This is a genomic window from Inquilinus sp. OTU3971 (genome assembly GCF_038440215.1).
The window spans coordinates 1-55,824 of the sequence record NZ_JASATH010000023.1; the positions used below are offsets into that span (position 1 = coordinate 1).

At 69.4% G+C, this 55,824-nt stretch carries 52 protein-coding genes and 1 tRNA gene (1 of these 53 only partly in view); 23 read left to right on the forward strand and 30 right to left on the reverse strand.

What is annotated here, in order from left to right:
- Positions 1-96: 96 nt before the first annotated feature.
- From AAHM41_RS08260 to AAHM41_RS08290, 7 genes are all read left to right on the forward strand, one after another.
- Positions 97-978 (forward strand): carbohydrate ABC transporter permease, encoded by an 882-nt coding sequence (locus tag AAHM41_RS08260; RefSeq protein WP_342236051.1) that lies wholly within the window; start codon positions 97-99, stop codon positions 976-978.
- 3 nt (positions 979-981) lie between these two features.
- On the forward strand, positions 982-1,809 hold the full coding sequence (locus tag AAHM41_RS08265) for a carbohydrate ABC transporter permease (protein ID WP_342236052.1): 828 nt from the start codon (positions 982-984) through the stop codon (positions 1,807-1,809).
- Between the two features lie 2 nt (positions 1,810-1,811).
- Positions 1,812-3,419, forward strand: a complete 1,608-nt coding sequence (locus tag AAHM41_RS08270) for a GMC family oxidoreductase (protein ID WP_342236053.1) — start codon at positions 1,812-1,814, stop codon at positions 3,417-3,419.
- A gap of 22 nt (positions 3,420-3,441) precedes the next feature.
- Positions 3,442-4,197, forward strand: a complete 756-nt coding sequence (locus AAHM41_RS08275) for an SDR family NAD(P)-dependent oxidoreductase (protein ID WP_342236054.1) — start codon at positions 3,442-3,444, stop codon at positions 4,195-4,197.
- A 231-nt stretch (positions 4,198-4,428) separates the two neighbouring features.
- Complete coding sequence (locus AAHM41_RS08280; RefSeq protein ID WP_342236055.1) at positions 4,429-5,334, forward strand: endonuclease III domain-containing protein; 906 nt, start codon at positions 4,429-4,431, stop codon at positions 5,332-5,334.
- 27 nt (positions 5,335-5,361) lie between these two features.
- Positions 5,362-5,664, forward strand: coding sequence for a hypothetical protein (locus AAHM41_RS08285; protein ID WP_342236056.1), 303 nt, complete (start codon positions 5,362-5,364; stop codon positions 5,662-5,664).
- A 27-nt stretch (positions 5,665-5,691) separates the two neighbouring features.
- Complete coding sequence (locus AAHM41_RS08290; RefSeq protein ID WP_342236057.1) at positions 5,692-7,041, forward strand: calcium-binding protein; 1,350 nt, start codon at positions 5,692-5,694, stop codon at positions 7,039-7,041.
- A 3-nt stretch (positions 7,042-7,044) separates the two neighbouring features.
- Here AAHM41_RS08290 and AAHM41_RS08295 read toward each other — a convergent pair whose 3' ends face one another.
- Positions 7,045-8,103 carry a citrate synthase/methylcitrate synthase gene (locus AAHM41_RS08295; protein ID WP_342236058.1) on the reverse strand — a complete coding sequence of 353 codons (1,059 nt, stop codon included), beginning with the start codon at positions 8,101-8,103 and terminating at the stop codon, positions 7,045-7,047.
- A gap of 113 nt (positions 8,104-8,216) precedes the next feature.
- On the opposite strand from AAHM41_RS08295, the gene AAHM41_RS08300 reads away from it, so the two are divergent.
- Positions 8,217-9,401, forward strand: coding sequence for a citrate/2-methylcitrate synthase (locus AAHM41_RS08300; protein ID WP_342236059.1), 1,185 nt, complete (start codon positions 8,217-8,219; stop codon positions 9,399-9,401).
- Here the strand turns inward: AAHM41_RS08300 and AAHM41_RS08305 are convergent.
- Positions 9,392-11,323, reverse strand: coding sequence for an adenylate/guanylate cyclase domain-containing protein (locus AAHM41_RS08305; protein WP_342236060.1), 1,932 nt, complete (start codon positions 11,321-11,323; stop codon positions 9,392-9,394). The two genes, AAHM41_RS08300 and AAHM41_RS08305, sit on opposite strands and share 10 nt — an antisense overlap.
- 167 nt (positions 11,324-11,490) lie before the next feature.
- Between AAHM41_RS08305 and AAHM41_RS08310 the strand changes: the two genes are divergently transcribed.
- Entirely contained in the window at positions 11,491-12,729 is a 1,239-nt protein-coding gene (locus AAHM41_RS08310; RefSeq protein WP_342236061.1) for an MFS transporter, read from the forward strand.
- Between the two features lie 93 nt (positions 12,730-12,822).
- Here AAHM41_RS08310 and AAHM41_RS08315 read toward each other — a convergent pair whose 3' ends face one another.
- A complete protein-coding gene (locus AAHM41_RS08315; RefSeq protein ID WP_342236062.1) occupies positions 12,823-13,425 on the reverse strand; it encodes a sigma-70 family RNA polymerase sigma factor in 603 nt (200 codons plus the stop codon).
- A gap of 126 nt (positions 13,426-13,551) precedes the next feature.
- Positions 13,552-13,791, reverse strand: a complete 240-nt coding sequence (locus AAHM41_RS08320) for a NepR family anti-sigma factor (protein WP_342236063.1) — start codon at positions 13,789-13,791, stop codon at positions 13,552-13,554.
- A 194-nt stretch (positions 13,792-13,985) separates the two neighbouring features.
- On the opposite strand from AAHM41_RS08320, the gene AAHM41_RS08325 reads away from it, so the two are divergent.
- A complete protein-coding gene (locus tag AAHM41_RS08325) occupies positions 13,986-14,783 on the forward strand; it encodes a response regulator (protein WP_342236064.1) in 798 nt (265 codons plus the stop codon).
- Between the two features lie 37 nt (positions 14,784-14,820).
- Positions 14,821-16,029, forward strand: coding sequence for a sensor histidine kinase (locus AAHM41_RS08330; protein ID WP_342236065.1), 1,209 nt, complete (start codon positions 14,821-14,823; stop codon positions 16,027-16,029).
- A 249-nt stretch (positions 16,030-16,278) separates the two neighbouring features.
- Here the strand turns inward: AAHM41_RS08330 and AAHM41_RS08335 are convergent, their stop codons facing one another.
- Positions 16,279-16,767: an Lrp/AsnC family transcriptional regulator gene (locus AAHM41_RS08335; RefSeq protein WP_342236066.1), complete on the reverse strand. Its 489-nt coding sequence runs from the start codon at positions 16,765-16,767 to the stop codon at positions 16,279-16,281.
- Between the two features lie 265 nt (positions 16,768-17,032).
- On the opposite strand from AAHM41_RS08335, the gene AAHM41_RS08340 reads away from it, so the two are divergent.
- The gene (locus AAHM41_RS08340) at positions 17,033-17,500 is read left to right on the forward strand and encodes a cysteine dioxygenase (RefSeq protein WP_342236067.1); all 468 of its coding nucleotides are present in this window, start codon (positions 17,033-17,035) and stop codon (positions 17,498-17,500) included.
- Between the two features lie 149 nt (positions 17,501-17,649).
- On the opposite strand, the gene AAHM41_RS08345 is transcribed toward AAHM41_RS08340, so the two are convergent.
- The 6 genes from AAHM41_RS08345 to AAHM41_RS08370 all read right to left on the reverse strand — a co-directional run bounded on the left by AAHM41_RS08345 (position 17,650) and on the right by AAHM41_RS08370 (position 23,535).
- A complete protein-coding gene (locus tag AAHM41_RS08345; protein ID WP_342236068.1) occupies positions 17,650-19,365 on the reverse strand; it encodes a B12-binding domain-containing radical SAM protein in 1,716 nt (571 codons plus the stop codon).
- Between the two features lie 200 nt (positions 19,366-19,565).
- Positions 19,566-20,528 (reverse strand): isopenicillin N synthase family dioxygenase, encoded by a 963-nt coding sequence (locus AAHM41_RS08350; RefSeq protein WP_342236069.1) that lies wholly within the window; start codon positions 20,526-20,528, stop codon positions 19,566-19,568.
- A 1-nt stretch (position 20,529) separates the two neighbouring features.
- On the reverse strand, positions 20,530-21,354 hold the full coding sequence (locus tag AAHM41_RS08355; protein ID WP_342236070.1) for an amino acid ABC transporter ATP-binding protein: 825 nt from the start codon (positions 21,352-21,354) through the stop codon (positions 20,530-20,532).
- On the reverse strand, positions 21,351-22,019 hold the full coding sequence (locus tag AAHM41_RS08360) for an amino acid ABC transporter permease (protein ID WP_342236071.1): 669 nt from the start codon (positions 22,017-22,019) through the stop codon (positions 21,351-21,353). The genes AAHM41_RS08355 and AAHM41_RS08360 overlap by 4 nt, the downstream gene beginning before the upstream one ends.
- Positions 22,016-22,669, reverse strand: a complete 654-nt coding sequence (locus tag AAHM41_RS08365) for an amino acid ABC transporter permease (RefSeq protein ID WP_342236108.1) — start codon at positions 22,667-22,669, stop codon at positions 22,016-22,018. Before AAHM41_RS08365 ends, AAHM41_RS08360 begins: the two co-directional genes overlap by 4 nt.
- Positions 22,670-22,707: 38 nt before the next feature.
- Complete coding sequence (locus AAHM41_RS08370; protein WP_342236072.1) at positions 22,708-23,535, reverse strand: transporter substrate-binding domain-containing protein; 828 nt, start codon at positions 23,533-23,535, stop codon at positions 22,708-22,710.
- A 269-nt stretch (positions 23,536-23,804) separates the two neighbouring features.
- Here AAHM41_RS08370 and AAHM41_RS08375 point away from each other — a divergent pair, with 269 nt between their 5' ends.
- Complete coding sequence (locus AAHM41_RS08375) at positions 23,805-25,439, forward strand: long-chain fatty acid--CoA ligase (protein ID WP_342236073.1); 1,635 nt, start codon at positions 23,805-23,807, stop codon at positions 25,437-25,439.
- A gap of 112 nt (positions 25,440-25,551) precedes the next feature.
- Here AAHM41_RS08375 and proB read toward each other — a convergent pair whose 3' ends face one another.
- Positions 25,552-26,667 (reverse strand): glutamate 5-kinase, encoded by a 1,116-nt coding sequence (gene proB, locus AAHM41_RS08380; RefSeq protein WP_342236074.1) that lies wholly within the window; start codon positions 26,665-26,667, stop codon positions 25,552-25,554.
- 142 nt (positions 26,668-26,809) lie between these two features.
- Here proB and AAHM41_RS08385 point away from each other — a divergent pair, with 142 nt between their 5' ends.
- On the forward strand, positions 26,810-27,157 hold the full coding sequence (locus tag AAHM41_RS08385; protein WP_342236075.1) for a gamma-glutamylcyclotransferase family protein: 348 nt from the start codon (positions 26,810-26,812) through the stop codon (positions 27,155-27,157).
- A gap of 9 nt (positions 27,158-27,166) precedes the next feature.
- On the opposite strand, the gene AAHM41_RS08390 is transcribed toward AAHM41_RS08385, so the two are convergent.
- The 4 genes from AAHM41_RS08390 to rplU all read right to left on the reverse strand — a co-directional run bounded on the left by AAHM41_RS08390 (position 27,167) and on the right by rplU (position 29,932).
- Positions 27,167-27,931: a hypothetical protein gene (locus AAHM41_RS08390; protein ID WP_342236076.1), complete on the reverse strand. Its 765-nt coding sequence runs from the start codon at positions 27,929-27,931 to the stop codon at positions 27,167-27,169.
- Positions 27,932-28,137: 206 nt separating this feature from the next.
- Positions 28,138-29,202, reverse strand: a complete 1,065-nt coding sequence (gene obgE, locus AAHM41_RS08395) for a GTPase ObgE (RefSeq protein WP_342236077.1) — start codon at positions 29,200-29,202, stop codon at positions 28,138-28,140.
- Positions 29,203-29,338: 136 nt separating this feature from the next.
- On the reverse strand, positions 29,339-29,602 hold the full coding sequence (gene rpmA, locus AAHM41_RS08400; RefSeq protein WP_342236078.1) for a 50S ribosomal protein L27: 264 nt from the start codon (positions 29,600-29,602) through the stop codon (positions 29,339-29,341).
- A 15-nt stretch (positions 29,603-29,617) separates the two neighbouring features.
- Positions 29,618-29,932, reverse strand: a complete 315-nt coding sequence (rplU, locus tag AAHM41_RS08405; RefSeq protein WP_342236079.1) for a 50S ribosomal protein L21 — start codon at positions 29,930-29,932, stop codon at positions 29,618-29,620.
- A 259-nt stretch (positions 29,933-30,191) separates the two neighbouring features.
- On the opposite strand from rplU, the gene AAHM41_RS08410 reads away from it, so the two are divergent.
- Positions 30,192-30,281, forward strand: a tRNA-Ser gene (locus tag AAHM41_RS08410).
- A 35-nt stretch (positions 30,282-30,316) separates the two neighbouring features.
- Here AAHM41_RS08410 and AAHM41_RS08415 read toward each other — a convergent pair.
- From AAHM41_RS08415 to AAHM41_RS08450, 8 genes are all read right to left on the reverse strand, one after another.
- Positions 30,317-31,426 (reverse strand): DSD1 family PLP-dependent enzyme, encoded by a 1,110-nt coding sequence (locus AAHM41_RS08415; RefSeq protein ID WP_342236080.1) that lies wholly within the window; start codon positions 31,424-31,426, stop codon positions 30,317-30,319.
- Positions 31,427-31,445: 19 nt separating this feature from the next.
- Positions 31,446-33,068 (reverse strand): GMC family oxidoreductase, encoded by a 1,623-nt coding sequence (locus tag AAHM41_RS08420; protein ID WP_342236081.1) that lies wholly within the window; start codon positions 33,066-33,068, stop codon positions 31,446-31,448.
- Positions 33,065-33,592: a hypothetical protein gene (locus AAHM41_RS08425; RefSeq protein ID WP_342236082.1), complete on the reverse strand. Its 528-nt coding sequence runs from the start codon at positions 33,590-33,592 to the stop codon at positions 33,065-33,067. Before AAHM41_RS08425 ends, AAHM41_RS08420 begins: the two co-directional genes overlap by 4 nt.
- Positions 33,589-35,043: an aldehyde dehydrogenase family protein gene (locus tag AAHM41_RS08430; RefSeq protein ID WP_342236083.1), complete on the reverse strand. Its 1,455-nt coding sequence runs from the start codon at positions 35,041-35,043 to the stop codon at positions 33,589-33,591. Before AAHM41_RS08430 ends, AAHM41_RS08425 begins: the two co-directional genes overlap by 4 nt.
- A complete protein-coding gene (locus AAHM41_RS08435; RefSeq protein ID WP_342236084.1) occupies positions 35,043-36,188 on the reverse strand; it encodes an amidohydrolase/deacetylase family metallohydrolase in 1,146 nt (381 codons plus the stop codon). Before AAHM41_RS08435 ends, AAHM41_RS08430 begins: the two co-directional genes overlap by 1 nt.
- A 23-nt stretch (positions 36,189-36,211) precedes the next feature.
- Positions 36,212-37,228, reverse strand: a complete 1,017-nt coding sequence (locus AAHM41_RS08440) for an ABC transporter ATP-binding protein (RefSeq protein ID WP_342236085.1) — start codon at positions 37,226-37,228, stop codon at positions 36,212-36,214.
- A gap of 14 nt (positions 37,229-37,242) precedes the next feature.
- Positions 37,243-39,147 (reverse strand): ABC transporter permease, encoded by a 1,905-nt coding sequence (locus AAHM41_RS08445; protein WP_342236086.1) that lies wholly within the window; start codon positions 39,145-39,147, stop codon positions 37,243-37,245.
- A 70-nt stretch (positions 39,148-39,217) separates the two neighbouring features.
- Positions 39,218-40,501, reverse strand: coding sequence for an ABC transporter substrate-binding protein (locus tag AAHM41_RS08450; RefSeq protein WP_342236087.1), 1,284 nt, complete (start codon positions 40,499-40,501; stop codon positions 39,218-39,220).
- Between the two features lie 214 nt (positions 40,502-40,715).
- On the opposite strand from AAHM41_RS08450, the gene AAHM41_RS08455 reads away from it, so the two are divergent.
- A complete protein-coding gene (locus AAHM41_RS08455; RefSeq protein WP_342236088.1) occupies positions 40,716-41,693 on the forward strand; it encodes a Gfo/Idh/MocA family protein in 978 nt (325 codons plus the stop codon).
- A gap of 4 nt (positions 41,694-41,697) precedes the next feature.
- Here the strand turns inward: AAHM41_RS08455 and AAHM41_RS08460 are convergent, their stop codons facing one another.
- From AAHM41_RS08460 to AAHM41_RS08480, 5 genes are read right to left on the reverse strand one after another with little or no spacing between them, the layout of a single operon-like run.
- Positions 41,698-42,708 carry an aldose epimerase family protein gene (locus AAHM41_RS08460; RefSeq protein ID WP_342236089.1) on the reverse strand — a complete coding sequence of 337 codons (1,011 nt, stop codon included), beginning with the start codon at positions 42,706-42,708 and terminating at the stop codon, positions 41,698-41,700.
- A gap of 20 nt (positions 42,709-42,728) precedes the next feature.
- Positions 42,729-43,511: an SDR family NAD(P)-dependent oxidoreductase gene (locus tag AAHM41_RS08465; RefSeq protein WP_342236090.1), complete on the reverse strand. Its 783-nt coding sequence runs from the start codon at positions 43,509-43,511 to the stop codon at positions 42,729-42,731.
- Between the two features lie 34 nt (positions 43,512-43,545).
- Positions 43,546-44,376 (reverse strand): carbohydrate ABC transporter permease, encoded by an 831-nt coding sequence (locus AAHM41_RS08470; RefSeq protein WP_342236091.1) that lies wholly within the window; start codon positions 44,374-44,376, stop codon positions 43,546-43,548.
- Between the two features lies 1 nt (position 44,377).
- Positions 44,378-45,286, reverse strand: coding sequence for a carbohydrate ABC transporter permease (locus AAHM41_RS08475; protein ID WP_342236092.1), 909 nt, complete (start codon positions 45,284-45,286; stop codon positions 44,378-44,380).
- Between the two features lie 37 nt (positions 45,287-45,323).
- Complete coding sequence (locus AAHM41_RS08480; RefSeq protein ID WP_342236093.1) at positions 45,324-46,535, reverse strand: extracellular solute-binding protein; 1,212 nt, start codon at positions 46,533-46,535, stop codon at positions 45,324-45,326.
- Between the two features lie 304 nt (positions 46,536-46,839).
- On the opposite strand from AAHM41_RS08480, the gene AAHM41_RS08485 reads away from it, so the two are divergent.
- The gene (locus tag AAHM41_RS08485; protein WP_342236094.1) at positions 46,840-48,117 is read left to right on the forward strand and encodes an ROK family transcriptional regulator; all 1,278 of its coding nucleotides are present in this window, start codon (positions 46,840-46,842) and stop codon (positions 48,115-48,117) included.
- Between the two features lie 16 nt (positions 48,118-48,133).
- On the opposite strand, the gene AAHM41_RS08490 is transcribed toward AAHM41_RS08485, so the two are convergent.
- On the reverse strand, positions 48,134-49,453 hold the full coding sequence (locus AAHM41_RS08490) for a mandelate racemase/muconate lactonizing enzyme family protein (RefSeq protein ID WP_342236095.1): 1,320 nt from the start codon (positions 49,451-49,453) through the stop codon (positions 48,134-48,136).
- A gap of 150 nt (positions 49,454-49,603) precedes the next feature.
- Between AAHM41_RS08490 and AAHM41_RS08495 the strand changes: the two genes are divergently transcribed.
- The 6 genes from AAHM41_RS08495 to AAHM41_RS08520 form a co-directional block, all read left to right on the forward strand.
- On the forward strand, positions 49,604-50,641 hold the full coding sequence (locus AAHM41_RS08495) for a LacI family DNA-binding transcriptional regulator (RefSeq protein WP_342236096.1): 1,038 nt from the start codon (positions 49,604-49,606) through the stop codon (positions 50,639-50,641).
- A gap of 154 nt (positions 50,642-50,795) precedes the next feature.
- Positions 50,796-51,992, forward strand: a complete 1,197-nt coding sequence (locus AAHM41_RS08500; protein WP_342236097.1) for a mandelate racemase/muconate lactonizing enzyme family protein — start codon at positions 50,796-50,798, stop codon at positions 51,990-51,992.
- Between the two features lie 143 nt (positions 51,993-52,135).
- Positions 52,136-53,641 (forward strand): extracellular solute-binding protein, encoded by a 1,506-nt coding sequence (locus tag AAHM41_RS08505; RefSeq protein ID WP_342236098.1) that lies wholly within the window; start codon positions 52,136-52,138, stop codon positions 53,639-53,641.
- Between the two features lie 76 nt (positions 53,642-53,717).
- Entirely contained in the window at positions 53,718-54,668 is a 951-nt protein-coding gene (locus AAHM41_RS08510; RefSeq protein WP_342236109.1) for a carbohydrate ABC transporter permease, read from the forward strand.
- Positions 54,665-55,555, forward strand: a complete 891-nt coding sequence (locus tag AAHM41_RS08515) for a carbohydrate ABC transporter permease (RefSeq protein ID WP_342236099.1) — start codon at positions 54,665-54,667, stop codon at positions 55,553-55,555. The genes AAHM41_RS08510 and AAHM41_RS08515 overlap by 4 nt, the downstream gene beginning before the upstream one ends.
- Before the next feature lie 15 nt (positions 55,556-55,570).
- A protein-coding gene (locus AAHM41_RS08520) for an ABC transporter ATP-binding protein (protein ID WP_342236100.1) crosses the window boundary here: on the forward strand, positions 55,571-55,824 show its beginning. The gene runs 844 nt beyond the window's last position; 254 of the gene's 1,098 nt are visible here — the first part of the coding sequence; the start codon lies at positions 55,571-55,573; its stop codon lies beyond the right edge, outside the window.

The following is a 55,824-nucleotide window of genomic DNA, read 5'->3' on the forward strand; positions in this document are numbered from 1 at the left end:
AGAACCCCCTCCCCCTACCCCCTCCCGCAGGGGGAGGGGGGACTCAAAAAGACTCCCCGCGCCCCCGCGCTTCCGCGCAAGGAAAGGATGCACGCCATGGCCGCCATCGCCTCGACCCGGCGCAAGGCGACGCTGCTCCTCGCCCCCTCGGTCACGGTCCTGGCCCTCTGGGCCTTCGTGCCGCTGGCGGCGACGATCTATTTCTCGACCCTGCGCTACAACCTGATGAACCCGGCGCGGCGCGGCTTCGCGGGGCTGAACAACTACATCTACCTGGTCAACGACCCGGCGTTCTGGGACGCGATCCAGAACACGCTGATCCTGGTCGGCGCCGTGCTGGCGATCACCGTGGTGCTCGGCACCCTGATCGCGCTCCTGCTGGACCAGCCCTTCCCCGGCCGCGGCATCGTCCGCGTGCTGGTGATCGCGCCGTTCTTCGTCATGCCGACGGTCAGCGCGCTGGTCTGGAAGAACATGATGCTGCACCCGGTCTCCGGCGTGCTGACCTGGGTGGCGCGCTCGGTCGGGCTGGAGCCGATCGACTGGCTGAGCCAGGCGCCGCTGGCCGCGATCATCATCATCGTCGCCTGGCAGTGGCTGCCCTTCGCCGTGCTGATCCTGCTGACCGCCCTGCAGTCGCTGGACCATGAGCAGCGCGAGGCGGCGCGGATCGACGGCGCCGGGCCGATCGCGATGTTCTTCTACATCGTGCTGCCGCATCTGATGCACGCCATCGGCGTCGTCATCATGGTGCAGACCATCTTCCTGCTGTCGATCTTCGCCGAGATCCTGGTCACCACCAATGGCGGGCCGGGCACGGCCAGCACCAACCTGACCTATCTGGTCTACCGGAACGGGCTGCAGCAGTTCAATGTCGGCGGCGCCTCGGCCGGCGGGGTGGTCGCCGTGATCCTGGCCAACATCGTCGCCTTCTTCCTGGTGCGCGCTTTGGCCCGCACCCTGCGCAAGGGGGGCTGAGCCATGGCCATTCAACGCAGCGCGCGGCAGGCGGTCGGCGTCACCCTCCTGGGCTGGGCGGTCGGGCTGGTCCTGTTCTTCCCGATCGGCTGGATGGTGCTGACCAGCTTCAAGACCGAGGTCGAGGCCTTCGCCACCCCGCCGTCGATCTTCTTCACCCCGACCCTGGAGAACTATGCCGCGGTCAATTCGCGGATCGACTATGTCCACTACGCGCTGAACTCGGTCTACATCGCCTTCGGCTCGACCCTGCTGTGCCTGATCATCGGCGGCATGGCGGCCTATTCCATGGCCTTCTTCCCGACCAGGCGCACCGAAGGCACGCTGTTGTGGATGCTGTCGACCAAGATGATGCCCGCGGTCGGCGTGCTGGTGCCGATGTATATGGGCTTCCGCGACGTCGGCCTCTTGAACACGGTCATCGGCATGGTGCTGCTGATGACCCTGGTCAACCTGCCGATCGTGGTGTGGATGCTCTACACCTACTTCCGCGACTATCCGCGCGAGATCCTGGAGGCGGCGCGGGTGGACGGCGCCGGGTCGTGGCAGGAGATGCTGTACATCCTCTTGCCCACCACCCTGCCCGGCATCGTCTCGACCTCGCTCCTGACCATCATCCTGAGCTGGAACGAGGCGTTCTGGAGCATCAACCTGACCGGGCCGGATTCCGGGCCGCTGACCGCCTTCATCGCCTCCTTCTCCAGCCCGGAGGGGCTGTTCTGGGCCAAGCTCTCGGCCGCCTCGACGCTGGCCATCGCGCCGATCCTGGTGCTGGGCTGGCTGTCGCAGCGCCAGCTGGTGCGCGGCCTGACCTTCGGGGCCGTGAAGTAGCCGTGGCCGATAGCTACGATTTCATTGTCGTCGGCGGCGGCAGCGCCGGGTGCGTCGTCGCCAGCCGGCTGGTGACCGAGCGGCGGGCCCGGGTGCTGCTGCTGGAGGCCGGGGGGCGGCGCGGCAGCCGCCTGCTGGACATGCCGGCCGGCTACATGAAGTTCCTGAACCAGGACACCTACCTGACCCTGAACCGGACCGTGCCGCAGGAACAGCTGGGCGGCCGCGCGCCGATCATCCCGACCGGCAAGCTCCTGGGCGGCGGCAGCGCGGTCAACGCCATGGTCTATATGCGCGGGCGGCCGCAGGACTATGACGGCTGGGATGCCGAGCTCGGCGGCAATTCCGGCTGGGGCTGGGCCGACCTCCTGCCCTATTTCGTCAAGCAGGAGGGCAACGACCATCTCGGCGCGCCCTTCCACGGCACCGATGGGCCGCTGAAGGTCTCGCATCTCGGCCAGCACTGCGCGATGAGCCGCGCCTTCGTGCAGGCGCTGCAGGGCCTGGGCGTGCCCTACCGGCCCGACTTCAACGGCGGCGAGCAGGCCGGCGTCGGCTTCATGCAGCACACCATCGACGCCGCCACCCGTACCCGCTGCAGTGCCGTCGCCGCCTTCCTGGCGCCGGTGCTGCGCGACCCGAAGCTGACGGTCGAGACCGGCGCCGTCGTTACCCGCATCCTGGTCGAGCGCGGCCGCGCCACCGGCGTCGACTACATCCAGGACGGGCAGAGCCGCCGCGCCACCGGAGCCGAGGTGATCCTGGCCGCGGGCGCCTATGCCTCGCCCAAGCTCCTGATGCTCAGCGGCATCGGCCCGGCCGCTTCGCTGGGCCGGTTCGGCATCCAGGTCAAGGCCGACCTGCCCGGCGTCGGCGCCAACCTGCAGGACCATCACGAGGTGCCGGTGGTGGCCGCCACCAACGGCGCCTATGGCTATTTCGGCCAGGACCGCGGCCTGAAGATGATCCTGGCCGGGCTGCAATACCTGATGTTCAAGACCGGGCCGGTGACCACCACGGGCGTCGAGGCCTGCGCCTTCATCGACCCGGATGGCGACGACCAGAGCGACCCGAAGCTGCAGCTGTACTGCGTGCCGACCGTCTATCTCGACCGCGACGTCACCGGGGTGGCGCCGACCGACGGGGTGACGCTGAACGCCTGCCTGATGCGGCCAAAGGCGCGCGGGTCGGTGGCGCTGCGCTCCGCCGACCCGGCCGACCCGCCGCTGATCGACTGCGCCTTCTTCGGCGACCCGGAGGATCTGCGCCTGTCGGTGGCCGGGCTGCGCTTCGCCCGCCGGGTGCTGGCGGCCGACCCGGTGCGGCGGATGGTGACCGGCGAGATCTTCCCCGGCGACGCCGCCAGCGGCGACGACGAGCTGGCGGCGCATTGCCGGCGCACGGTCAAGACCAACTACCACCCGGTCGGCACCTGCCGCATGGGGCCGGAGGGCGACCCGATGGCGGTGGTCGACCGCGCGCTGAACGTCCGCGGGGTGGAGCGGCTGCGCGTCATCGACGCCTCGATCCTGCCGCGGGTGACCAGCGGCAACACCAACGCCCCGGTGCTGGCGGTCGCCGACCGGGCGGTCGACCTGATTCCAAATTGATACCGATGTGATGGAGAGGACCATGTACCGCGAGAAATTCGACCTTTCCGGCCGCGTGGCGGTGGTGACCGGCGGCGGCCGCGGCATCGGCCGGGCGACCTGCGAGGCGCTGGCCGAGGCCGGCGCCAAGGTGGTGGTGGCCGAGATCCTGGCGGATATCGGCGCCGACACCGCCAAGGCCGTGGGCGGCGAGTTCATCAAGCTGGACGTCACCGACCCCGACGCCGTGACCAAGGCGGCCGACGACGTCCAGGCCCGGCTCGGCCGGGTCGACGTGCTGGTCAACAATGCCGGCATGGCGCGCAACAGCGACGCGCTGGCGACCAGCGACGAGGAATGGCGCAAGGTCATGGACCTGAACGTCAACGCCGTCTTCTGGTGCGCCCGCGCCTTCGGCAAGCACATGGTGGCGGCCGGGCGCGGCAGCGTGATCAATATCGGCTCGATGTCCGGCATCATCGTCAACAAGCCGCAGGGCCAGGCGCATTACAACGCCAGCAAGGCCGCGGTGCACCTGCTGACCAAGTCGCTGGCCTGCGAATGGGCGCCGCACGGGGTGCGGGTGAACGCCATCGCCCCCGGCTATATCGCCACCGACATGACCCTGGCCGGCCGGACCAAGAAGGAATGGTACGACCAGTGGATCGAGATGACGCCGATGGCCCGTTGCGGCGAGCCCTGGGAGATCGCCGCCACCGTCCTGTTCCTGGCGGCCGACGCCTCCGGCTTCTTCACCGGCGCGATCCTGGGGCCGGATGGTGGGTATACGGCGTGGTGATCTGGCCCCGCTAGGCCCGGTAAAGGACAGCTCGCGACGCACCAGAACCCGTCATGGCGAGGCGCGCAGCGCCGTGGCCATCCAGAGATCGAGCCGCTGGATGGCCACGCCCCTTCGGGGCTCGCCATGACGGCTTGGGGATTCGGAAGGCTCATCCATCCCGGATGTGCCTCTCTGATTCGAGTCGCGTTTGTTCCCAATTTGTTCTAACCTCATGGCATGGCCGACACCATGCCCGCCCGCCTGATCCGGATCGATGCCGCCCTGGCCGCCGCCTTCGGGCCGCCGCCGCGCTGGCTGTATCCGGATCCGGTCGAGGTGCTGGTGCTGGCGCTGCTCTCCGCGCGCACCCGGGACGAGGTGGCGCTGGCCGCCCACCGGGTGCTGCGCGTGCGCTTTCCGCGCTGGGAAGCCCTGCTCGACGCCGATCCGGCGGTGGTCGAGCGGCTGATCGGCCACACCACCTGGCCAGACCGGAAAGCCTCAACCCTGCAGGAGGCGCTGCGGGCGCTGCACGCCGCGCGCGGCCGGCTGGAGCTGGATTTCCTGGCCGGGCTCGGCGTCGAGGAGGCGACCGCCTGGCTGCGGCAGCTGCCGGGCGTCGGGCCGAAGACCGCGGCCGCGGTGCTGCTGTTCAGCCGGCTGCGGCTGCGCGCCCTGCCGGTCTCGACCGGCCATCACCGCACCGCCAAGCGGCTCGGCCTGATCTCGCGCCGCGCCGGCGCCGAGGCGGCGCATGAGCCGCTGCTGGCGATGCTGCCGCCGGACTGGGACAACGACCGGATCGAGCGGCACCACTGGCTGGTCAAGCGCCTGGGCCATGACCATTGCACCGACCGGCGGCCGCGCTGCGGCAGTTGCCCGGTGCGGGAGCTGTGCCCGAGCCGCGGCCGCATCCGCCCGGCGCCCGAGCACCGCATCCGCCAGCTTCCCCTGCCCTTCCCCGCCGAGGCCAGGCCGAACAATTGGGCCGCCCCCTCCCGCGGCCATCGTCCCGGCGCGAAATCCGATCACATCGCAAGAACGAAACCTTCTTTTTCGGGCGAAACCTCCGGACCGGATGTCCGATCCCGCGCCGATCTGATAACTTTCCTAAAAACAGACCAAAGGGAGGTTCGTCCGCCTGCGAGGACGTGAACCCGATTCCCATCCCGGAGGGTTCCGATGCCGCTCATCACCAATGTCGCCTATTCGCCCGACCCGACCGATGGTCAGGCCCTTGGCCTCGACGTCGCCCTGAACGGAGCCACGCGGCTCGTGGTCAACTGGGGCGACGGCTCGCCGCTGCAGCAGTACACGGTGGAGCCGGGCAGCAATTCGATCCACCTGTCGCACGCCTATGCCGGCCCCGCGGCCGGCGCCGTCGCCATCCGCGCCGCCGCCCCGGGCGTGCCGGACGAACGCACCACCCTGAACCTCTTCGTCGGGGCGGACGAAGCCTACAGCCGCGTCTCCGACGATCCGTAGGCCCCGGAGATCACGCGGGACAGCCCGGTGATCTCGAGCGACGGCAGCCTCGTGCTCTGGGCCGCGACCTACGACGGCTATGCCGACGACGTGGTGCTGAAGAACCCCGAGGACGGCACCACGATCCACATCGGCAACGCCCGCGACGCCTACGTATACGACGGCCCCCCGGTCCTGCTGGCGAACGGCGCCGCAGCCTATTTCTACGAAGAGTACTTCGGGATGGCCGGCCTGCTTCACCCGGCCACCATCTATCGGGCGGAGGCCGACGAGAAGATCGTCATCGGGGATGCCTACGACCTCACGCTCACCGACGATGCACGCTATGTCGTCTACCGACAAGACAGCGACTGGGAACCGGGCCCCGACGGCTGGTATCTGCGTGATTTCGAGGCAGGAACCAGCACCTTCCTCGGCAGCGATGCCGAATATGACGGCCCGCGCTACCACGTGCATGTCGTGAACGGCCAGCTGGTGGTCGATGACGACACCACCGGGGACCAGTCGGTCAGCGGGGCGCTGGCCACCGACACCACGGCCGACGGCAGCGTCACCGTGATCGCCACCGACGAGGCGCTGGCGCCGGGAGACACCAACGACGGCTCCGACGTCTATCTGCAGGAGAACGGCAGCCCGACCCATGACGGCACTGCCGGTCCGGACGTGCTGCTGCTGGGCGCAGCGAACGACATCGCCGATGGCGGCGCCGGCAAGGACTATCTCGCCGGTGGCCTGGGCGACGATTCCTTGAGCGGCGGCGCCGGCGACGACCTGCTGGAGGGTGGCGCCGGGGCGGACAGCCTGAACGGCGGCGACGGCGTCGACGCGGCGGGCTACGCCACCAGCCTCGCCGGGGTGCAGGCCAGCCTGGACCGCCCCGCCGGCAACACCGGCGCCGCGGCCGGCGACACCTATGCCGGCATCGAGAACCTGCTGGGCAGCGCCTTCGCCGACCGGCTCGAGGGCGATGCCGCGGCCAACGCCCTGCGCGGCGGCGCCGGGGACGACCGGCTCGGCGGGCTGGGCGGCGACGACCGGCTGGTCGGCGGCGACGGCGCCGACATCATCTCCGGCGGCAGCGGCGGCGACCGGATCTATGGCGGCGCCGGGGACGACCGCATCGCCGGCGGCGCCGGGGCGGACACGGTGGTGGTCCAGCCCGGCTTCGGCCGCGACGTGGTGACCGATTTCGACGGCGCGGGCGGGGACGTGATCCTGTTCGACCGCGACGTCTTCGCCAGCTTCGCCGAGGTCATGGCGCATGCCGCCGACTATGGCGCGGACGGTACCGTGATCACGCTCGACGCCGCGAACAAGCTGATCCTGCTCGGCGTCGACCGCGCCGCGCTGATGGCCAGCGACTTCGCCTTCGTCTAGCCGCTACGCCGCCAGGCTGGGCTGCGGGCCGACATAGCGGCTGTCGGGCCGCAGCAGCCGGCCGGACTGCTCCTGCTCCAGGATATGAGCAGTCCAGCCGGCGACGCGGCCGATGGCGAAGGCCGGGGTGAACAGCGACCGGTCGAGCCCGACGGCGTCGAGCACCAGGGCGGTGTAGAACTCGACATTGGTGTCGAGCGGCCGGTCCGGCTTGTGCCGGTGCAGCGCCACCAGCGCCGCCTTCTCCACCGTCTCGGCCATGGCGATGCGCGGGCTGGACAGGCCCGCCACCACCGATTTCAGCACGTCGGCGCGCGGGTCGCGGGTGCGGTAGATGCGGTGGCCGAAGCCCATCAGCCGGCGGCCGGCCGCAAGCTCGGCCTTGATCCAGCCGGGCGCGGCCGCACCGATGCCGATGGCGTCGAGCATGTCCAGCACCGGCCCCGGCGCGCCACCGTGCAGCGGGCCCTTGAGGGCGCAGAGCGCGGCGGTGACCGAGGCCACCGTGCCGGCCAGGGTCGAGGCCACCACCCGGGCGGCGAAGGTGGAGGCGTTCAGGCCATGGTCGGACACGGTGACGAGATAGGCGTCGAGCGCCCGCGCCAGCGTCGGATCGGCCGGCTTGCCCGCCAGCATGTGCAGCAGGTCGGCGGCGTGGCCGGCCTTCGGATCGGGGGCGACCGGGGCCTTGCCCTGGGCCAGCCGCACCAGCGCCGCCAGGAACACCGGCATCGCCGCGACCAGGCCGAGCGGCGTGCCATCCTGGTCATCGGCCAGGCCGGCGATCATCGCCCGCAGCCCATCGATCGGCGGCAGCCCGGCCGCCGCCGGCAGCAGCCGCGGCACATGGCGGAAGGCGGCCACACGGGCGGCGCCGAGCCGGGGCTTGAGGTCGGCGGTGTCGGCGAAGCCTTCCCACAGCAGCGCCAGCACGCCCTCGAAATCGAGCGTCCGCGCCGCCTCCTCGACCGGCAGGCCGCGGATCACCAGCACGCCACGCTGCCCGTCCACCAGGCTCATCACCGTCTCGGCGGCGACGATTCCGTCCAGTCCTGTCGTCATCTCGACCTCCTTCTTCGCGGGTGCACAAAGGGTCGAGCCGAGCGGATAGGTTGTCAATCTTGATAGATGCGATCAATATAATTGGGCATCCAGTCCAGCGAAGCGGCCATTCCATGATCCAGGAACCCACTTTGTCGGCGAGCGAGGCGGCGGCGGAGCTGGGGGTCAGCCTGGCGACGCTCTACGCCTATGTCAGCCGCGGCATGATCCGCTCGATCGCCGAGCCCGGCCGCCGCCAGCGCCGCTATGCCGCCGCGGACATCCGCCGCCTGGCCCGAAAATCCGAGCCCGAGACGGCGCCGCCGCCGCTCTACTGGGGCCAGCCGGTGCTGGAATCGGCGATCACCCTGGTGGCGGGCGGGCGGCTCTACTACCGCGGCCGGGACGCGGTGAGGCTGGCGGAGAGTGCGACGCTGGAGAGCGTCGCCGGGCTGCTGTGGAACGTCGCCGCCGACGATCCCTTCGCCGCGCCGGTGGCGCCGCTACCGCCGGCCGCCGCGCGCATCGCCGGCGCGGCGGCGGAGCTGCCGCCGCTGGAGCGGGCCATGGCGGTGCTGCCGGCGCTCGGCATCGAGGACGACCGCGCCCTCGCCCGCTCCGCCGCCGGGCTGCAGCGCACCGGGACACGGCTGCTGCGCTGGCTGACCGCGGTGATGCTGCGGCGCCCGGCCTCGGCGGCGCCGGCGCATGAGGATCTGGCCGAGGCCTGGAACGCTCCCGCCGGCGCCGACCTGCTGCGCCGGGCCCTGGTGCTGTGCGCCGACCACGAGCTGACCGCGTCGACCTTCGCCGCCCGGATCGCCGCCTCGACCAGCGCCTCGCCGCATGCCGCGGTGGCCGCCGGGCTGGCGGCGCTGAACGGCCCGCTGCATGGCGGCCTGAGCGCCCGCACCGGCACCTTCCTGGAGCTGGTGCTGGGCGCCGCCGACGCCCGCCGCCTGGTGGTGGAGCGGCTGCAGCACGGCGAGGACCTGCCCGGCTTCGGCCACACCCTCTATCCCGACGGCGATCCGCGCGGCCAGCACCTCTTGGACCGCATCGTCGCCACCCTGCCGGAAAGCCCGGAGCTGGCGGTCGCCCGCACCCTGGTCGAGACCGTATTCGACCTGACCGGCGAGCGCCCGACCATGGACTTCGCCCTGGTGCTGGCGAGCCGGCTGATCGGCCTGCCGCCGGAGGCGCCGCTGGCCGTCTTCGCCCTCGGCCGCAGCGTCGGCTGGATGGCGCATGTGATGGAGCAGTACGCCGCGGCCCGGCTGATCCGCCCGCGCGCCCGCTATGTCGGCCCTCAACCCTGAGGGTCCGTCTCCTCGCACAGCCCGACCAGGCTGTAGATCGGCACCGGCTCGCGCGCGCCGCGCGGCACCTCGTTGCCGACGAAGCGGAACTCGAAGCCCTCGCCCGCCTCCTGCCGCACCGCCTCGCTGACCAGGATGGTGGTGCCGTGGATCTTGTTCAGCGCCTCGAGCCGCGCCGCCACGTTCACCGTGTGGCCGAGCGCGGTGTAGTTCATCCGGTCGATCGAGCCGACATTGCCGACCACCGCCTCGCCGGTGTGCAGGCCGAAGCGGGTCGCCATCGGCAAGCGGCCCTCGGCCTCGAACTCGGCGTTCAGCCGGTCGATCCGCGCCGCGGCCCTGAGCGCTCCGAAGCAGGCCAGCCGGACATGGTCGGGCTGATCCTCCGGCGCGTTCCAGAACGCCATGACGCTGTCGCCGATATACTTGTCGATGGTGGCGCCGCCGGCGATCAGCTCTTCCCCCAGCGCGCTGAAATAGCGCGAGGTGCGCTCCATCAGCTCCTCCGGCGGCAGGCCTTCGGCCAGCGCGGTGAAGCCGGCCACGTCCGAGAACAGCACGGTGACCGGCTGGCGCCGCCCGCCCAGCGCGGGCACCAGCGTCTGGCCGAGGATGCCGCGGACGATCTGGCCCGGGACATAGGCGGCGAAGGTCCGCAGGGTCAGGCCGAGCACGCCGATGGCTGACGAAAGCGATCGGATCTCCTCGATCCGCGACCGGGCCGAGCCGCTGCCGTGGAAATCGAACCGCATGATCTGCCCGAGCTCAGCCGTCACCCGGCGCAGCGGCCGCGCCAGGGCCCGCGAAGCGGCCATGACGATGCCGAGCGCCAGGATGGTGGCGCCGACGCCGATCAGCAGCGAGGTGAAGCGGATGCGGTCGGCCGGCCCGACCACCAGGTCGTAGGGATAGGCGATGCCGAGCACCACGTCGGGCATGTTGGCGGCGATGAGCTCGAAGCGTTCGAGATAGGTTTCGTCCCCGAGCCGGCCCGTGACGTTCCGGCCGGTGCCGACGGAATGGAAGCTGCGGTACAGTTCGGCCAGGATCGGCGATCCCAGCTCGGTCAGCAACGGCAGATGCTCCGCCCGCGCCTCCCGGAACTCAGTGCGGAAGCGGACGCCGTCGGGATGGGCGATCAGCTCTCCGGACCGGCTGAACACCACCAGATCGAGGCCGTGTTCCCGGTGCAGATCGTCCAAGGTGTGGTCGACGCTCGCGAGACCGATATCCACCCCGAACACCACGTCGCCGGCCAGGCGGGACTTCCGCGCCAGGGTCAGGCCCACCTGGTTCATGTTGGCGAAGCGATAGGGCTCGGTGACGATCGCCCTGGTCGCGGCGAAAGCCTGCTCGTACCAGGGCCGTGTGCGGGGATCGAAGTCGGTCGGCGTCGTGTGCGGCTCGCCGATCGGACGTCCTTGGGCATCGGTCACCACCCAGCGCGCGGCCGCGCCGTTCGAGCGGCGGTCGACGAACTGCAACACATAGGCCGCGCCAGGCAGCGCCGCAGCCTTCATCTCCGGCAATCGCGCCGTCGCCAGCGACTGCGCCAGGACGAAGCGGCCATCGTTCCAGGCGACGAAGAAGGAGGTGGCGGCCGGCAGCACCTTCTCCAGGTCGCGCAGCGTGCCGCCCATCACCGTGCCCAGATGGTCCTCCGGCACGTCGGTCTCGATCGTCAGCGTGGACGTGTCCAGCACCACCTCGGCCAGGTGCAGCCCGGCCTTGAACTCGTCCCGCACCCGGTCGACCACCCGGTCGAAGCGGGCGTCCGCATCGGCGCGGACCAGCGCCGTCACCTCGCCATGGTTGTACCAGATCAGGCCGCCGGCGATTGCCAGGACGATGACGGCGAACACCGCCGCCACCACGACCTGCAGCTTCCACGGGCCGAATCCGGTTGCAACGACGCCCCGCATGCCCCCTCTCATGGTTGTGCCCGGCCACCCTAGCCCGATGTGGCGCCGGCCGGAACCTCCCCGATCGGGCCATACCGGAGGGATCGGGGCTGCTCTTCGATCACGCCATTTGACACGCCTCGCCGGGTCGCGCTTGCCTGCGGGAAACGCCCTGCGCCGCCCGGATCATGCCCGCCCTCTATCTGCCCGTCGCCGCGATCATCCTCGGCATCTCCGTCCTGCAGATCGCCAACGGCATCCTGGTCACCATCCTGCCGATCTCGCTGACCCAGGCCGGCTATTCAATCCAGGCCTTCAGCGCGGTGGCGACGGCGCATTCGCTGAGCTTCCTGCTGGGCTGCGTGCTGTCGACCCGGATCATCGGCGCCGTCGGCCACATCCGCGCCTTCGCCGCCTATGCCGCCGCCACCTCGGTGACGGCGCTGAGCTTCACCCTCGCCCCCGACCCGGCCTGGTGGATGGCGCTGCGGCTGGTCACCGGCTTCTGCTCCGCCGGGCTGTTCACCGTGGCCGAGAGCTGGCTGAACGAGATGACGCCGAACGCCCATCGCGGCCGGGTGTTTTCGGTCTACACCATCGTCCAGAAGGTGGCGCTGGTCGGCGGCCAGTTCGTGCTGCTGGTCATCGGCGGGCCGGTGGTGCTGGGGCTGTTCATGATCGCCTCGGCCTTCTACTCGATGTCGCTGATCCCGGTGGCGATGACCCAGGCCCCCACCCCGTCGATCGCCGAGATCCGCACCCTGCCGCTGCGCCAGCTGTACCGGATCGCGCCGGCCGCGGTGATCGGCTGCGTCTCCAGCGGGCTGATCAACAGCGCCGTCGCCTCGATCGGCCCGATCTGGGGGCTGCAGGTCGGGCTCGGCGTCGGCCTGGCCGGCGCCATCCCGGCGATGTCCCAGGTCGGCAACCTGCTGGCGCAATGGCCGCTGGGCCGGCTGTCCGACCGGGTCGACCGGCGCATGGTCATGCTCGGCGCCAGCGTCGTCACCATCCTGGTGTCGCTGGCGCTGGCCCTGGCGCGGCCCGATTCGGACTGGCTGCTGGCGGCGCTGTTCGGCCTGTGGGGCGCGGCCTCGATCTCGACCTACGGCATCTGCGTCGCCCATGCCAACGACCTGGCGCCGCGCGGCACCGCCGTGGCGCTGTCGAGCAGCCTGCTCTTGTGCTGGGGCGTCGGCGCCTGCGCCGGGCCGCTGGTGGCGTCGACCGTGATGGGCTGGGTCGGGCCCCAGGGCCTGTTCCTGCACGGCGCCGCCATCGCCACCGTCACCGCGATCTTCACCGCTTGGCGCATGACCCGCCGCCAGGCCCTGCCGGCGGAAGCGCGCGAGCCTTTCGTCAACCGCCCGGCGACCAGCCCGATCGTCGGCGAGATGACCGCGCGCGAGTCAGGGAAGCGGGGCTGAAGCGGCCCCTCGCTGAAACGGCCCCGGCTGAAATGGATCGGGCGGCCCGGAGGCCGCCCGCTTCACCGCAACAAGACGACTTCGCGACGGCCGCTAGGCCGTCCGCCGCGACGCGGGCTGCACGGCGAGACGAGGGGCTGTCATTTTCGCCGGCGCCGCGGCGGCTCCGCGTCCGCGCCGCTCGCCTGCGAAGTCGCCTCGTCTCGCCAATCCTCGCCCCGCGCTGAGCAGCCTCGACAGCTCGCGCCGGGCCCGGGACAGGCGGCTCTTCACCGTGCCGACGGCGCAGTTGCAGATCTCCGCTGCCTCCTCGTAGCTGAAGCCCGAGGCCCCGACCATCAGCAGGATCTCGCGCTGGTCGGGCGTCAGCATCATCAGCGCCCGGCGGAAATCCTGGAACTCCAGCTTCGCATCCTGCGACGGCGGCACCCAGAGAAGGTCGAGATCGACCCCGTCCTTCGGCTCGGCCACGAATTTGCGGCGCCGCAGCTGGTTGACATACTGGTTGCGCAGGATCGTGAAGATCCAGGCCCGGAAGTTGGTGCCCGGCGTGAACTGGCTCTCGGCCCGGAGCGCGCGAAGAATCGCGTCCTGGACCAGATCATCGGCGCGATCCGCATCACCGCTGAGCGAACGGGCGAAGGCCCGCAGATGCGGGATCGCCTTGGTCAGCTCGGCGTGAAAGTCGAACGGCACATTCCCCTCCTTGTTGACGCCGACGGCAGGGCCGCCCACGCGGGATCGATGGCGGTGCGGTCGGAACTGTCGGCACCGAATAAGGCAGAAATTCGGCCCATCCGCCATCCGCCCGGGCTGTTTCGGTCAGCGATCCTTGTCCTCCTTCTTCTCGCCGGCGCCCTTGGCGCCGTCCTCGAGCATCTTCATCAGGTCGTCCGGCAACGGCTCCTCCAGCACCGGATCGTACAGCGATCGGAGCTGCTGCGAGAGCCAGTTGTCGAATTGCGGCGGCCGCTTCAGGCGGTCCGGTGCCGGACGGCCAGGGTCGGCCGGCCGCGCCCCCGCTTCCCGCCTTCGCGTTTTCTCGCCGCGCCGTCGATTCATCAACGCTCGATCCCGCTCTGCTTCGGCCAGTGGTGGTACGCTACATTACCAATCCCCGACCGGGATGGAAGTTCCTGTGCCACCCCTTGCCCACAAGCCGGTTCTGCGGCATTGGAACGGATTGCGATCCGCGGCATCGGCCGCTAAGCATAGCGCTGGACGGGCAAGCCCTTCCGCACTCGAAGGTGGACGCGATGACCGGCACTTCGCAAGAGATCCTGAAGCACCTGCCCTACCTGCGGCGCTATGCCCGGGCCCTGGTCGGGTCGCAGGAGCGGGGCGACCAGTACATGCGGGTGTTCCTGGAGGCGATCCTGGAAGATCCGCAGCGGATCCCGGCGGATGGCAACCTGCGGGTCCAGATCTTCGCCGTGTTCCACGACGTCTGCACCCTGCTGCACGCCACCGACGAGGAGGGCGCCACGGCGCCGCTGGAAGGGCTGGTGCCGGTCGAGGCCCGGCTGTCGCAGCTGACGCCGACGCAGCGCCAGGTGCTGCTGCTGGTGTCGCTGGAGGGCTTCTCCTTCGCGGATGTCGGCTTCATCCTGCACCTGCCGGAAGCGGAGGTGCGCGACCTGCTGGATGCCGCCCGCAAGGAGATGCAGCGCCAGCACCCGGCCCGGATCCTGATCGTCGAGGACGAGCCGCTGATCGCCATGGACATCGCCCGCATCGTCGAGGACATGGGCCACACCGTCTGCGGCACTGCCGCCGACCATGCCGCCGCCGTCGCCCTGGCGAAGCGCGAGTCGCCGCACATCGTGCTGGCCGACATCCAGCTCAAGGGCGGCGACAGCGGCATCGAGGTGGTGCAGGACATCCTGCGCGGCATCTCGGTGCCGGTGGTCTTCGTCACCGGCTTCCCCGAGCGGCTGCTGACCGGCGAGCGGCTGGAGCCGACCTTCGTCGTCACCAAGCCGTTCAAGCCCGAGGCCCTGGTCTCGGTGATCGGCCAGGCGCTGGCGATGCATCCGCCGCTCGCGCCGGCCTGACACCGGGATGGCGACCGGGTCAAGCGGCGGCTCCATCATGACCTCCGCCCTGATCACCGCCATCGACACCCGCGAGGAGCGCGACGTGATCGCGGCCCGGCAGCGTGTCCGGCTGGTGGCGACCGAGCTGGGCTTCGACGGCCGCGACCGGGTGCGCATCGTCGCCGCAGCCTCGGCCATGACCCGCGGCTTCCTGGCGCGCTTCGAGCAGGCCAACCTGTCGCTGCTGGTCACCGCCGGCCCGCCGATGGCGCTGGAGATCGTGCTGGCCGCGCCGCGCCGGCCGCTGGGCCAGGGGCAGCCGCAGCGGCCGCGCCTGGACACCGCGGCGGTGCGGGCCTTGATGGATTCGATCGAGCTGCGCCACGCCCGCGGCCTGGTCCGGCTGGTGATGCGCAAGGAGCTGCCGGCCAGCGGCGGCCGCGAACCGACCGCGCTGGCGCACCGGACCATGGCGGCGCTGGCGGACGAGACCGGCGTCGATCCCTTCGAGGAGGTGCACCGCCAGACCGTGGAGCAGATCGCCAGCCTGACCGAGTTGCGCCAGCGTGAGGAGCAGCTGATCGCCGCCAACGCCCAGCTGCGCGAGGTCGAGCGGGCGCTGCGCGCCAGCCTGGAGGAGAAGGACGTGCTGATGCGCGAGGTGCATCACCGCGTCAACAACAACCTGCAGATCATCTCCAGCCTGCTCAACCTGCAGGCCTCGCGCGCCACCGAGCCGGCGGTGCGGGAGGAGCTGGCGGTGGTCGGCCATCGCATCCAGTCGCTCAGCCTCGTGCACCAGAAGCTGTACCATTCGGACGACCTGTCCCATATCGACGCCGGCGGCTATGTCCAGGAGCTGTGCGCCCATCTGCAATCCGCCTTCGCCACCAGCACCGGCCCGGTGGCGCTGACGGTCGAGGCGCCGCGGCAGCAGATCCCGCTCGACAACGCCATCCATCTCGGCCTGATCGTCAACGAGCTGGTGACCAACAGCCTGAAGCACGGCTTCCGCGACGGCCGCGGCGGCCGCATCGCGGTGTCGCTGCGGCGCACCGACGACGACAGCCTGACCCTGACCATCGTCGATGACGGCCGGCCCGACGACGGCAACCGGCGCGGCTTCGGCATGACCCTGGTCGAGGCCATGGTCCGCCGCCTGGACGGCACCCTGACCATCGACCGGAACGGCGGCACCCGGACCACCTTGACCGTGCCGGTGCCGAAATCGGCTCCGCAAATTCGTTCCGAATCAGGGCTCTAGGAAGAAGAATCGCTGCGCAACGTCAACTTCGGCGTCTATAGTATTGATAGCGAAATACAAGCTGAATTGTATGGCAATTTTCTTCGTCTGATCAATGACCTCGCGCCGATCCTTTAGAAAAACACTCCACACTTGCGGAATTTATGGTATAGTTCTTCGTGCAGTACCTTCTGCACCCTTCCGCTTCCTAACGACCTCAACCAAGCCGCGGTCCCCCGCGGCTTGTTTTTGCGTGGGTGCCGGCCGGGCTCAGGGGACGACGAAGGTGAGCGGGATCTCGGTCGTCGACTTGATTTCCTCCATGGCGAACATGGAGGTCACGTCCGCCAGCTCGATGCGCGCGATGATCTTCCTGTAGAGCGCGTCGTAGCTGGCGATATCGGCGACATAGGCTTTGAGCAGGTAGTCGATCTCACCGCTCATGCGATAGACGTCGACAATCTCCGGCAGGTCGCGCACGGCGCCGCTGAAGCGCTCGAGCCACTCGACCGTGTGCTGGTTCGTCCGCACGGCGATGAACACCGTCACGCCGACATTGAGGGCCGCCTTGTCGAGCAGCGCCACGCGCTTGCGGACGATGCCCGCCTGTTCCAGCTTCTGCACGCGGCGCCAGCACGGCGTGGCGGAGATGCCGGCCTTCGCAGCGAGGTCGGCCAGCGCGATCGTCGCATCCGCCTGCAGCGCCTTCAGGATCCTGAGGTCGATCTCGTCGAGCTTGAGCGACGTCGGCGGGGCCATGGCATGGGGCTCCTTTCTGCGGCGGCTGGGATCTCCTCCTTGGGTAGAGGACGTCGCCCGGGAAGCCAATGATAGAATGAATTTCCACCATTCTGGCTAGATTCGAAATCCCCTTCCGCCTTTCGACCCGGTTTCCGGCAACAACGCAAACCAGTTCCGGCCGACCGGCCCTACCCTGTCTCTCATCGGTCGAGAGGCAGGGCGAACCATGAATCACGCGGCGATGTCAGAAGCCTTCCGGTCCACCGCCCGGTGGAGAGGCACGATGCTGAGGACCCTGACGGAATTCGGCGGATCGCCGCTGGCGATGCTGGAGCATGTCGCGGCCCATCCCGACCTCGTCTGCGATCTCGACCTGGAGCGCAAGCCCGGCAGCTACGCCCGCACCCTGCTCTGGGGCGATGCCGAGACCAGCGTCTGGGCCATGGTGTGGGACCGCGGCGCCCGGACGGCGATCCATGACCATCACTGCTCCTGCGCCTTCGGCATCGTCAGCGGCCTCCTGACCGAGAACCGCTTCCGGGCCCTGGACGAGGTACGGGTGGCGAAGACCTGGGAGACCGTGCACCGGCCCGGCGCCATCGCGTCCCTGGCGACGACCCAGCCCAACATCCATCAGATGGTCAATGACAGCGGCGCGATCGCGATCTCGCTGCACATCTACGGCTTCGACCCCCGCGTGCACGACTCGTCGGTCGACCGGGAGTACGTGGCCACAGGAGACCGTCCGTAAATGCTACTGGCGCGGCCGTCTGACGGCGGTTTCTCCGCTTCCGGTGCTCACGCACCAAACGTGCGCTGCGCTCCGGTTCTCGAAACCACCGCCAACCGACTCACGCCAGCGCATTTCCAAACGGTCTCCGAGGCTCTGCCCGTCCGGGATCAGCCTCCCACACTCGCCTGCAGCACCGGGGCGCCGTGGGTATGCGGGATCTTGTCGGCGAACACCTTGACGAAATCGTCCACCGCATGGTCTGCCGCGGGCGGCCGCAGCGCCTCGTCCGTGTAAGCCGATGCCGCCGGATCGGCCAGCACCCGCTTCATGATGGCGCGGTAGCGCCGGAGCAGCGTGAGCCACTGCGCGGCCACGGTGACGAACTCGGCGGCGCGGCGGGGATAGAAGATCAGCGGGTTCTCGATCGGCAGGCCGTGCCGCCGCTGGGTCCGCAGCTTGCGGCGGGCATAGCCGAACTGGAGCGGATGCACGCCCTCGATCCGCGACGCGCCGGAGAACACGGTGAGGATGTCGGCGATCTTCTTGAGGCTGAGGCCGCTGACCGCCGCGCGCCGCAGCACCGTCTCGACATGGTCGTCGGTGTAGTAGCGGGCCCAGGCATCGCGATAGACGCCGTTCCACTCCTCCTTCGACATCATCGCATGGCCGGTGCAGACATGCTCGAGGTCGTATTTGTTCATGTCCGGGTCCATCGGCACCTGCTTGAGATACAGGTTCTTGTGGTCCTCCGAGCCGGGCAGCGGCGTCAGGCAGAAGAATTCGAGGATGTCGATCGGCAGCTCGCGCTTGATGATCTCGATGTCGCGGGCGATGGTCTGCGGCGTATCGGTCGGGAAGCCGAGGATATAGCCGGCCCAGGTCATCACCTTCTGGCTGCGCCAGGCCTGCAGCATCTCACGGTATTCCCAGATCTTGTTCTGGCGCTTCTTGGTGTTGAGCAGCGATTCCGGGTTGATGTTCTCGAGCCCGATGAAGACGGCGTTGCAGCCGGCGCGCGCCGCCTTCTCGATGAAGTTCGGGATGCGGTGGCACAGCGTGTCGACCTGCAGCACCAGGCGGATCCGGAAGCGGTGCTGCTCGCGCAGCTCGATCAGCCGGTCGAGGATCGGCTCCCAGTTGCGGTTGCGGGCGAAATTGTCGTCGGTGACGAAGAAGCGGGTGACACCCTGCGCCTGATTGGCGCGCACGATCGCCTCGACGTCGTCCGCGGTGCGGTAGCGCGACTTCCGCCCCTGGACATTGATGATGGTGCAGAACGAGCATTGGAACGGGCAGCCGCGCCCGGCATCGAAGCTGGTGTAATGGCCGGCGATCCGCTGCACCACGTCGCGCGGCAGGATCGGCAGCGTCGCCGCCGCCATCTCGGGCATGTCGGCGAGGTAGTTGTAGATCGGCTTGAGCTGACCGGCATCGATGTCGCGCAGCAGGGCGCCGAGGCGGCCCTCGCCCTCGCCCGCGTAGAGGCTGATGCCGAGGTCGAGCGCCTGCTGCAGGTCGGGCGGCAGCTCCGGCAGCATCGAGATGCAGCCGCTGACATGGAAGCCGCCGACCACCACCGGCAGGCCGGCCGCGCGGAACCGGCGCCCGAGATCGAGCGCGCGGGGATACTGGTTCGACTGCACGCCGACCAGCGCCACGAAGCCGGCCCCCGCCTCGCGGATGCGGCGCGTGATCGCGGCGACATCGACGACGGTGTTGCATTCGTCATAGGCCTCGATGTCGATATCGACATCCGGCCCGAGCACCCGCTCCGCGGCGCACTCCGTCAGCAGGCCGTGGACGCTGGCGAGGCTGTTGGAGGGGATGGTCGAGCGCCGCCACTGGATGACATAGCCGTCGTCGTCGTAATGTGACGGTTTCACCAGAACGATCCGAAACGCCCGTGCCCCCATGGCGCTCACTCCACTCGTTGGTGGTATTTAGTATCTGCTCCGGCGTTCGGGCCGATCGCTGCCCCGATCACATCCCGACGCCACCCAATTCATGCACCGCAATTGTGTGATTCAAGCACGATCACCATGAGTCTGTCACAGCAATTCGGTCGGGGGCATAATGTCGGACATCACGACTTTTGCCGGTATTTGAAGGAATCGTTGATCCGGCCGACGATGTAGTCGCCGGCATCGACCGGCGGGTAGTGCGGTTCCTCCCCCTGCCCCAGGTTCAGGTCCCGCGGGTCGACCGCCGCGGTGTAGGTCGGGTCGTAGAAGGTGGCGATCGACAGGCGCTTGCGGCCGCTGCGATTCACCACCCGGTGCGGGGTCGAGGCGAAGCGGTCGTTCGACCAGCGCGCCAGCAGGTCGCCGACATTGATCACGAAGGTGCCGTCGACCGGCACCGCGTCGATCCACTGCCCGTCCTTGCGCTGGACCTCGAGCCCGCCGGTCTGGTCCTGCCACAAGAGGGTGATGCAGCCGTAATCGGTGTGCGGCGCCACGCCGAACTGCTCGGCGCCGAGATCGGCCGGCTGCGGCGGGTAGAACACCGCCTGGGTGCGCTGCATGCGCTTGGCGTAGCGCTCGGCGAAGAAGTCCGGCGCGATGCCGAGGCTGAGCGCCACGGCCCGCAGCAGATAGGCGCCGCAGACCCCGATCGCCTCGTAGTAGCGGTAGAAGTCGCGCCGCACCTCCGGCATGAAGGACGGCCAGTTGTTCGGCCCGCGCAGCGCCTGGCCCGCCAGCACGTCGGGGTCGTCCTCCGGCAGCTCCAGCCCGGTCGAGAAGAACTCCTTGTAGTCGGGCTTCTTCGCCCCGTACATCAGCGCCCCGCCGATCTCGTGGAAGCCGCGGTGGCGCTGGTTGACCTTGACCTGGCGCTTGGTCTCGACCGGCAGGTCGAAGAAGCGCCGCATGGTGGCGACCGCCGCGTCGATCACATCCTGTGGCACGCCGTGATTGCGGATGTAGAAGAAGCCGACCCGGGTGCAGGCGGCATGGATCTGCGCCGCCGCCTGTGCCGTGCCCGCCGGATCGCCGGCGACCACGGGCGCGAAATCGACGATCGGAAGGCCCAGGGTCTCGGTCATCTCATCCTCCCACTGCTTCGGCGGCGGCCGGCGAATCCTGCCAGAAGGCGTTGCGCCGGCGGTAATTGTCCAGGAACTGGCGGATCCGGGGATGCCCGTCCTCGAGGAAGATCTGCCGCGGCGGCCCCTTGGCCAGGATCCGGCCCTCGTCGACGAACACGACGGAGGTCGCCACCTGGGCGGCGAAGCCCATCTCATGGGTCACCACCACCATGGTCATGCCGTCGCGGGCCAGCGCGCGCATCACCTCCAGCACCTCGCCGACCAGCTCCGGGTCGAGCGACGAGGTCGGCTCGTCGAACAGCATGATCTCCGGCTCCATCGCCAGCGCCCGGGCGATCGCCACGCGCTGCTGCTGGCCGCCGGAGAGCTGCGACGGGTAGGAGCCGCCCTTGCCGGCCAGCCCGACCCGGTCGAGCGCGGCCTGGGCCTTGCGCGCCGCCTCGGCCCGGGGCAGCCGGCGGACACGGACCAGCGCCTCGGCGACATTGCCGAGCGCGGTCATGTGCGGCCACAGGTTGAACTGCTGGAACACCATGCCGACATTGCGCCGCGCCTTGCGGATCCCGGCCTCGCCCATGCGCCGACGCTTGCCGGCCTTGTCCGTGACCCAGCCGATCGGCTCGCCGTCGATGCGGATCTCGCCGGCATCGTGCTCCTCGAGGAAGACCATGCAGCGCAAGAGCGTGCTCTTGCCCGAGCCGGAGGGGCCGACGATGCAGACCACCTCGGACTGGTCGATCTCGAGGTCGACGCCCTTGAGCACCCGGGTCGCGCCGAACTGCTTGGTGACGCCGCTGAGCTGGATCAAGGCCCGCCGGGTCATGACGCCGGCACCAGGAAGCGGCCGACCCGGCGCTCGGCCCAGCGGCCGAAGCCGGCGGCGACCTCGACCAGGCCCCAATAGATCAGCGCCAGGGCCAGCGTCGTCTCGACGAAGGCGAAGGTCTCGGCGCCGATGCCGCGGATGACGAAGGTCAGCTCGGGAATGGTGACGATCGACAGGATCGCAGTCTCCTTGCTGAGGAGGATGACCATATTGACCAGGGCCGGCAGGATCACCACCAGCATCTGCGGCAGCACGATCCGCATCAGGATGGTGGCGCGGCCCATGCCGAGGCAGGCGGCGGCCTCGACCTGGCCCTTCGGCACGGCCTCGAAGCCGGCGCGGAAGATCTCGGCGAAATAGGCGCCGGCATAGAGGCCGAGGCCGAGCAGCCCGGCCTCGATCGGGTCGAGCACCAGGCCGAAGCCGGGGCCGCCGTAGTAGAGAATGAAGAGCTGCACCAGGAACGGCGTGCCGCGGATTACCTCGATGACGACCCGGACCGCGGCGCGGACGATCCGGCCGAGGCCGCGCTGCATCAGCGCCAGGGCGAAGCCGAGGACGAGGCCGATGACGACGCCGGCGATCCAGGTGCCGAGGGTGACGCCGAGGCCGGACAGGACCTCGTCCCAGCGGTCGAGGATGACGGCAGGATCGAAGCTCATCGCCCGGCCCCCAGCCGCCGCTGCAGCCATACGCCGAGGCCGGACAAAGCGAGATTCAGCACGAGGTAGAGCACGCCGCCGGCGAGGTAGATCTCGAGCGGCCGGTAGCTGGTGGCGACGATGTTCTGGCTGACCCGCGTCAGCTCCGCCACCCCGACCACCGAGATCAGCGACGAGGCCTTCAGGATCATGGTGCACTCATTGACCAGCGCCGGCATGGTCAGGCGCAGCGCCAGCGGCACCCGGATGCGCCAGAGCACCTGGGACGGCCGGAAGCCGAGCAGCCGCGCCGCCTCCAGCTGCCCCCCAGGCACGCCGAGGAAGCCGCCGCGCAGGATCTCCGCCATATAGGCCGCGGTGCACAGGGCCAGTGCCGCGATCGCCGCGACCAGCGGCGGCACGTCGATGCCGATGAAGGGAAGCAGGTAGAAGACCAGCAGCAGCTGCACCAGGAGCGGCACGCCGCGGAAGAAGCTGACGTAGAGCGTGCCGGCCCGGCGCGGCCCGGGCCGGTGCGACAGCCGCAGCATGCAGATGCCGACCGCGATCAGGAAGCCGAGCCCGAGCGACACGGCCGAGACCCAGAGGGTCGTGCCCGCGCCCTTCAGGAGCAGCGGCAGGCTCTTCAGGATGACAGCCGTGCTGAACAGGGCAACCTCTCAGGCGAACCGGTGGAGGGGCGGCCCGGTCAGACGTTCGGGTCGGTCACCTGGGCGGGCACGTCCATCTCGACCCCGAACCACTTCTTCTGGATCGCGGCGAGGCGGCCGTCGGCCTTCATCTTGGCGAGGGCCGCGTCGATCGCGTCGAGCAGCGGCGCGGTGTCGGCGTCCTTGCGGCCGAGATAGCCGAAATAGACCTTCTTGCCGAAGGGCGGCAGCACCACCTCGAAGGTCTCCGACCGCTGCTCCGCGACATAGGCGATGTTCGGCAGGGAGTTGCCGACGGCGACGATCCGGCCGGCCGCGAGGTCGGCATAGGCCTGGTTGTTGTCGACATATTCGCGCACCTCGGCGCCGCCCGGCAGGGTCGCCACATAGGCCTTGAGCTGCTCGAGCTGCGAGGAGGCCTTGCCGGCGCCGACCACCTTGCCGGCGATGTCCTCGGGCTTCGCCACCGAGCTGTCGCCGGCCCGCTTGAGCAGCGCGACCGAGGCGTCGGCGATCGGTGAGGTGAAGCGGTAGCGCTCCATCCGCGCCTTGGTGATCGTCACCGGCCCGGCGACGACCTGGAACTTGCCGGCCTCGAGCCCCGGCAGGACGCTGTCCCAGGGCAGGTCGACGAAGCTGATCTTGACCCCGAGTTCCTTGCCGATCTCGTCGAACACCTCGACGTTCAGCCCCTTGTGCTCGCCATCCTCGGAGAAATCGAACGGCGCGAACTGCATCTCGGTGCCGACCACCAGCTCGCCGGACGACTTCACCTGGCTCAGCAGATCGGCCGCATGCCCCTGCGGCGCGGCGGCCAGGCTTCCCACGGCCATCAGGCCGGCAACGAACGCTCCCAGAACCCGCATCATATGCCTCCACATCCCTGATCTTTGTCGACCGCACGGCGTTGCAGTGCCGCGCAGCTCTTGCGGTTCTTAGACTTTGCCCTCCCCGGAGACAACCGCGCGGTCCGTGCCATCGCGGTTTCGGCAACGGTGTCCGGACCTGTATAGACATGTCAAGTGGCGGCTTTCCCCCGGTTTTCCCTGTGGCTTCCGCCGGCTTTCCCCTTATCCTCTCGTGAAAGGCGGCGCCTGTGGCGAGAGGGGGCCTGCCGCGACCAGGGGAGGACGCGATGCTCGGGCGGATGCAGCACGAACCCTTGCAGATCGGATCGCTGCTCGACCATGCGGCGCGGCTGCACCGGGGCTCCCGGATCGTCACCCAGCGCCGTGACGGCAGCACCGTCACCCATACCTATCCGGAGATTGCCGCCCGCACCGCCCGGCTGGCGAACGCCCTGGTCGGGCGCGGCGTGGCGCTGGGGGAACGGCTGGCGACGCTGGCCTGGAACGACCACCGGCATCTCGAGCTCTATTACGGCGTCAGCGGCATCGGCGCGGTGTGCCACACGGTCAATCCGCGGCTGTTCCCGGACCAGATCGCCTACATCCTGGCCGATGCCGGCGACACGCACCTGTTCCTCGACCCGATGTTCCTGCCCATCCTGGCCGGGATCGGCGACCGGCTGCCGGCGGTGCTGAAGACCCTGGTGCTGCTGGAGCCACCGGCCGAGCCGGTGCCGCCCGCCCTCGCCGCCCGCTTCGAGATCCTGGACTACGAGGCGCTGATCGCCGGCCAGGCCGACGCCTTCGACTGGCCGGTGCTGGACGAGAACACGGCCGCCTTCCTCTGCTACTCCTCCGGCACCACCGGCGAGCCGAAGGGCGTGCTGTCGTCCCACCGCTCGACCCTGCTGCACGCCTATGCCGCCAACCAGCCGGACGCCTTCGGGCTGCGCGCGACCGACACCGCCATGCCGGTGGTGCCGATGTTCCATGTCAACGCCTGGGGCATCCCCTTCGTCGCGCTGCTGGCCGGCGCGTCGCTGGTGCTGCCGGGGCCGCGGCTGGACGGCGCCTCGCTGTTCCGGCTGATCGAGGCGACCGGCGTGACCTTCTCGGCCGGCGTGCCGACGATCTGGCTCGGCCTGCTGGCCCATCTGCGCGAGAGCGGCGGCCGCTTCGCCCGCCCGCCGCGGCTGGTGATCGGCGGCTCGGCCTGCCCCCTGCCGATGATCGAGGCGTTCGAGCGCGACTACGGCGTCGAGATCGGCCATGCCTGGGGCATGACCGAGACCAGCCCGATCGGCCTGTTCAACGCGCCGAAGCCGGAGACGGCGGGGCTGGATGAGGCCGCACGGCTGGCGTTGAAGCGCAAGCAGGGCCGGCCGATCCCGGGGATCCGGCTGCGCATCGCCGACGCCGAGGGAAACGACGTGCCGGCCGACGGCCTCGCCTTCGGCGAGATCCTGGTGCGCGGCCCCTGGGTCGCCGCCGCCTATTTCGGCCGCGACGACGACCCCGCCTTCACCCCCGACGGCTGGTTCCGCACCGGCGATGTCGCCACCATCGATAGCAGCGGCTATGTCGAGATCGTCGACCGGGCCAAGGACGTGATCAAGTCGGGCGGCGAATGGATCAGCTCGATCGCGCTGGAGAACATCGCCGTCGGCCACCCGAAGCTGCGCGAGGCGGCGGTGATCGGCGCCCGCCACCCGAAATGGGACGAGCGGCCGGTGCTGATCGCGGTGCCGGCCGAGGGGGCGGCCCCCACGAAGGACGAGATCCTGGCCTGGTTCGACGGCAAGGTCGCGAAATGGTGGCGGCCGGACGACGTGGTGTTCGTCGAAGAGCTGCCGCACACCGCCACCGGCAAGCTGCTGAAAAGCGAGCTGCGGAAGCGGTATAGGGATCACCTGGCGGGGTAAGGCCGCCCTCATCTGTCATCCTCGGGCTTGGCAGCCAGAGCGGTTCTTCGTGGCCCCTGGATTGCCGAGTCAAGCCTGGCAATGACAGGAGCGTGAGGCTAGACTCGCCCTCTCACCCCAGCACCAGGTCGTCGCGGTGGATCATCTCGTCCCGGCCGCGATAGCCGAGGATGGTCTCGATCTCGCGGCTCTTGTGGCCACGGATGCGGTCGGCGTCGTCGGAATCATAGGCCGAGAGGCCGCGGGCCAGCACCCGGCCGTCCCCATCCTTGACCGCGATCGGGTCGCCACGGCGGAAGCTGCCCTCGATCGCGGTCACCCCGGCCGGCAGCAGGCTGCGGCCATCCGCCAGCGCCCTGGCCGCGCCGGCATCGATCACCACCGCCCCGACCGGCTTGAGCGACCCGGCGATCCAGCGCTTGCGGGCGGTACGCGGCTCCGCCCCCGGCACGAACCAGGTGCAGGGCGCGCCGCATTCGATGCGCTGCAGCGGCGCCGCCTCCTTGCCCATGGCGATGACCATGCGGCAGCCGGCGCCCATGGCGATGCGGGCGGCGACCAGCTTGGTGACCATGCCGCCGGAGGAGTAACCGGGCAGCGCCTCGCCGGCCATCGCCTCGATCTCCGGCGTCAGTTCGCCGACCTCGGGGATCAGCGTCGCCGACGGGTCGCGCTTCGGGTCGGCGGTGTAGAGCCCGTCGATGTCGGACAGCAGCACCAGCGTGTCGGCCGAGATCATCTGCGACACCCGCGCCGCCAGCCGGTCGTTGTCGCCGAAGCGGATCTCGGCCGTCGCCACCGTGTCGTTCTCGTTGATCACCGGCACCGCGCCGAGCCGCAGCAGCGTCTCGATCGTGGCGCGGCCGTTCAGGTGGCGGCGGCGGTCCTCGGTGTCCTGCAGCGTCAGCAGGATCTGGGCCACGGTGATGTCGTGCCGGGCCAGCGTCTCCTGATAGGCATGGGCCAGGCGGATCTGGCCGGTGGCGGCGGCCGCCTGCTTCTCCTCCAGCCTGAGCGCCCGGCCCTTGAGGCCGAGATGCTCGCGCCCCGCCGCGATCGAGCCGGAGGAGACGATCACCACCTCCTGCCCGCGCGCGCGGCAGCGGGCAACGTCGTCGGCCAGCGCGTCCAGCCAGGCGCGGCGCAGCTGCCCGGTGCGCGGGTCGACCAGCAGGGCGGAACCGACCTTGACGACGATGCGGCGGGCCTGGGCAAGGGAAGCGGTCATGACGGCATTCGGCGGGGAAGATGCGAGGCCCCCTTCCTAGCCCTCCGGCCGCATCGGAGCCAAGCCGTTCCGCGACCCGCCCTCCCCTCGCCGCGGCACGGCGGCTATGATCCGGCGCGACGCCCGATTCCAAGGAACCCTCATGACCGAGGTCGCGACCGTCCTGCTGTTCTCCTACGGCACGCTGCAGCAGGAGAACGTCCAGCTGTCATCCTTCGGCCGCCGGCTGGAGGGATCGCCCGACGCCATGCCGGGCTGGCGGCGCGGCGAGATCGAGATCACCGACCCCGAGGTCATCCGCACCAGCGGCAAGCGCTTCCACCCGATCGTCGAGCCCAGCGGCGACGCGGCGGATGCGGTGGCGGGGACGGTGTTCCGCATCACCGAAGCCGAGCTCGCCGCCGCCGACGCCTATGAGGTGTCGGACTACAAGCGAATCCTGGTCCGGCTGCGCTCCGGCCTCGAGGCCTGGGTCTACGTCCGGGCCTGAGCGCGGCCCTCAGGCCCGGCCGAGCGCCCGGCGGATCGCGGTCTCGACCGGCGAATAGGCTCCGTCCGGCCGCTCCAGACGATAGGGCTCGGCCAGGCCGAGCGAGGGCTGTGCCAGGAAGCGCGGCTCCGTCCCGCGATGCTTCTGCGCCGCATGGATCATGAAGGGGTGGCACAGATAGACCGTGCCGGCCTCGCCGGTCGCCAGCGCCTCCGGCCGGCCGGCGCCGACCCGGTCAACCCGTGGGGTGGCCAGCCCCGCCTCCCCTGCCGGCTCGAGGAACCGGGCCATGTCGAGGTGCGAGCCGACCCGGAGCCGCGTCGGCGCGTCGAGCGGGCCGATGTCGGAGAACAGGAACAGCATCACCAGGGCGCGGCCGCGCGAGCTGACATTCACCCGCCAGGACGAGAAGTCCTCGCGCTCATTCGGGTCGCTGCTGTCGCCCGGGAAGCTGACATCGACATGCCAGCCGTCGTCCTTGGGCGCCGACCGCGCCGGGAAGCGGACCGGGAAGGTGCCGAGATCGGCGCGCGGCTGCCAGCGGCCCTGGCCGACCAGCTGGTCGAGCGCGGCGCGGAGGACCGGCGTGTTCGCCGCCTGCCGGAACGGCTCCTGCCCGTACCAGCCGAGCCGGACGACCGGCTGCGTCCAGGTCTTCGGGTCCTGCGGGTCGCAGGGCAGGTCCCGCCACAGGATGGCGCGGCCCTGCTCGGCCAGCTCCCGGGAGAACGCCCCGTCGATGCGGATGAATCCGTCCGCGATGAAGCGCTCCAACTGCGCATCGTCAAGCGCGGCGCCGGAATGATTGATGGTCGTGGAAACTCCTCTCCGCCGTCCGTTGACGGCATCACTGTCCGATCCTCATCGAGGCTGCTGTCAGCGCCCGGGGAAGCGGAGCCGGATGGCGGAGAGAATCATCATGACCGCAGGATAACGCATCCGGCAGGGAATGGAATCAGGCTGCGGCGAGCCTCAATCGCTCAGTCGGAGTCGGACGGCGCCCATGGGGTGATGTCCACTGGCGCCGCCTCCTCCTCGACCGCAGCCGGGCGGCTCTCGGCGATGCGGGCCCAGAGCAGGCGCAGCACGTCCTGCACCCCGCCGCCGGTGGCGCCGGACAGGGCGACGACCTTGGCCTTGCGGCCGGCCGCCGCCTTCAGCGCCTTCAGCCGCGCAGTCACCGTCTCCTTGTCGAGCGCGTCGGTCTTGTTCAGCCCGACGATCTCCGGCTTGCCGGCGAGGCCGCCGCCATAGGCCGCGAGTTCGCCGCGCACCACGCGATAGGCCTCGGCGACATCCTCCTGGGTGCCGTCGACCAGGTGCAGCAGCACGTTGCAGCGCTCGACATGGCCGAGGAAGCGGTCGCCCAGCCCGGCGCCCTCATGTGCGCCCTCGATCAGGCCGGGGATGTCGGCCAGCACGAACTCGTGGTCGTCGCTGCGAACCACGCCGAGATTCGGGTGCAGCGTGGTGAAGGGGTAGTCGGCGATCTTCGGCTTGGCCGCGGTGGTGGCAGCCAGGAAGGTCGATTTGCCGGCATTGGGCAGGCCGACCAGCCCGGCATCGGCAATCAGCTTCAGTCGCAGCCAGACCCACCGCTCCTCCCCCGGCCAGCCGGGATCGAAGCGGCGCGGGGCGCGGTTGGTCGAGGTCTTGAAATGGGCGTTGCCGAAGCCGCCGTCGCCGCCCTTGAGCAGCCGGAGACGCTGCCCGACCTCGGTCAGGTCGGCCAGCACCTCCTCCTTCTCCTCGTCCAGCACCTGGGTGCCGACCGGGACGCGCAGCACCGCATCGCCCCCGGCGGCGCCGAAGCGGTCGGAGCCCATGCCGTGATGGCCGCGCTCGGCCTTGAAATGCTGCTGGTAGCGGTAGTCGATCAGGGTGTTCAGCCCGTCCACCGCCTCGATCCAGACGTCGCCGCCGCGGCCGCCATCGCCGCCGCTCGGGCCGCCGAACTCGATGAACTTCTCGCGCCGGAAGGCGACGCAGCCATTCCCGCCGTCGCCGCTCTTCAGGAAGATCTTGGCTTCGTCGAGGAACTTCATGGCCGAATCGCCCTGTGCCGCCGGCCCCGGGGCCGGCCCTCTTCTTGTCGCATCAAAACAGGAAACGGGGGAATGGTCGCCCATTCCCCCGCTTCACCATAGTCCGTGCCTGCGAGCCCCCGGAAGGGGCGAGGCGTTACTCGGCGGCGTCCGCCTGGGCGATCGACACCGTCATCCGGCCACCGGCCGACTTGAACTGGACGCTGCCGGGAACCAGAGCGAACAGGGTGTGGTCCTTGCCCATGCCGACATTGACGCCGGGATGGAACTTGGTGCCGCGCTGCCGCACGATGATGTTGCCGGGGATGACGGCCTGGCCGCCGAAAATCTTGACGCCGAGGCGCTGACCCGCCGAATCGCGGCCGTTGCGCGACGAACCACCGGCCTTCTTATGTGCCATCTGTCGATCTCCTCTTTACGCGCCGGCGATGGCGGTGATCTTGAGCACCGTCAGGTCCTGACGGTGGCCCTTCTTCCGCCGGTAGTTCTGGCGGCGCTTCTTCTTGAAGATGATGACCTTCGGGCCGCGGGTCTGCTCGACCACCTCGGCCGTGACCGAGGCCCCGACCAGCACCGGGGTGCCGATCTGGACAGCGCCGTCGCCGCCGAGCATCAGCACCTGGTCCAGGGTAACGGACGAGCCCGCCGCGCCGGCGCGGCGCTCGACGGTGATGAGCTGGTCCTGGGCGACCCGGTACTGTTTCCCACCGGTGCGGATGACTGCGAACATGGTCAAGCTGCCGTCGACTAGGAGAACGCCCCTTGCGGTTCGTCCTCAGGTGATCAAAAACGAGCACGGGTGCCAGCCGGAACCAGCACCCGTGTCCGTGAACGCGGCACTATAGTCAGGCGCGCCGGCGTGTCAACGGCGGAATGCGGAAGCGGGGATTCCACCTCCGCAATCGACGCTTGCATGGCCGAACGCTCTCCACTATGGTCCGCGCCGGCCACGCGGAGGGGGTCTTTCGGACCGCCCGCCATGCCTCTGCGGAGAGGTGCTAGAGTGGTTGAATAGGACGGTCTCGAAAACCGTTGTGTCCGCAAGGGCACCGAGGGTTCGAATCCCTCCCTCTCCGCCATCATTCCTGTGCATATTCAACTGGTTCTGCCGCCGTCAGGCCATCGCGCCGCGGGCGGCGACGGGCCACAGGCATTCGACCCGGCCGTTGCGCATGCCGACATACCAGTCGTAGCGGTCGATCGTCGGGTCGCAATGGCCGGGCACCAGGCGCAGGCGCTCGCCGAGCTTCGGCCGGGCGGCGCCGGGGTCGATCACCAGCCGGCCATGCTCGTCCGACGGCCCCTCGTAGCGGATGCCGTCGCGGCCCCAGACCAGCGGCATGCCGCTGTCGGTGGGCAGCGCCTTGTGGCCGGCATCGACCACGGCGGCGCCGTCGCGCGGCACGCTCATCACTGTCGCCAGCACGAACAGCGCGTGGCGGAAGGGCGGCGGCGGGTCGTTGCGGGCATAGTCCGCATCCATGAAGGCGTAGGAGCCGACCTGCAGCTCGGTGAACACGCCGCTCGCCGCCTCCAGCGCGAAGGTGCCGGTGCCGGCGCCGCCGACGATCGGGCAGTCGAGGCCGGCCCGGCGCAAGCCCTCGACCGTCCGCCCTGCCGCCTCGGCCGCTTCGGCGATGGCGGCGGCACGCTCCTCCGGCGAGCGGCGGTGCTGGGCCCGGCCGTGATAGGCCTGCAGCCCACCGAAGACGAGGTGGCGGCTGGCGGCGATGCGCCGGGCCAGCGCCACCGCCGCCTCCCCCGGCGCCACGCCGCAGCGGCCGGTGCCGACATCGATCTCGACCAGGACCGGCAGCCGCGTGCCCGCCGCCTCGGCCGCGGCCTCGATCGCCGCCACGCCGTCGGCATGGTCGGCGCAGACCGCGACCCGCGCGATCCGGGTCAGCGCCGCCAGCCGCGCCAGCTTGCGCGGGGACACCACCTCGTTGCTGACCAGGATGTCGGGCACCCCGCCCCAGGCCAGCACCTCGGCCTCCGCCACCTTCTGGGTGCATTGGCCGACCGCGCCGCGCGCCAGCTGCAGATGGGCGATGACCGGCGATTTGTGGGTCTTGGCGTGCGGCCGCAGCTTCACCCCGGCCTTCGCGGCCAGCCCGGCCATATGGTCGAGATTGGCCTCGAAGGCGTCGAGGTCGAGGATCAGGGCCGGGGTGTCGACCTCCTCCTCGCGCATGCCGGGCTCGGCCGGCGGCGGCTGCAGCATCGATCGGACTCCCTCGGGCCTAGGCCGCCATCGGCCGGGTCGCGCCCTTCAGCTCGCGGAAATTGTCGCGGATATGGGTCGCCGCCCGCAAGGCCAGGGCCGAGATCGTCGGGGTCGGATTGACCACGCCGCCGGTGGCCAGGATGCTGCCGTCGACGATGAACAGGTTCGGCACGTCCCAGCTCTGGTGCCATTTGTTGACTACGGAGTTCTCCGGGTCGCTGCCCATGCGGCAGGTGCCGATCATGTGCCAGGCCGGGGTGCGGTAGACGCCGTCCTTGTCGCGGTAGTCCTGCAGCTTGACCTCGAAGGCGCCGGCCGCGGTGCCGATGTCGACCAGCCGGTCGAGCATGTAGTTCATCATCCGGCGGTCGTTCTCGCCCGGCGCATAATGCATGGTCGCGACCGGGATGCCGTCGGCGTCGCGCTTCACCGGGTCGAGGGCGACGCGGTTCTCGGGGTTCGGCAGGTCGTCGCCGATGGCGTAGATGCCGATGCCGTGGCCGAAATGGCGCTCGAACCAGCGGTGGTGGTCGCGGCCCCAGGGCGCCCGGGTCTCGGTGATCCAGCCGGCGGCGACCTCGGCGGCGGCCGAGGTGCTGGTCAGGCAGTTGAAGTTGAAGCCGTTGACGAAGCCGCGGCTGGTGTCGGTCTCGGCGAATTGCCGGCTGATCAGCGAGGCGACATAGCCCATATGGCCGTCGATCGGCTCGTCGACCCAGATCTCGGCCCCGACCAGGGTGTGGTGCAGCAGGTTGCGGCCGACCTGATCGGACTGGTTGGCGAGGTTGTCCGACGCCAGCAGCAGCCGCGGCGTGCCGACGCCGTTGGCGGCGACGACCACGATCTCGGCCGGCTGGAACTCGGTGCGGCCGGTCTCGCGGTCGATGTAGAGGGCGCCGGTGGCTCGCCCGTCCCTGCCCTTCTCGATCCGCAGCACCCGGGCGTGGATGCGCAGCTCGGTGCCAGCCGACAGCGCCTTGGGCCAGATCGACAGCGAATACTTGCTCATCGACCCGCGCGGGCAGCCGTTGCAGATGCCGCAGCCATTGCAGCCCGGGCGGCCGTCGTAATCCTCGGAGATCACCCCCGCCTCGGCCGGCCACCAGTGCCAGCCGAGATGGTCGAAGGCCTGGGACAGGCGGCGCGCCGCCTTGGTGAAGGGCAGCGGGCCGGTCGGGCAGGAGTCGCGCGGCGGCATCGCCGGGTCGCCGGCCAGGCCGCTGACGCCGATCATGCGGTCCGCCGCCTCGTAGAACGGGGCGATGTCCTCATAGGCGATCGGCCAGTTCGGCTGCAGCCCGTGCTCGTCGCCCTTGCGGAAATCCGAGGGCCGGTAGCGCGGCCAGATCGCGCCATAGACATTGGTCGACCCGCCGACGCCGTTCCACATCAGCACCTGCGAGCTGTCGGTGACCACCGGGTAGTCGTCCGGATGGCGGCGGCGGTTGACGTCGGCATTCCACCGGGTGCGGCGCTGCCACGACCAGTCGGAGCTGTAATGCGGGTGGTCGCCGGCCTCGACCCAGGAGCCCTGCTCGAGGCAGACCACCTTCAGCCCGGCCTGGGCCAGCACCACGGCGGCCAGCGAGCCGGTGGCGCCGGCGCCGATGATCAGGATGTCGCAGGATGGCTTGGTCATCGCTTCAGGCCCCAGGCTTGCGTGCGGTCGCTGTCGAGATCGAGGGCGGAGATGTCGACCGGGCGCACCGCCCCGGTCGGCAGCCAGCGGCCGCGGCCGTGCTTCGGCGCGTCGCGGGCCGGGTCGAAGCGCGGCAAGGGATAGCCCTTCACATGCGGCCGCAGCCGGTAGGGGTGGCCCTGGGCGTTGATCACCGCGACCACGTAAGGGCTCTCGTAATAGGCGTAGTAGGCGGCGTCGCGGACCCAGCCGAACAGCTCGGGCTCCGCCGCCTCCAGGGCCTGCACGATGGCGATTCGCCGCTCCTCCGGCTGCCCGGCGAACGGGCCGCCGGCCTGCAGGATCGCCTGGGCGAGGCGCGTGAGGTCGGCCTCGCCGCGCTCCTCGACCAGATGGATCGCCAGCGTCGACTGGACGCCGATGGTGGCGCCGGAGGGCCAGTCGCCCTCCCCCGGCAGCAGCAGGTCGACGAGGTCGGCGAGCAGCCGCGCCGCGACGGCGGGAGAAGGTGTGGTTGTGGTCATCTAAGGGTCCGGGTGATCGAGATCATCTTGAGTTCGGTCATCGCCTCGAGCGTGTGGCGGCCGCCGAGCCGGCCGATGCCGCTCCTGGTGCCGGAGCCGCCGCCGAAGGGCAGGTGCAGCTCCCAATACGTGCTGCCGGCATTGACGTTGACGATGCCGGCCGGGATCGCCTCGCCGAAGCGCAGCGCCCGGTCCATGTCGGCGGTGAACACGCCGACGCTGAGGCCGTGCTCGGTGTCCAGTGCCAGGTCCAGCGCCTCGTCGTCATCGTCGAAGGCCAGGACCGGCACCACCGGGCCGAACGTCTCCTCCCGGTTGATCCGCATGTCGCGGGTGACGCCGGTGATCACCGTCGGCTCGAAGAACAGGTCGCTGCCGAGGTCCGGCCGCGGTTTGCCGCCGGCCAGCACCGTGGCGCCGCGGGCGACGGCGTCGTCGACATGCTCGCGCACCTTGGCCGCGACCTTCGGGTTGTTCAGCGGCCCCATGGTGGTGCCCTGCTGCAGCGGGTCGCCCAGTTTGTGCGACCGGGCGATCTCGACCAGCCGCCGCGCCAACGGCTCGACGATGCTGCGATGGGCCAGGACCCGGCCGGTGGCGGCACAGACCTGGCCGGCGTTGAAGAAGGCGCCGCCGGCGGCCGCCGCGGCGGCGCGGTCGAGATCGGCGTCCGCGAACACCAGCACCGGCCCGTTGCCGCCGAGCTCCAGCAGCATCGGCTTGCCGGCGCCGCGCTCGGCGATGCGCTGGCCGGTGGCCGGGCTGCCGGTGAAGCCGATGCCGTTGGTGCCGGGATGGGCGACGATCTCGTCGCCGACCACCGCCCCCTCCCCGATCACCAGGTTGACCACGCCGGGCGGCAGCCCCGCTTCCTCGATCGCACGCATCAGCTCGACCGCGGCCATCGAGGTGGTCGGCGCCGGCACCCAGACGATGGCGTTGCCGGTGGCGATGCCGGGCGCCAGGTATTCGACCGGGATGTTGACCGGGAAGTTCCAGGGCGTGATCACGGCGTAGACCCCGCGCGGCTGGCGCAGGGTCAGCACCAGCTTGCTCGGGTCCTCCGCCGGCAGGGTCTCGCCGCGCAGTTGCTTGACCAGCTCGGCCGCCAGCCGGAAGCCGTCCGCCGCCTTGCCGACCTCGCCCTGCGCCTCTTTGAAGGGCTTGCCCTGCTCCAGGCTCAGGGTGCGGGCGATGCGGTCGCGGGCGCCGTCGATCTGGGCGGCGATGGCGAGGCAGGCTTTCGCCCGTTCCCACACCGGCGTGGCGGCCCAGCCGGGCTGGGCCTGCCGGGCGGCGGCGATGGCGCGCCGGGCCGTGTCGCGGCTGCTGCGCGGCAGCCGGCCGATCGGCTCGCCGGTCGCCGGGTTCACCGCCGGCATCCACTCCGGCTCGGCTTCCCAGCGCCCGCAGATGTGGTTGGCGAAGGTCTCGACGTCGTCGCGCTGCATCATTCCGCTCCTTCCGGGTGCCACCAGCGCCCGTTGACCACCATGCCCTCGGCGAAGAGCCGCCGGCCGGCGGTGACGACCTCGCCGCGCACGTCTTCCAGCGGAAAGGCGCCGTCCTTGAGCGACAGGATGCTGGCGTCGCCGACGCTGCCGGGCTTGAACGTGCCGAGCTCCGGCCGGTTCAGCGCCTTGGCGGCGTTGACGGTCGAGGCCGCGATCACCTCGTCCAGCGGCATGCCCAGCGCCAGGAACTTCGACAGCGTCGTCACCTGGTCGTAGGCCGGGCCGTTGATGCACAGCGCATGCACGTCGGAGGAGATGGTGTCCGGCTTGAAGCCCTGGGCCAGCATCGTCCGCGCGGTCTTCCAACCGAACGACCCCTTGCCGTGGCCGATGTCGAACAGCACGCCGCGCTCCCGCGCCGCCAGCACCTCCGGCTTGATCCGGCCGTCGCGGGTGACCGGCGCGTTCGGGAAGGGCCGGAAGCAATGGGTCAGCACGTCGCCCGGCCGCAGCCGGTCCACCACCGCCTCATAGGAGGGCGGCGGCTCGTCGATATGGACCATCAGCGGTAGGCCGGTCTCGTCCGCCACCTGCAGGGCGACGTCCAACGGCCCGATGCCGGCCGGGCCGCTGGCGATGCGGCCGATCCGCACCTTGATGCCGATGATGACGTCGCGGTTGGCATCGGCGACCTCCACCGCATCCCGCGCCGCCATCAGCCGGATGTCATGGCTTTCCCCGACCATGACCCGTTCTGAGAAGGCGAAGATGCCGGCGAAGGAGACGTGCAGATAGACCAGGATGCGGATCTGGCTCGGCTCGATCACATGCTTGCGGAAGCCGGGGAAGTTGCCGGGCCCGGCGCTGCCGGTGTCGACGCAGGTGGTGACGGCGCTCCTCCGCGCGAACTCCTCGGCGTCGATGCCGAGCGACGTGCCGCCCCAGTAGACATGGGTATGCAGGTCGATCAGCCCCGGCGTCACGATCAGGCCGGAGACGTCGCGGACGGCACCGCCGCCGGGGTCCAGCCCGGCGGCGACCGCCGCCACCTTGCCGCCGGCGAAGGCGACGTCGGCGACGCGGTCGATGCCCTGCGACGGGTCGATCACCCGACCGTTCCGGAGCACGAGATCGAAGGCCATGGGATGCACGCTTCCTTGGTGGACTAGACCCGGGCGCCGCTGGCGCGGTCGAACAGGTGGATGCTGCGGTCGGCGGCGGTCAGGGTCAGGCTGGCGCCGGGGCGCAAGGCCCCGGGGTCGCCGCAGGTGGCCTTGACCATGCGGTCGCCGACCAGCACGTCGAGGAAATGGACCGGCCCGGCGGGCTCGATCAGCGCCAGCTCGCCGGTCAGGGACAGGGCCCCGTCCTCCGGCTCGGCCGCCGGCGTCAAATCGTGCGGGCGGATGCCGACCACCCGGCTGTCGTCCTGGCCGCCGGAGACGGCGGAGCCGGGCAGGAAGTTCATCTGCGGGCTGCCGATGAAGCCGGCGACGAACTGGTTGGCGGGCTCGCGATACACCGCCATCGGGTCGGCGAATTGCTGCAGCACGCCGTCATGCATCACGGCGATCCGGTCCGACAGGACCATCGCCTCCTCCTGGTCATGGGTGACGAAGATGGTGGTCACCGCCAGTTCGCGCTGCAGGCGCTTGATCTCGGTGCGCATCCGTACCCGCAGGCTGGCGTCGAGGTTGGACAGCGGCTCGTCCATCAAGAGCGCCGCCGGGTTACGGACGATGGCGCGGCCGACGGCGACGCGCTGGCGCTGGCCGCCGGACAGCTCGGCCGGCGACCGGTCCAAGAGCTCCTCCAGCCCCAGCAGTTCCGCCGCCCAGGCGACCTGGCGCCTGATGGCGTCGGCGCCGACCCTCTGCTGGCGCAGCGGGAAGGCCATGTTGTCGCGCACCGCCATGTGCGGGTAGAGGGCGTAGTCCTGGAACACCAGGGCGATGTTGCGGTCGCGCGGCGCCAGGCCGCTGATGTCGCGCCCGTCGAACAGGATGCTGCCGGTCGAGATCTCCTCCAGCCCGGCGATGCAGTAGAGCAGCGTGCTCTTGCCGCAGCCGGAGGGGCCGAGGAAGGATATGAACTCGCCATCGGCGATGTCGAGGTCGAGCCCCTTCAGCACCCGGTGCTGGGCGTAGCTCTTGGACACGGCGCGGATGTTGATCGAGGTCATGAAGGCCTCCCGGCTCAGCCCTTGACGGCGCCGGAGAGCGCGCCCTGGACGAGGTAGCGTTGGAACAGGAAGGCGACGAGCACCGGCGGCGCGATCGACAGCACGCTGGCGGCGAACATCGGCCCGTATTCGTAGAAGCGCGCCTGGCTGAGGAAGCCCGACAGCACCACCGGGATGGTCTGCGCGTTCGGCGTCGAGGTCAGGATCAGCGCGAACAGGAATTCGTTCCAGCTGACCAGGAAGCAGAAGATCGCGGCGGCGATGATGCCCGGCCGGGCCACCGGCAGCAGGATCTTCCACAGCATCTTCAGCCGCGAGCAGCCGTCGATCAGTGCCGCCCGGTCCAGGCTGGCGGGGATGCCCTCGAAATAGCTCTTCATCATCCAGGCGCTGAGCGGCAGCAGGATGCTGCTGTAGGCGATCACCAGCCCGGTGCGGGTGTCGATCAGCCCCAGGGTGCGGAAGATGACGAAGAAGGGCAGCACCAGGGTCAGCGCCGGCGTCATCCGGGTCAGCAGCAGGCCCCACAGGCTGATCCGGAAGAACCGGGCCTTGCCGTGCCGGGCGAAGGCGTAGCCGGCCAGGGTGCCGAGCGCGACGCTGATCGTCACCACGACCACGCCGACGATGAAGCTGTTCAGCAGCGACAGCGGCACCCGCTTGGCCTGGACGCTGGTCTCGTTGCCGCTCGCCAGCTCCGGCGCCAGCACCGCGGTGAAGTTCTGCAGGGTGAAGCCGCTGGGCACCATGGTGGGCGGCGTCCGGATCAGGTCCGAGGCCGGGGTGATGCTCATCAGCACCAGGGCGATCACCGGCAGCGCCGACCACAGGAAGATCAGCAGCGCGGAAAGGGCGAAGCCGAAGCGGGCCAGCGCGGCCTCGACCGGCCTGGGCAGCCGCGCCCGCGGCCGGTAGCGCGGCAGCGTCACCATGGCATGCCGCCGGCCGGCGCCGACCCGGCCGCTGTCCGTGGCAGTCCCGTTGGCGGCCTCGGCCGCCCGGCTCTGCCGCGGCCCGAGCACCAGGAAATAGAGGATCGCCAGCACGAAGCTGAGGATGGTGAGGCCGTAGAGGATCGCCGCCCCTTCCCCGAACTTCAGGAACTGGAAGGAATAGAGGTAGCCGAGCCAGGCGAAGACCGTGGTCGCGGCACCCGGCCCGCCGCGGGTCATGATCCAGAGGATGTCGAAGGCCATCAGCGAGTTGATCGTGGCGATGATGGCGATGAACAGCAGGTTGGGCTTCAGCCAGGGCAGCGTGATGGCGAAGAAGCGGGCGACCGGACCGGCACCGTCCAGCATCGCCGCCCGGTGCAGGTTCCCGGGCATCGACTGCAGCCCGGCCAGCAGCAACAGGGCGGTCAGCGGCGCCTGGTTCCAGACCTGGGTCAGGGCGACCAGGTTGAGCGCGCGGAAGCCGTCGCCGAGCCAGGGCGTGGCCAGGAAGCCGAGGCCAAGGTCGTTGAGCAGCCCGTTCAGCGCGCCGTAGTCGCCGGCATAGACGAAGGACCAGAGGACGCCGACCGAGACCGGCGCCATGGCCCATGGAACCAGCATGACGCTGCGCAGGAAGCCGCGGCCGGCGAAGCGCTCGTTCAGGACCAGCGCCATGGCCATGCCGATCACGGTGGTGCCGATCACCGAGAAGGCGGCGAAATAGCCGGTGCGGCCCAGCGCCGCCCAGAATTCGGCATTGCCGAGCATGCCGGCATAGTTGTCGAGCCCGACGAAGATCCAGCGCTTGGTAATCGGGTTGGTGCGGTGGAGGCTGAGATAGAGGCTGTAGGCCAGCGGCAGGCCGACGACGGCGATCACGATCGCCAGGGTCGGCGCCACCGCGCCATAGGCGAAGCCGGGGATCCGGCCGATGCGGCGGCGCGGACGGGTAATGGCAGCTGCTTGCGGGATGGTGATCGACACCGGGCCGCCCCTCCGACGAATGGCTCGCGAAGGACGATCGCGGCGATGCCGCGATCGCCGTTCCTGCTGGCTACTGGTATTGCTGCTTCAGCTCGGCCACCTTCTTGCCGAGCTCGTCGACGATCTGGTCGGTCGACATGCTGCCGCGGATGTATTCCTGGACCCGCTGCATCATGAACAGGTCCCATTCCGGGAACCAGATCTGCTTGGCGATGTCGCGGGAGGTGGCGAGCTCGAGCTGCTTGTTGGTGACGGCGAGGTCGCGCCACTTGCCGAAGCTGGCGACGACTTCCGGATCGGCCATCACCTCCTTGTAGGCGGAGCCGAGACCGAAATCGAGCGCCCAGCGCTTGATCACATGGTACTGGCCGTCCTTCGACTTGCCGCCGAAGAAGCGCAGCAGGTTCCAGGTCCGTTCGACGTCGGTCGGCTGCGCCCCCATCATGTAGACGGCGGTCCAGGCGAAGGTCGACTTGGTTTTGCCCGGCATCAGGGCGTTCTTCACCTTGCCCGCGGCCTTCGAGAGCTTGGGATCGTTGGCGACCTTCTGGTCGTAGTCGTGCAGCACCATGAAAGTGTGGCGGCCGGTGGCGTAGCTGGGCACGCCCTCATTCGGCAGCGTCATGATGTCGGCCGCGACCAGCTGCTCCTTGTACAGGGCCTGGTGCGTCTCCAGCACCTTGCGCAGCGCGGCGTCGTCGACGAAGTCGTTCTTCGCGTCGAAGACCGGCGCGCCTTCCGCGTACCAGCAGGAGAAGATGCTCCAGGACAGCTCCGGCCATTTCTGGCCCCAGGCGCTGTTGTAGGGCGCGTCCGACACGCCGTCCTTCTTCAGCTTGCGGCAGGCGTCGAGCAGCGAATCCCAGCTGTCCGGCACCTGGAGGCCGGCCTTCTGCAGATGCTCCTCATTGTAGATGAAGGCGTTGTGGCCGGCGTAATAGGGCAGCCCCGCCAGCTTGCCGTCGGGCAACGACATCGACTTGACGCTGACCGGGAACATGCCGGCCTTCATCTCGTCGACGCCGTCCAGCCCCTCCAGGTCGCGGGTCCATTCCGCCGCGCACCAGCGGGCGATGTGGTCCTCCTCGGCATACAGCATGTCGATGCGCTGGCCGCCGGTCAGCTTGGTCTCGACCACCGGGTGGTAGTCGCCGGTCACCAGCTCGTAATTGACGTTCTCGTCATACAGCGACTTGAAGGTGTTGACGTTCTCTTCGACGATCTGTGGCTGGAACTGCCAGCCGATGAAGCTCAGGGGCGTGGCGGGCGCGGCGCGGGCAAATCGGCCGCCGAGCCCCGCCAAGGCGGCGCCCGGCCCCAGGGCGGCGCCCTGCAGCAGACGACGGCGGGACATCAGATAACGACCCAATAGATCCTTATCCATTCGCCTCTCCTGTGATGTTTCGGGCTTGCTTCCACCCGGCATGGCCGCCGGCACGGGCTCGCTTCATTAGTATGTTTGTTATAGTTCCAAACAAACTTGTCGTCAACGCGGGAGACGTGTCAAATCCGGGTGCGGAACGGCTGCGCAGGGAGCCGTTTCCCGCCCTCTTTGGAAGAGCAGGGACATGTCGACAGAGAAGACCATCCGCTGGGGCGTCGTCGGCGCGGGCGACATCGCGCGCCGCTTCGGGCATGGCCTGGCGCATGCCCCGGATACGCAGATGGCGGCTGTCTGGTCGCGTCGCGCGTCGACGGCCGACGTCCTGGCGCAGCAGTTCGGAGCGCAAAGCTGCGCCAGCCTCGACGAACTGCTGTCGAGCGACATCGACGCCGTCTACATCGCCACGCTGCACGACAGCCACGCCGATTACGCGATCGCCGGCCTCGCCGCCGGCAAGCCTGTGCTGTGCGAAAAGCCGGCGACGGTCAACGCCGCGCAGCTCGAACGCGTGCTCGCCGTGGCGCGCGACCGGCAGCGGCTGTTCATGGAGGCGATGAAGCCGCCCTTCTATCCGCTGTACCGGAAGCTGCGCGAGCACCTCGCCGACGACCCGATCGGCGACATCGGGTTCGTGCGCGCCGGCTGCTCCAGAGCGGATGTGCCGGCGGACCACCCGACATTCTCGTTCGAACACATGTGCGGCGCGCTGCTCAGCATCGGCATCTACGAGGCGTTCCTGGCCGTCGATTGGCTCGGTGCACCGCTCGATGTCCAGACCATCGGCCGGTTGGGATCAACGGGCGTCGATACGTTCGCGAGCCTCAATTGCCGCCACGAACGGGGAATCGCGCAGCTATTCTGCGGCCTGGATCTTCACGGCCGGGGCGATGCCCTGCTGGCGGCGCCGCGCGGCCATGTGACGATCCACGAAAACTGGTGGAACCCGGCCCGCGCCACGATCCGGTACGTGGACGGCCGTGTCGTCGAGCTCGACCACCCGTTCGAAGGCGGCGGCCTCAACTATGAGACGGCGCATTTCTGCAACCTGCTCCGCTCGGGCGCGCTGGAAAGCCCGGTCATGACGCATGCCAAGTCGCTGCAGATGATTACGATGATGGATGCCGCGCGCGCGGCGCTCGGGCTCAAATTCGCCGGCGAATGAACCGCTACGGCTCGATAAAGGCGTAGGTGGTCTGCTGGCGATACAGCTCGCCGGGCCGCAGCACGGCCTGGGGAAAGGCCGGCTGGTTCGGGCTGTCGGGGTAGCGCATCGGCTCCAGGCACAGCCCGGCATGGGCGAAATGCCAGGACCCGTCGACCGCCGGCCGATCCGGCCCCAGCCCGGCACCATCATAGAAGACGAGACATGGTTCCGTGGTCGCGACCTCGAGCCGAAAGCCGCCATCGGACGGTTCGAGGCGCGCGGCCGGCTGGAGCCGCTGCCCTTCCCGGTCGAGCACCAGGCAGCAATCATACAGGACCGATGGATCCGGGCCGGCGATCGGCCGGAGCGTGCGGAAGTCGTAGGGCGTGCCGGCGACCGGCGCGAGGTCGCCCGTCGGCACCAGGTCCGGGCCGAAGGGCACATGGCGGCTCGCCGGGATCCACAGGCGATGGCCGCGGATCGACGCGCCGGGCGCGAGCGTGAAGTAGGAATGATGGGCCAGGCTGACGATGGTCGGCGCATCCGTCGTCGCGGTCATCTCGACGGAGAGCGACGCCGGCTCCTCGAGCCGGTAGGTGCAGCGGACATCGAGCCGGCCGGGATAGCCGTCCTCCCCATCGGGCGAGACCAGCCCGAGCGTGACCGCGCTTTCGCTCGCCTCGACGATGTACCACAGGCGGCGCGAAAAGCCGGTCGCGCCGCCATGCAGATGGTGCCGGCCGTCGTTCCGGCTGAGCTGGTGCACGGTGCCGTCGAGGACGAGCCGGCCCTCGCCGATGCGGCTGGCATGGCGGCCGGCGGTGACACCGAGATAGCGCCGGTTGTCGAGATAGCCGTCGAGCGCCGCGAAGCCGAGCACGACGCGCCGCATCCCGCCGCCGAGCGGCACGACGAGGTCGCGAACCGCGGCGCCGAAGGTGATGACCGATGCGGTGGCGCCGGCGGCGTTGGCAAGACGGATCTCGTGCACCGCCCGGCCGTCCGGCAGCCGGCCGAAGGGATGGATCGACACGGGTTCGTCCCGCGGTGTGCTCACCACAGCGTGTAGCCGCCGTCGATCACATAGGCGGCGCCGGTGACATAGGTGGCGGCGGGGCTGGCCAGATAGACCGCCAGCGGCCCGATCTCGGGCGGGTTGCCCGGCCGGCCCATCGGCACCTGCCGGACGAAGGTCTCGATCACCTCGGGCCGGATCTCGTTCCAGTGCCGGTTCGCATCGGTCATGAACAGGCCGGGGCAGATGGCGTTGACCGTGATGCCGTGCGGCGCCCAGTCGGCCGCGGCGCAGCGCGTGAAGTGCAGCACCGCCGCCTTGCCGGTCTCGTAGTGGCGGCCGCCGATGCCGCGATTGGCGATGAGGGCGCTGATCGAGGCGATGTTGATGATCCGCCCGCCCTGGCCGCGCTTCAGCATGGCGCCGCCGATCAGCTTGGTCGCGAGGAAGCAGCTGGTCAGGTTGAGGTCCATCAGCGACCGCCAGTCCGCCAGCGTCTCCTCCTCGATCGGCACGTTGAGGTCGCGGTTGCCGACATTGTTGATCAGGATGTCGATCGGGCCGTGCTCGGCGAGGATCGTCTCGCAGGCCGCCTCGCACTCCTCCGGCACGGCCATGTCGGCCCTGACCGTCCAGGCCTGGCGGCCGATGGCGCGGATGTCGGCGGCGGTTGCGTCGAGCGTCTCCTGCGTGCGGCCGGTGATGATGATGTCGGCACCGGCCTCGGCCAGCGCCAAGGCCATCTCGCGGCCGAGGCCCCGGCTTGCGCCGGTGACCAGCGCCCGCTTGCCGTCGAGGCCGAACCATTCCTGCAATCCCATCTGGGTCTCCGATGTCGAAGGTCGTTGATGTCGGCTACTTCACGGCACCGACCGTGAGGCCGCTGACGAGGGTGCGCTGCAGCATGGCGAAGACGATCGCGACCGGCACGCTGGCGACCAGCGTCGCGCCCATCACATGGTCCCATTCGACCTGGTAGCGGCCGCCGACGAGCGAGAAGATCTGCATCGTGAGCGTATACTTCTCGTTCGAGCGCAGCAGCGTCATCGCCAGCACGAACTCGTTCCAGCAGTATATGAAGATGAACACCGAGGTGATGCCGATCGCCGGGGCGGCGAGCGGCAGGAACACCAGCCTGAGCCGCTGCAGGGACGTCGCGCCGTCGAGCGTCGCGGCCTCCTCGAGCTCACGCGGGATGGTCTGGAAATAGGCCTGCAGCATCCAGACCGCGAAGGCGAGGTTGAAGGCGATGTAGGCCAGCATCAACGCCGGCAGCTGGTCGACCAGCCCCATCTTCGACATCAGGCGGAAGATGCCGAGCACGAGCACGATCGGCGACAGCATCTGGGTGACGAGCATGAACTGCCGGAACAGCCGCTGCCCCCGGAACTGCATGCGCGCCATGGCATAGGCGGCGGGGATTGCGACCAGCAGGCAGAGGATTGTCGCGGCGATGCTGACCAGGAGGCTGTTCGCGAGCGCCGGCCCGAAGCGCGCCGCCTGCCACATGTCGGCGAAGTTCTGCAGCCGGATCTCCGACGGCAGCCAATGCGGCGGGAAGGCCAGCACCTCGGCCCGCGGCTTCACCGCGGTCGAGATCATCACCGCGAACGGGAACAGGATGATCAGGCACAGCGGCCCGAGCCCGAGCCAGATCAGCGAGGATTTGCGGAGCAGCTTGTCCATCTCAGCCCATCCTCTCCTCGTTGCGCATCGCCAGCGCCGCATAGGTGATGGTGAGCGCGAGCAGGATCAGGAACATCACGATCGACAGGGCCGAGGCGACGCCGAGCTCGCCATAGCGGAAGGCGAGCTTGTAGAGCCAGGTGACGAGGATGTCGGTGCTGTTGGCCGGATCGCCCTGCGTCATCACCCAGATCAGCGGGAAGGAGTTGAAGACGTAGATGAAGTTCAGGACCAGCACGATGTTGAGGAAGGGCCGCATCAGCGGCAGCGTGAGGTAACGGAAGCGCTGCCCAGGAGTGGCGCCGTCGATCCTGGCCGCTTCGAAGATGTCGGCCGGCAGCGAGGACAGGCCGCCGAGGAACACGGTCACCGTGAAGGGGATCGAGACCAGGATGCCGATCGCGATCTCGATCGGAAAGGCGGTGTTCGCCGTCGCCAGCCATTCGACCGGCTCCGTCAGCAGGCCGAACTGGTTCAGCGTCGCGTTGACCATGCCGAACTGGCCGTTGAGCGACCAGCGCCAGACGATGCCGCTCATGGTCAGCGAGACCGCCCAGGGCAGCATGATGATGACGCGGGCGAGGTGACGGCCGTAGAAGCGCTCATTGAGCGCGAGCGCGATCGGGATCGACAGCAGCACCGTGCCGCCGACCACGAACACCGTCCAGACCAGCGTCCGGTAGAGGCAGCCGAGGAAGAGCTGATGCGAGAACAGCCGGCTGTAGTTGCCGAAGTCGTTGAAGCCCGACGTGGCGCCGAAGCGGTTGACCGTCTGCAGCGACATCTGCGCCATGTCGAAGATCGGATAGCCGATGATCCAGAAGGCGAACAGGATCGACGGCAGGACGAGGAGATAGGGCGCGCTGGCGCGCCCCACCCTGCCGCGGGACGGTGCTCGGGCCCGGCTCATGGCCCTGCCGGCATCGGCGGCCGTCACGGATCCGGCCCTACTGCTGGATCAGGCTGTCGATGGTCGCGGCCGCTTCCTTGAGCGCGTCCTCGGGCTTGGCCTGGCCGATATAGGTCTTCTGCAGTGCGCTGATCACCGCGTCCACCATCTGCTCCCAATTCGCCACCTGCGGCGCGAAATGGGCATAGGACAGCATCTCGGTGAAGGCCTTGAGCTGCGGATCGTCGGCGAAGACCGGCGCCTGGGCCTCGGCCTTCATCACCGGCAGGAAGCCCTCCTTGGTGCTGAACTCGATGCGCCACTTGTCGCTGAAGGCGGTCTCGCTCAGGAACTTCCAGGCGAGGTCCTTCTGGCTGCTCGACTTGAACACCATCAGCGTGTCGGTCACGCCATAGGTGGCCTTGGTCGAGCCGGCCGGGATCGGCGCGATGGCGTAGTTGAGGTCCGGTGCGTCGGTCTTGATCTGGCCGCGCAGCCAGGGGCCGGTCAGGATCATGGCGATGCGGCCCTGCTTGAACAACCGCTCGATGTCCTGCCGGTTGAGGCCGGTGGGATCGGGCTCGGTCAGCCCCTCGTCGATCATGCTCTTGTACAGCGTCAGCGCCGCGACCGCCTGCGGGCTGGCGACGCCGGACTTGCCGTCGACGATGATGTCGCCGCCATGGGTCCACAGCGAATAGTACCAATAGGCGTCGGTCTCGATCTCCTTGCCCTGCATCGCGAAGCCGTAGGTGTCGCCGCCGAGCGCCTTGACCTTCCGGGCCGCGTCGACGACGGCGTCCCAGGTCGCCGGCGGTTCGGACACGCCCGCCTTCGCGAGCAGGTCCTTGTTGTAGTACATGGCGCGGGCCGATGCCGCGACCGGCAGGCCGTAGATCTTGCCGTCGAGGGTCGAGGGCGACATGAACGCGTCGATGAACCGGCCCTTGAACTCCGGCGTGATGTAGGAATCGAGCGGCTCGGCGATGTCGTTCTTGACGTAGTCGAGGAGCCAGCGCGTGCCGATCATGGCGATGTCGGGCGCGGTGCCGCCGGCGATGTCGGTGGTCAGCCGCTGCTGCAGGTTGTCCCACTGGACGACTTCGACCTTCACCTCGTCCCCAGGGTGGGCGGCCATGTAATCCTTGGCCATGCCCTCGAAGAGCTCCTGCGTCGCCGCGCTGTAATAGCCGACGACGACCCGCAGCGTTGCCGCTTCCGCGATCGTGGCGCTGCCCATCAGCGCCACGGCGCCGACGAGGAGCCCCAAGCCCGCTCCGGACTTCTTTAGAAGCATGTTGCGACTCCCTGTTTTCGTCCTGTGGACGATTGGCTTGCTGAATAAGACCTGGTTTTTCTGTTCTTATTCTTGTCGCGGCCGGTAACAGCGAGGCTTCGAGCCGACCCCATTCTGCATGTTTGTTATAATTCCCAACAAACTTGCCGTCAACGCGGTTAACATGCCAGAGCATGGGTTCGGATGGCGGCGCGGGGAGCGTTCCGCGGCACGTGCCGCCGCCGATAGGATGTGTCAGGAGGCCGGGCCCTGCCCCGCCTCTTGGGAAGAGCAGGACATGTCGACTGGAAAGATGTCAGGCCGGGTGACGGGAGCCGCGCGCGGCCGGGATGGGGACGGCGCCGTCGTAGCACCCTCGCCTGTCGAGCCGGCGAAGCCGCGGCCCCATTCCCTGCTGTCCCCGGCCAAGATGGGCGACGTCAACCGCGGCCGCCTGCTGCAGTCGCTGTTCGATCTCGGACCAACCAGCCGCGCCGATCTGGCCCGCCATATCGGCGTCAACCGCGCCACCATCACCGGCATCGTCCAGCCGCTGATCGACGACGGCATCCTGGTGGAGGGCGAGCCCGCCTCGCCGGGCGGCGCCGGCGGCAAGCCGGCCCGGCCGCTGCAGTTCTCGCGCGACGCGCCGCCGATCGGGGCGATTGATCTGCGGCACGGCTCGGTGCGCACCGCGCTGGTGTCCTGGACCGGTGAGATCACGGCCGTCGAGCGCGAGGACTTTCCCACCGAGGCCGGCGATCCCGGGGCGGTGGCGGCCATCGTCGCCAGCCTGTCGCGCACCCTGTCGGCCGCCCGGCAACCGCCGCTCGGCATCGGCGTCGGCGCCACCGGCATGATCGACACCGACCGCGGCGTCATCGTCAAGGTCAACCTGGCGCCGGTCCTGTCCGGCCTCGGCCTCGGGGCGATCCTGGAGGAGCAGACCGGCCTGCCGGTCTATCTCGACCATCACCCGCGGGCGCTGCTGCTGGCCGACCGCTGGTTCGGCATCGGCCGCAGCCTGCGCACCTTCGCGGTGCTGTACCTGTCCGACGTGATCGGCGGCGCCCTGCAGCTGGACGGGCACCTGCAGAGCGGCCCGGCCGGCGCCGGCGGCGAACTCGGCCACACCTTCGTCCAGATCGACGGCGAGATCTGCGCCTGCGGCCGCCGCGGCTGCTGGGAGACGGTCGCGACGATCGGCTGGCTGCGGCGCCAGGCGCAGGCCGCCGGCCTGCCCGAGGCCGAGGCGATGACCCCTGCCCTCTTGGCCGGTCTCGCCGACACCGGCTCCGAAGCGGCGGAGCGGCTCCTGGATCTCTATGCCCGCAACATCGCGATCGGCATCGCCAACCTGCAGCAGACGCTGGCGCCCAACCACTTCGTGCTGCATGGCGAGGTGGTCGAGGCCGGGGAACGGCTGCGGGCCGCGATCGAGGCCCATGTCGGCCTGCTGGTGCCGCCGCGCCCCGGCAGCGAGCCCCGTGTCCTGCTGACCGACCAGAGGGGCCGCGCCACGCTGCGCGGAGCGGCGGGCATCGTGCTGTCGCGCCGGCTGCAGTTCCAGCTGTAGCGGGGCGCCGGACGCGTCAGCCGCGGGACCGGCGCTCGAAGCCGATGCGGATCCGGTTCCACTCCTCGGTCGGCTGGAACAGGGCCCCGGGATGGCGCAGCTGGGCCGCTACTGCCGCCTCGTTCAGCTCGATGCCGAGGCCCGGCGTGTCCGGCACGGTGACGTAGCCGCCCTCGAGATAGTCGGGGTCGATCCCGGTCACCAGGTCGCCCCAATGCGGGAGGTCCAGCCCGTGATGCTCGACCGCCACCAGGCCGGAGATCGCGGCGCCGCAATGGACATTGGCCATCAGGCCGATCGGGGTGCAGCAGGCGTGCAGCGCGGTCGCCAGGCCGAAGCGTTCGCCGTAATCGGCGATGCGCTTGGTCTCCAGCATGCCGCCCGAGGTCAGCAGGTCGGGGTGCAGGATGTCGAAGGCGCGGGTCTCGATCGGCTCGCGGAACCCGTCCCAGAGATACAGCTCCTCGCCCGCCGCGACCGGGGTCAGCAGCGCGTCGGCCACCTTCTTGTGGCCGGCGAAATCGTGCCAGGGCAGCGGGTCCTCGACCCAGGCGAGGTCGAACGGCTCCAGCGCCTGGCCGAGGCGGATCGCCTCGTCGGCGGTCATGAAGCCCTCGCCGAAATGGTCGATGCACAGCGAGATCTCGGGGCCCACCGCCTCGCGCACGGCGCGGACCACGTCGACCGCGGCGGAGATGCCCTTCTGGCTGAGCTTGATGCCCCGCCCGGCGCCCGGCGCGCGCCAGGCCTTGGCCAGGTCGTATTCATGCTTCGTGGCCTGCCCGACCAGGGCGCCGTCGACCGCGTTGAAGAAGCGCGGCGGCAGGTCGAACTTGATGAAGGTCAGGCCCAGCGCCTTGCGCCGCAGCACCGCCTCGACATAGCCCTCGGGCGTCGGCTGGGCCGGGGCCGGGGTGTCGCCGTAGATCCGCACCCGGTCGCGGTGCTTGCCGCCGAGGAACTGGTGGCAGGGCACGCCATAGGCCTTGCCGACCAGGTCCCACAGCGCGATCTCGATGCCGGAGACGCCGCCCCCTTCCCGCCCCCAATTGCCGTAGCGACGCAGGGCCGAGAAGATCATGTCGACATTGCAGGGATTCTGCCCCAGCAGCATGTGCTTGAACTGCAGGGCGTACTCGGCATGGCCGCCGTCGCGCACCTCGCCGAGGCCGGAGATGCCCTGGTTGGTGTCGATGCGGATGATCGGGTGGTAGCCGCTGCCGACCACGACCGCGACCCGCAGATCGGTGATCCTGAGCTCGCTCGGCCGGGAATGGGTCGACGCAGCATCCTCGACCCTGCCCATGGTGGCGTCATCCAGGCGTCCGGTGGTCATGGTCTCCGCCCCTGCAGTTTGCTGTTCGTTAGGTAATTTGCTATCATTACCAAACAAGTTGCGCAAGCCGGCGCGGTGGCATGGGACGATGTTGACGGCGGAACCGGCGCTGCGGCAGAAGGTGCGGCCCAAACAGGAGCGCAACACGGCATGAGCTCAGGCCGCGTCACCATCCAGGACATCGCCGACCGGCTCGGGATCTCGAAGTTCTCGGTGTCCCGCGCCCTGTCCGGCAAGTCCGGCGTCGGCGAGGCCACCCGCAACCGGGTGCTGCGCGCCGCCCACAGCCTGGGCTACCGCCGCAGCCAGGAGCTGCCGGCGGCCAACGGCCAGATCCTGTTCATCCGCCAGGAGATCGACCCGGTGTCGAGCGAGCTGTGGCTGAACATGCTGCACGGCGCCGAGCGCGAGGGCGAGCGGCTGGGCTTCTCGATCGTGCCGCGCCAGGCCCGGCACCTGGCCGAAGGCGGTCCTCTCGACAGCGCCGTGGCCGGGCTGATCCTGGCCGTGCCACGGCCGCAGGAGATCTCCGCCATCGCCGCCCGCACCGGCCTGCCGGTGGTCTGCGCCACCTATGTCGGCGCGATGGAGCGGATCGACCAAGTGGTCGGCGCCGATTGGGAGGCCGGGGTCGGCGTGGCCCGGCTGCTGCTGAGGCTCGGCCACCGGGCGGTCGCCTTCGTCCATGGCAGCACCCTGCCGCTCGGCCGGGCCGAGCGCTACCGCGGCTTCCGCGACGGCATGCTGGAGGCGCCGGACGCCACCGCCGACGACATCGTCTTCGACGAGGCCCAGGGCTTCCGCGACGCCTTCCTCGCCTATCTCCGCCGCGGCGGGGCGCCGACGGCGCTGTTCTGCGCCCATGACGGCATCGCCGTGAACGTGATCTCGGACCTGCTGCGCCTGGGCCTGCGCGTGCCCGAGGACGTCTCGGTGGTCGGGTTCAACGACTTCGCCGCGGCCTCGCAGGTGTCGCCGCGGCTGACCACGGTGCGGACGCCGCAGGTCGAGATCGGCGCCGCCATGGTGCGCTGCATCGCCGACCGGCTGGGCGACGCCGAGGCCGCCGCCCGGCCACCGGTACGCCTGGCGCTGGTGGCCGAGATCGTCACCCGCGGCTCGACCGCCCCGGCGGCGCCAACGGCCTGGCTGGCGCCGGTGCTGAAGCGGGCGAAGGCGGCGAAATAGGACGCCGGATTTTCCTCCACCTAACAAGTTGCAATGCCTCTTGCCTGTGTTAGGCTCGGTCATCGACTGCCTAGATCGGACATAAAAAGGGCAGCGGAGGAAACAACCGGGTGGGCGGCAACGCCCGTCCCCACCGAACGGGGCGCCCAGGACCATGAAGATCGTCGATCTGAAATGCGCCGTGATCGGCAAGAACCCGGTCGTGCGCATCGTCACCGACCAGGGCATCAGCGGCTATGGCGAGGTCGAATCCTACAAGCCGTATCTGAAGCCGCACATCCTGCATTTCCGCGACGCCCTGATCGGCGCGGACCCGACCCTGGTCGAGCGGACGATGACGCGGATCCGCCAGCGCGGCGCCTTCAAGCCCTGGGGGGCCGCGGTCAGCGCCATCGAGATGGCGCTGTGGGACGTCGCCGGCAAGGCGGCGGGGCTGCCGGTGCACAAGCTGCTGGGCGGCAAGGTGCGCGACCATGTGCGGGTCTACAACGGCTCGCTGCGCGTGCCGATGGCGGGCTACGAGCCCGAGCACTACGCCGCGGACGCCAAGCGGCAGATGGCCCTGCCCGAGGGCTTCACCATGATCAAGCAGGGCATCGGCTTCCACAGCCCGATGAAGGGGGAGGTGCCGGGCTTCTTCTACGGCACGCCGGGGCAGAGCGTGTTCCACGGCGCCATGGATTCCGGGCTGATCACCGAGCGCGGCCTGAAGCACATGGTCGCCTGCGTCGCGGCGATGAAGGAGGTGCTGGGCGACAGGGTCGCGCTGGCGCTGGATTGCGGGCCGGGCTGGACCGTGCCGGACGCGATCCGCTTCGCCCGGGCGGTCGAGCCGTACAACCTGCTCTGGCTCGAGGATTTGATCACCGGCGACTACGTGCCTTATGTCAACGCCGACGTGTACCGCGAGGTGACCCGCGCCACCTCGACCCCGATCCACACCGGCGAGCAGATCTATCTGCGCCAGAACTTCAAGGCGCTGATCGAGGGCCATGCGGTCAACGTGGTCGGCCCGGATCCCTGCGATGTCGGCGGCATCGCCGAGCTGAAATGGATCGCCGAATACGCCAACCTGCACGGCATCCTGATGGCGCCGCACGGCACCGGCAACGGGCTCCTGGGCCTGGCCGCGCTGGTCCAGGTCTCGGCCACGCTGCCGAACAACTTCATCGCCTTCGAGTACCCCAGCGGCAACCCGGCCTGGTGGTACGACATCGTCGACGGCCTGCCCAACCCGATCGTCCGCGACGGGCTGATCGAGGTGTGGGACCGGCCCGGCATGGGCGTCGAGATCAACCCCGAACGCGCCCGGCAGTACCTGACTGATGAGGACAGGGCGTTCTTCGACTGAGCGGCCGGCCGAGGATCTTTCTCGGCTAACAACATAACAAAAACCGCAACTTGTTGCGCAGCAACCTTGACGTGTTTTGCCCCCGGAGCCTAGGCTGGCCTTGAACTCGCAGACGACAAGCGAGGCCATTGGGAGGACCGCTCATGACCAAGCCTCATGCTGGTGACCTCTTTACCCATGCCGTCGATCGCCGGCGCTTCCTCGGCTATGCCGCCGGGGCCGGCGCGCTGGCCGCCGGGCTCGGCCCGCTCCGCGCCCTGGCGCAGGACACGGGCATCGACATCGGCAACTGGACGCCGGACTACATCAACAGCATCGCCGGTACGATCGAGGTCGACACCGCGGCGGAATGCGCCAAGGTGGTGCCGCTCGATTACAAGGGCCGGCTGACCTACTGGTGGGTCGGGCCGAACGAGGCGTCGCCCCGGATCGACCACGAGGTTGACGCCCAGTTCTGGGAGGCCTTCGCCAAGACCTACCCGAACATCACGGTCGAGAAGCAGAACCTCGACTACAACCAGATGCTGAACAAGCTGCGCGCCGCGGCGCTCGGCAACGCCGCGCCGATGGTGGCGAAGCTGCCGATCCTGTGGGGCGTCGAGTTCGCGGCCAAGGGCCAGCTGAGCGAGCTGTCGCCCGAGCTGGTCGGCCACCGCACCGCGGATTTCTGGCCCGGCGCGATGAAGTCGGTGACCTGGAAGGACAAGACCTACGGGGTGCCGACCAACAACGAGACCATGGCGCTGATCTGGAACGCCGCGATCTTCAAGGAAGCCGGCCTCGACCCCGAGAGCCCGCCGGCGACCTGGGACGACCTGGTCGCCTATTCCAAGCAGATCAAGGACAAGACCGGCAAGAACGGCTACGGCCTGGTGGCCCGGCCCAATGCCGGCAACACGCCGTTCCGCTTCATGCCGCAATGCTGGGCCTATGGCGGCGGCGCGCTGGACGAGGCGGAGGCCAGCCCGACCTACCAGGAGGTCTACATCAACAATGACGGCTCCAAGGCCGCGCTGCAGGCGTCCTACGACATGTATGTCCGGGACAAGTCGGTGCCGACCTCGGCCCTGACCAACACCCAGACCGAGAACCAGGACCCGTTCATCTCGGGCCAGTTGGCGATGATGATCAGCCATCCGGCGGAATACGCGACCATGCTGGACCGCGCCAAGAAGGCGACCGGGGCCGACAAGGCGGTGGCCGAGGCGGTGGTGGCGAACATGCGCTACGGGCTGATCCCGAAGGGGCCGGCGCGCCGCGCCGTCGTGTTCGGCGGGTCCAACGACCACATCTTCAACCCGGATGTGGTCGATGGCGGGCTGGACATGGACGCCGCCCGCGCCTTCGTCGCCTTCGCCACCGGGCCGGAGTGGTCGACCAAGGTGGCCTGGGTCGCCTCCAACCCCGGCAACACCCGCGGCTTCCGCACCAAATGGATGAAGCAGCGGCTGGCCGAGATCAAGTTCCTGAACGTCACCACCTCGATGCTGCCGAGCGGGATCCCGTTCCCGGTGATCCCGGAATCGGCGGAGATCATGAACATCATCGTCCCGAACATGATGCAGAACGCGCTGACCGGGAAGATGACCGTGGCCGAGGCGGCCGACGACGCCGCCAGCAAGATCAAGGACCTGCTGTCGGGCCTCTAGGCCCCGTCCCGCACCCGGCCGGTGCCTGAGGCGCCGGCCGCCCCCCTTCCGCCGCAGAGGAGAGCCGGGCGTGACCATGGCTGCCGCGCAGGACGATGCGCCCCGGGCGCGGGTGGCACCCCGCCGCCTCGGGCTGATGCGACGCATCGTCCGTCACTGGGCCGACTACCTCTACATCCTGCCGGCCTTCGCGGTGATGCTGCTGGTGATCGGCTACCCGATCTACGACACGGTCTACCTGTCCTTCTTCAACACCCCGCCCAGCCTGGCGATGGCCGACAAGACCTATGTCGGCCTCGACAACTACAGCCGCATCCTGGGCAGCGACAGCTTCCGCGAAGTCACGATCAACACCCTGATCTGGACGGTGTACTCGACGGTCTTCGCCTTCATCCTCGGGCTCGGCGCTGCGCTGTCGCTGAACAACGCCTTCATCGGCCGCGGCATGCTGCGCGGCCTGTTCCTGATCCCCTATGTGATCAGCGCGGTCGCCGCCTCCTATGTCTGGCGCTGGCTGTACCACAGCGATTTCGGCGTGATCGGGGCGCTGTCGGTGGCCTTCGGCATCACCGAGACGCCGATCAACTTCCTGGACAACGTCCACACCTCGCTGCCGTCGCTGATCGTGGTCAATGTCTGGAAGGAGTTCCCCTTCGCCATGATCATGCTGCTGGCCGGGCTGCAGACCGTGCCGGACGAGCTGCACCGCGCCGCCAGGGTCGACGGCGCCGGCCCCTGGCAGCGCTTCTGGCACATCACCATGCCGCATCTGAAGGGGGTGACGATGGTGACCGTGCTGCTGCTGCTGGTCACCAACCTGAACGGCTTCACCATCCCCTGGATCATGACCGGCGGCGGCCCGGCCGGGTCGTCCGACATCTGGATCACGCAGATCTACCAGCTGGCCTTCGGCCGCATCCGCTTCGGCATCGCCTCGGCCTATTCGGTGATCCTGTTCGTGGTGATGATGGGGCTGGGCTACTTCTATGTCCGGGCGCTGACCCAGGGCGAGAGGAGGCCGGAATGAGCGCCGTCACGCTGGAACAGCGCCCCGTCCCGAAGCGCCGCCGCGGCAAGGCCGGCCCGTGGGGCGTGGCCCGCATCGTCTACCTGGTCCTGCTCGGCATCTTCACCGTGCTGCCGATGGCGTGGATGCTGCTGACCTCGGTGAAGACGCAATTCGCCGCCCTGCAATACCCGCCGGAATGGATCCCGTCCGAGCCGACGCTCGAGCAGTACACCCGCCTGCTCTCCCCCGCCAACGAGGTCGGGCAGGAGTTCCTGCACTACCTGCTGAACAGCGTCATGGTGTCGACCGCGACCACCGTGCTGGGCGTCGTCATCGCGGTGCCGGCGGCCTACGCCTTCTCGCGCTTCCGCTTTCCCGGCCGCAAGCTGCTGTTCTACGCCGTGCTGGTCCGGAACATGTTCCCGGCCGTGGTCTTCCTGATGCCGCTGTTCATCATGATGAAGTGGATGGGGCTAGTGAACACGGCCTGGTCGCTGATCCTGACCTACCTGACCTTCGGCCTGCCGCTGTCGATCTGGCTGCTGAAGGGCTTCTACGACAACATCCCGCCGCAGCTGGAGCAGGCGGCGCGGATCGACGGCGCCACGCGGTTCCAGGCCTTCCTGTTCGTGGTCATGCCGCTGTCCACGCCCGGGATCATCGCCACCGCGATCTATTCCTTCGTGCTGGCGTGGAACGAATACGTCTATGCCCTGACCTTCATCAACGACAAGAGCAAGCTGACGCTGCCGGTCGGGCTGGAACGCTTCTTCACCGAATACGCGACCAACTGGCCCGGGCTGATGGCGGCGTCGTTCATCATGAGCGTGCCGGTCGTCGTGCTGTTCCTGGTCCTGCAGAAATACTTCGTCCGCGCCCTGACCGAGGGCGCGGTCAAGTCCTGACGAGAAGGGGAATTCATGGCGGAGGTGGTGCTGCGGGACGTGGTCAAGCGGTACGGCGACCTGACCGTCGTCGACCATGTCTCGCTGACGGTCGAGGACGGCGACTTCGTGGCCCTGGTCGGGCCGTCCGGCTGCGGCAAGACCACGACACTGAACCTGGTGGCCGGGCTGATCGAGCTGAGCGACGGCGACATCCAGATCGGCGACCGGCTGGTCAACGACCTGGACCCCAAGGACCGGGACATCGCCATGGTGTTCCAGAACTACGC

What these genes read in the sequence shown, in the direction of transcription:
- AAHM41_RS08260 (WP_342236051.1), top strand. Translation starts at nt 97, where the DNA reads ATGGCCGCCATCGCCTCGACCCGGCGCAAGGCGACGCTGCTCCTCGCC.
- AAHM41_RS08265 (WP_342236052.1), top strand. Translation starts at nt 982, where the DNA reads ATGGCCATTCAACGCAGCGCGCGGCAGGCGGTCGGCGTCACCCTCCTG.
- AAHM41_RS08275 (WP_342236054.1), top strand. Translation starts at nt 3,442, where the DNA reads ATGTACCGCGAGAAATTCGACCTTTCCGGCCGCGTGGCGGTGGTGACC.
- AAHM41_RS08280 (WP_342236055.1), top strand. Translation starts at nt 4,429, where the DNA reads ATGCCCGCCCGCCTGATCCGGATCGATGCCGCCCTGGCCGCCGCCTTC.
- AAHM41_RS08285 (WP_342236056.1), top strand. Translation starts at nt 5,362, where the DNA reads ATGCCGCTCATCACCAATGTCGCCTATTCGCCCGACCCGACCGATGGT.
- AAHM41_RS08295 (WP_342236058.1), bottom strand. Translation starts at nt 8,103, where the DNA reads ATGACGACAGGACTGGACGGAATCGTCGCCGCCGAGACGGTGATGAGC.
- AAHM41_RS08300 (WP_342236059.1), top strand. Translation starts at nt 8,217, where the DNA reads ATGATCCAGGAACCCACTTTGTCGGCGAGCGAGGCGGCGGCGGAGCTG.
- AAHM41_RS08305 (WP_342236060.1), bottom strand. Translation starts at nt 11,323, where the DNA reads ATGCGGGGCGTCGTTGCAACCGGATTCGGCCCGTGGAAGCTGCAGGTC.
- AAHM41_RS08310 (WP_342236061.1), top strand. Translation starts at nt 11,491, where the DNA reads ATGCCCGCCCTCTATCTGCCCGTCGCCGCGATCATCCTCGGCATCTCC.
- AAHM41_RS08320 (WP_342236063.1), bottom strand. Translation starts at nt 13,791, where the DNA reads ATGAATCGACGGCGCGGCGAGAAAACGCGAAGGCGGGAAGCGGGGGCG.
- AAHM41_RS08325 (WP_342236064.1), top strand. Translation starts at nt 13,986, where the DNA reads ATGACCGGCACTTCGCAAGAGATCCTGAAGCACCTGCCCTACCTGCGG.
- AAHM41_RS08330 (WP_342236065.1), top strand. Translation starts at nt 14,821, where the DNA reads ATGACCTCCGCCCTGATCACCGCCATCGACACCCGCGAGGAGCGCGAC.
- AAHM41_RS08335 (WP_342236066.1), bottom strand. Translation starts at nt 16,767, where the DNA reads ATGGCCCCGCCGACGTCGCTCAAGCTCGACGAGATCGACCTCAGGATC.
- AAHM41_RS08340 (WP_342236067.1), top strand. Translation starts at nt 17,033, where the DNA reads ATGCTGAGGACCCTGACGGAATTCGGCGGATCGCCGCTGGCGATGCTG.
- AAHM41_RS08350 (WP_342236069.1), bottom strand. Translation starts at nt 20,528, where the DNA reads ATGACCGAGACCCTGGGCCTTCCGATCGTCGATTTCGCGCCCGTGGTC.
- AAHM41_RS08355 (WP_342236070.1), bottom strand. Translation starts at nt 21,354, where the DNA reads ATGACCCGGCGGGCCTTGATCCAGCTCAGCGGCGTCACCAAGCAGTTC.
- AAHM41_RS08360 (WP_342236071.1), bottom strand. Translation starts at nt 22,019, where the DNA reads ATGAGCTTCGATCCTGCCGTCATCCTCGACCGCTGGGACGAGGTCCTG.
- AAHM41_RS08370 (WP_342236072.1), bottom strand. Translation starts at nt 23,535, where the DNA reads ATGCGGGTTCTGGGAGCGTTCGTTGCCGGCCTGATGGCCGTGGGAAGC.
- AAHM41_RS08375 (WP_342236073.1), top strand. Translation starts at nt 23,805, where the DNA reads ATGCTCGGGCGGATGCAGCACGAACCCTTGCAGATCGGATCGCTGCTC.
- proB (WP_342236074.1), bottom strand. Translation starts at nt 26,667, where the DNA reads ATGACCGCTTCCCTTGCCCAGGCCCGCCGCATCGTCGTCAAGGTCGGT.
- AAHM41_RS08385 (WP_342236075.1), top strand. Translation starts at nt 26,810, where the DNA reads ATGACCGAGGTCGCGACCGTCCTGCTGTTCTCCTACGGCACGCTGCAG.
- obgE (WP_342236077.1), bottom strand. Translation starts at nt 29,202, where the DNA reads ATGAAGTTCCTCGACGAAGCCAAGATCTTCCTGAAGAGCGGCGACGGC.
- rpmA (WP_342236078.1), bottom strand. Translation starts at nt 29,602, where the DNA reads ATGGCACATAAGAAGGCCGGTGGTTCGTCGCGCAACGGCCGCGATTCG.
- rplU (WP_342236079.1), bottom strand. Translation starts at nt 29,932, where the DNA reads ATGTTCGCAGTCATCCGCACCGGTGGGAAACAGTACCGGGTCGCCCAG.
- AAHM41_RS08415 (WP_342236080.1), bottom strand. Translation starts at nt 31,426, where the DNA reads ATGCTGCAGCCGCCGCCGGCCGAGCCCGGCATGCGCGAGGAGGAGGTC.
- AAHM41_RS08420 (WP_342236081.1), bottom strand. Translation starts at nt 33,068, where the DNA reads ATGACCAAGCCATCCTGCGACATCCTGATCATCGGCGCCGGCGCCACC.
- AAHM41_RS08425 (WP_342236082.1), bottom strand. Translation starts at nt 33,592, where the DNA reads ATGACCACAACCACACCTTCTCCCGCCGTCGCGGCGCGGCTGCTCGCC.
- AAHM41_RS08430 (WP_342236083.1), bottom strand. Translation starts at nt 35,043, where the DNA reads ATGCAGCGCGACGACGTCGAGACCTTCGCCAACCACATCTGCGGGCGC.
- AAHM41_RS08435 (WP_342236084.1), bottom strand. Translation starts at nt 36,188, where the DNA reads ATGGCCTTCGATCTCGTGCTCCGGAACGGTCGGGTGATCGACCCGTCG.
- AAHM41_RS08440 (WP_342236085.1), bottom strand. Translation starts at nt 37,228, where the DNA reads ATGACCTCGATCAACATCCGCGCCGTGTCCAAGAGCTACGCCCAGCAC.
- AAHM41_RS08450 (WP_342236087.1), bottom strand. Translation starts at nt 40,501, where the DNA reads ATGTCCCGCCGTCGTCTGCTGCAGGGCGCCGCCCTGGGGCCGGGCGCC.
- AAHM41_RS08455 (WP_342236088.1), top strand. Translation starts at nt 40,716, where the DNA reads ATGTCGACAGAGAAGACCATCCGCTGGGGCGTCGTCGGCGCGGGCGAC.
- AAHM41_RS08465 (WP_342236090.1), bottom strand. Translation starts at nt 43,511, where the DNA reads ATGGGATTGCAGGAATGGTTCGGCCTCGACGGCAAGCGGGCGCTGGTC.
- AAHM41_RS08470 (WP_342236091.1), bottom strand. Translation starts at nt 44,376, where the DNA reads ATGGACAAGCTGCTCCGCAAATCCTCGCTGATCTGGCTCGGGCTCGGG.
- AAHM41_RS08475 (WP_342236092.1), bottom strand. Translation starts at nt 45,286, where the DNA reads ATGAGCCGGGCCCGAGCACCGTCCCGCGGCAGGGTGGGGCGCGCCAGC.
- AAHM41_RS08485 (WP_342236094.1), top strand. Translation starts at nt 46,840, where the DNA reads ATGTCGACTGGAAAGATGTCAGGCCGGGTGACGGGAGCCGCGCGCGGC.
- AAHM41_RS08490 (WP_342236095.1), bottom strand. Translation starts at nt 49,453, where the DNA reads ATGACCACCGGACGCCTGGATGACGCCACCATGGGCAGGGTCGAGGAT.
- AAHM41_RS08495 (WP_342236096.1), top strand. Translation starts at nt 49,604, where the DNA reads ATGAGCTCAGGCCGCGTCACCATCCAGGACATCGCCGACCGGCTCGGG.
- AAHM41_RS08500 (WP_342236097.1), top strand. Translation starts at nt 50,796, where the DNA reads ATGAAGATCGTCGATCTGAAATGCGCCGTGATCGGCAAGAACCCGGTC.
- AAHM41_RS08505 (WP_342236098.1), top strand. Translation starts at nt 52,136, where the DNA reads ATGACCAAGCCTCATGCTGGTGACCTCTTTACCCATGCCGTCGATCGC.
- AAHM41_RS08510 (WP_342236109.1), top strand. Translation starts at nt 53,718, where the DNA reads ATGGCTGCCGCGCAGGACGATGCGCCCCGGGCGCGGGTGGCACCCCGC.
- AAHM41_RS08515 (WP_342236099.1), top strand. Translation starts at nt 54,665, where the DNA reads ATGAGCGCCGTCACGCTGGAACAGCGCCCCGTCCCGAAGCGCCGCCGC.